The 57,671-nt window shown below is 49.4% G+C and carries 39 protein-coding genes and 3 pseudogenes (2 of these 42 cut by a window edge); 27 read left to right on the forward strand and 15 right to left on the reverse strand.

All coding sequences use genetic code 11. From position 1 onward, the window contains the following. The 4 genes from J5A66_RS02200 to J5A66_RS02215 form a co-directional block, all read left to right on the forward strand. A protein-coding gene (locus tag J5A66_RS02200; protein ID WP_211790842.1) for a DUF4876 domain-containing protein crosses the window boundary here: on the forward strand, nt 1-596 show its 3' portion. Its footprint begins 526 nt before the window's first position; 596 of the gene's 1,122 nt are visible here — the last part of the coding sequence; its start codon lies beyond the left edge, outside the window; its stop codon occupies nt 594-596. Nucleotides 597-872: 276 nt separating this feature from the next. Further along, entirely contained in the window at nt 873-2,495 is a 1,623-nt protein-coding gene (locus J5A66_RS02205; RefSeq protein WP_249110005.1) for a DUF6850 family outer membrane beta-barrel protein, read from the forward strand. A 168-nt stretch (nt 2,496-2,663) separates the two neighbouring features. After that, entirely contained in the window at nt 2,664-5,561 is a 2,898-nt protein-coding gene (gene leuS / locus J5A66_RS02210; RefSeq protein ID WP_211790843.1) for a leucine--tRNA ligase, read from the forward strand. 14 nt (nt 5,562-5,575) lie between these two features. Further along, complete coding sequence (locus J5A66_RS02215) at nt 5,576-6,541, forward strand: YitT family protein (RefSeq protein WP_211790844.1); 966 nt, start codon at nt 5,576-5,578, stop codon at nt 6,539-6,541. Between the two features lie 139 nt (nt 6,542-6,680). Here J5A66_RS02215 and msrB read toward each other — a convergent pair whose 3' ends face one another. Further along, nucleotides 6,681-7,658, reverse strand: a complete 978-nt coding sequence (gene msrB / locus J5A66_RS02220) for a peptide-methionine (R)-S-oxide reductase MsrB (protein ID WP_371742864.1) — start codon at nt 7,656-7,658, stop codon at nt 6,681-6,683. A 512-nt stretch (nt 7,659-8,170) separates the two neighbouring features. On the opposite strand from msrB, the gene gpmA reads away from it, so the two are divergent. The 5 genes from gpmA to J5A66_RS02245 all read left to right on the forward strand — a co-directional run bounded on the left by gpmA (nt 8,171) and on the right by J5A66_RS02245 (nt 17,002). Further along, nucleotides 8,171-8,860, forward strand: coding sequence for a 2,3-diphosphoglycerate-dependent phosphoglycerate mutase (gene gpmA, locus J5A66_RS02225; RefSeq protein WP_211790845.1), 690 nt, complete (start codon nt 8,171-8,173; stop codon nt 8,858-8,860). A gap of 22 nt (nt 8,861-8,882) precedes the next feature. Continuing rightward, nucleotides 8,883-9,722, forward strand: a complete 840-nt coding sequence (locus J5A66_RS02230) for a class I SAM-dependent methyltransferase (RefSeq protein WP_211790846.1) — start codon at nt 8,883-8,885, stop codon at nt 9,720-9,722. 165 nt (nt 9,723-9,887) lie between these two features. Beyond that, nucleotides 9,888-11,657: an ABC transporter ATP-binding protein gene (locus tag J5A66_RS02235; protein WP_211790847.1), complete on the forward strand. Its 1,770-nt coding sequence runs from the start codon at nt 9,888-9,890 to the stop codon at nt 11,655-11,657. A gap of 2 nt (nt 11,658-11,659) precedes the next feature. Further along, nucleotides 11,660-13,381: an ABC transporter ATP-binding protein gene (locus J5A66_RS02240; protein WP_371742873.1), complete on the forward strand. Its 1,722-nt coding sequence runs from the start codon at nt 11,660-11,662 to the stop codon at nt 13,379-13,381. Between the two features lie 375 nt (nt 13,382-13,756). Beyond that, entirely contained in the window at nt 13,757-17,002 is a 3,246-nt protein-coding gene (locus J5A66_RS02245; protein WP_371742865.1) for a glycoside hydrolase family 2 TIM barrel-domain containing protein, read from the forward strand. Nucleotides 17,003-17,312: 310 nt separating this feature from the next. Here J5A66_RS02245 and der read toward each other — a convergent pair whose 3' ends face one another. The 11 genes from der to J5A66_RS02300 form a co-directional block, all read right to left on the reverse strand. Then, complete coding sequence (der, locus tag J5A66_RS02250) at nt 17,313-18,626, reverse strand: ribosome biogenesis GTPase Der (protein ID WP_211790849.1); 1,314 nt, start codon at nt 18,624-18,626, stop codon at nt 17,313-17,315. A 6-nt stretch (nt 18,627-18,632) separates the two neighbouring features. Beyond that, nucleotides 18,633-19,514, reverse strand: coding sequence for a GTPase Era (gene era / locus J5A66_RS02255; RefSeq protein WP_211790850.1), 882 nt, complete (start codon nt 19,512-19,514; stop codon nt 18,633-18,635). A 90-nt stretch (nt 19,515-19,604) separates the two neighbouring features. After that, nucleotides 19,605-20,627 (reverse strand): beta-ketoacyl-ACP synthase III, encoded by a 1,023-nt coding sequence (locus tag J5A66_RS02260; RefSeq protein WP_211790851.1) that lies wholly within the window; start codon nt 20,625-20,627, stop codon nt 19,605-19,607. Beyond that, nucleotides 20,627-20,815, reverse strand: coding sequence for a 50S ribosomal protein L32 (gene rpmF / locus J5A66_RS02265; RefSeq protein WP_211790852.1), 189 nt, complete (start codon nt 20,813-20,815; stop codon nt 20,627-20,629). Before rpmF ends, J5A66_RS02260 begins: the two co-directional genes overlap by 1 nt. Before the next feature lie 6 nt (nt 20,816-20,821). After that, entirely contained in the window at nt 20,822-21,295 is a 474-nt protein-coding gene (locus J5A66_RS02270; RefSeq protein ID WP_371742866.1) for a DUF177 domain-containing protein, read from the reverse strand. Nucleotides 21,296-21,764: 469 nt separating this feature from the next. Beyond that, nucleotides 21,765-23,393 (reverse strand): RagB/SusD family nutrient uptake outer membrane protein, encoded by a 1,629-nt coding sequence (locus J5A66_RS02275; RefSeq protein WP_211790854.1) that lies wholly within the window; start codon nt 23,391-23,393, stop codon nt 21,765-21,767. Nucleotides 23,394-23,418: 25 nt separating this feature from the next. Next, the gene (locus tag J5A66_RS02280) at nt 23,419-26,139 is read right to left on the reverse strand and encodes a SusC/RagA family TonB-linked outer membrane protein (RefSeq protein WP_211790855.1); all 2,721 of its coding nucleotides are present in this window, start codon (nt 26,137-26,139) and stop codon (nt 23,419-23,421) included. Between the two features lie 88 nt (nt 26,140-26,227). After that, nucleotides 26,228-26,629: an FMN-binding protein gene (locus tag J5A66_RS02285; protein ID WP_211790856.1), complete on the reverse strand. Its 402-nt coding sequence runs from the start codon at nt 26,627-26,629 to the stop codon at nt 26,228-26,230. Between the two features lie 98 nt (nt 26,630-26,727). Next, the gene (locus J5A66_RS02290) at nt 26,728-27,828 is read right to left on the reverse strand and encodes an Mrp/NBP35 family ATP-binding protein (RefSeq protein WP_211791401.1); all 1,101 of its coding nucleotides are present in this window, start codon (nt 27,826-27,828) and stop codon (nt 26,728-26,730) included. Between the two features lie 563 nt (nt 27,829-28,391). Continuing rightward, on the reverse strand, nt 28,392-28,721 hold the full coding sequence (locus J5A66_RS02295; protein WP_211790857.1) for a heavy-metal-associated domain-containing protein: 330 nt from the start codon (nt 28,719-28,721) through the stop codon (nt 28,392-28,394). Between the two features lie 101 nt (nt 28,722-28,822). After that, nucleotides 28,823-30,883 (reverse strand): TonB-dependent siderophore receptor, encoded by a 2,061-nt coding sequence (locus tag J5A66_RS02300; protein ID WP_211790858.1) that lies wholly within the window; start codon nt 30,881-30,883, stop codon nt 28,823-28,825. A gap of 218 nt (nt 30,884-31,101) precedes the next feature. Here J5A66_RS02300 and J5A66_RS02305 point away from each other — a divergent pair, with 218 nt between their 5' ends. From J5A66_RS02305 to J5A66_RS02335, 7 genes are all read left to right on the forward strand, one after another. Then, on the forward strand, nt 31,102-31,425 hold the full coding sequence (locus tag J5A66_RS02305; RefSeq protein ID WP_211790859.1) for a hypothetical protein: 324 nt from the start codon (nt 31,102-31,104) through the stop codon (nt 31,423-31,425). Between the two features lie 495 nt (nt 31,426-31,920). Beyond that, nucleotides 31,921-33,003, forward strand: a complete 1,083-nt coding sequence (locus J5A66_RS02310; RefSeq protein WP_211790860.1) for a 4Fe-4S binding protein — start codon at nt 31,921-31,923, stop codon at nt 33,001-33,003. 254 nt (nt 33,004-33,257) lie between these two features. Further along, nucleotides 33,258-36,572 carry a SusC/RagA family TonB-linked outer membrane protein gene (locus J5A66_RS02315; RefSeq protein WP_211790861.1) on the forward strand — a complete coding sequence of 1,105 codons (3,315 nt, stop codon included), beginning with the start codon at nt 33,258-33,260 and terminating at the stop codon, nt 36,570-36,572. 107 nt (nt 36,573-36,679) lie between these two features. Further along, nucleotides 36,680-38,269 (forward strand): RagB/SusD family nutrient uptake outer membrane protein, encoded by a 1,590-nt coding sequence (locus J5A66_RS02320; RefSeq protein WP_211790862.1) that lies wholly within the window; start codon nt 36,680-36,682, stop codon nt 38,267-38,269. A 33-nt stretch (nt 38,270-38,302) separates the two neighbouring features. Then, nucleotides 38,303-39,208, forward strand: coding sequence for a putative zinc-binding metallopeptidase (locus J5A66_RS02325; protein ID WP_211790863.1), 906 nt, complete (start codon nt 38,303-38,305; stop codon nt 39,206-39,208). A gap of 19 nt (nt 39,209-39,227) precedes the next feature. Continuing rightward, nucleotides 39,228-40,577 (forward strand): DUF4302 domain-containing protein, encoded by a 1,350-nt coding sequence (locus tag J5A66_RS02330; RefSeq protein ID WP_211790864.1) that lies wholly within the window; start codon nt 39,228-39,230, stop codon nt 40,575-40,577. Beyond that, nucleotides 40,578-41,684 carry a BACON domain-containing protein gene (locus tag J5A66_RS02335; protein WP_211790865.1) on the forward strand — a complete coding sequence of 369 codons (1,107 nt, stop codon included), beginning with the start codon at nt 40,578-40,580 and terminating at the stop codon, nt 41,682-41,684. A gap of 474 nt (nt 41,685-42,158) precedes the next feature. On the opposite strand, the pseudogene J5A66_RS02340 reads toward J5A66_RS02335, so the two are convergent. Together J5A66_RS02340 and J5A66_RS02345 are read right to left on the reverse strand one after the other, a co-directional pair. Beyond that, a pseudogene (locus J5A66_RS02340) lies at nt 42,159-43,214 on the reverse strand (IS5 family transposase). A 63-nt stretch (nt 43,215-43,277) separates the two neighbouring features. Next, the gene (locus tag J5A66_RS02345) at nt 43,278-44,516 is read right to left on the reverse strand and encodes a glycoside hydrolase family 5 protein (RefSeq protein WP_211790866.1); all 1,239 of its coding nucleotides are present in this window, start codon (nt 44,514-44,516) and stop codon (nt 43,278-43,280) included. 653 nt (nt 44,517-45,169) lie between these two features. Between J5A66_RS02345 and J5A66_RS02350 the strand changes: the two are divergent. From J5A66_RS02350 to J5A66_RS02365, 4 genes and pseudogenes are all read left to right on the forward strand, one after another. Then, nucleotides 45,170-45,898 (forward strand): annotated as a pseudogene (locus tag J5A66_RS02350) (IS982 family transposase); the annotation flags it as partial. A 323-nt stretch (nt 45,899-46,221) separates the two neighbouring features. Further along, nucleotides 46,222-46,437 carry a hypothetical protein gene (locus tag J5A66_RS02355; RefSeq protein ID WP_211790867.1) on the forward strand — a complete coding sequence of 72 codons (216 nt, stop codon included), beginning with the start codon at nt 46,222-46,224 and terminating at the stop codon, nt 46,435-46,437. Nucleotides 46,438-46,448: 11 nt separating this feature from the next. After that, nucleotides 46,449-46,937: a J domain-containing protein gene (locus J5A66_RS02360; protein WP_211790868.1), complete on the forward strand. Its 489-nt coding sequence runs from the start codon at nt 46,449-46,451 to the stop codon at nt 46,935-46,937. A gap of 136 nt (nt 46,938-47,073) precedes the next feature. Continuing rightward, on the forward strand, nt 47,074-48,189 hold the full coding sequence (locus J5A66_RS02365; RefSeq protein WP_371742874.1) for an IS256 family transposase: 1,116 nt from the start codon (nt 47,074-47,076) through the stop codon (nt 48,187-48,189). A gap of 187 nt (nt 48,190-48,376) precedes the next feature. Here the strand turns inward: J5A66_RS02365 and J5A66_RS02370 are convergent, their stop codons facing one another. After that, nucleotides 48,377-49,726, reverse strand: coding sequence for a DUF389 domain-containing protein (locus J5A66_RS02370; RefSeq protein WP_211790869.1), 1,350 nt, complete (start codon nt 49,724-49,726; stop codon nt 48,377-48,379). Between the two features lie 165 nt (nt 49,727-49,891). On the opposite strand from J5A66_RS02370, the pseudogene J5A66_RS02375 reads away from it, so the two are divergent. From J5A66_RS02375 to J5A66_RS02405, 7 genes and pseudogenes are all read left to right on the forward strand, one after another. Further along, a pseudogene (locus tag J5A66_RS02375) lies at nt 49,892-50,158 on the forward strand (transposase); the annotation flags it as partial. Nucleotides 50,159-50,400: 242 nt separating this feature from the next. Then, nucleotides 50,401-51,291 carry an ATP-binding protein gene (locus J5A66_RS02380; RefSeq protein WP_211790870.1) on the forward strand — a complete coding sequence of 297 codons (891 nt, stop codon included), beginning with the start codon at nt 50,401-50,403 and terminating at the stop codon, nt 51,289-51,291. A gap of 95 nt (nt 51,292-51,386) precedes the next feature. Beyond that, entirely contained in the window at nt 51,387-51,719 is a 333-nt protein-coding gene (locus J5A66_RS02385; RefSeq protein ID WP_211790871.1) for a hypothetical protein, read from the forward strand. Between the two features lie 236 nt (nt 51,720-51,955). Continuing rightward, nucleotides 51,956-52,840 (forward strand): DMT family transporter, encoded by an 885-nt coding sequence (locus J5A66_RS02390; protein WP_211790872.1) that lies wholly within the window; start codon nt 51,956-51,958, stop codon nt 52,838-52,840. A 112-nt stretch (nt 52,841-52,952) separates the two neighbouring features. After that, on the forward strand, nt 52,953-56,666 hold the full coding sequence (gene purL, locus J5A66_RS02395; protein WP_211790873.1) for a phosphoribosylformylglycinamidine synthase: 3,714 nt from the start codon (nt 52,953-52,955) through the stop codon (nt 56,664-56,666). 244 nt (nt 56,667-56,910) lie between these two features. Further along, nucleotides 56,911-57,462 carry a chromate transporter gene (locus J5A66_RS02400; protein WP_211790874.1) on the forward strand — a complete coding sequence of 184 codons (552 nt, stop codon included), beginning with the start codon at nt 56,911-56,913 and terminating at the stop codon, nt 57,460-57,462. Nucleotides 57,463-57,474: 12 nt separating this feature from the next. Then, a protein-coding gene (locus J5A66_RS02405) for an ABC transporter ATP-binding protein (protein WP_211790875.1) crosses the window boundary here: on the forward strand, nt 57,475-57,671 show its beginning. 1,495 nt of this gene lie beyond the right edge of the window; 197 of the gene's 1,692 nt are visible here — the first part of the coding sequence; its start codon is at nt 57,475-57,477; its stop codon lies beyond the right edge, outside the window.

Consider the following 57,671-nt stretch of genomic DNA (forward strand, 5'->3'; position numbering starts at 1 on the left):
CCATGTACGACCCCGAAAGCGGCTATGATGGCGAAAGCTGGTATCCCTCCCCTTCCGAATTGATCTCCACTTCGCATTACCTCAAAGCCAAAAGGATAGGACTGGGTATCGCATGGCCCTTGAGCGTAGGAGCACCCGGTCTGATTCTGTTCCATACAAAGGATGTGAAGCCGGCCGAGTTTGCCAATAACGTGGCCAATGTGATCTATCCTCCGGGTGCAAAACAGACGGAAGTGAACGCTTGCTTCAAAATTCCCACCTCTTGGATTATCGATGGTGTGGAAGTGTATTCTACCCCTTCTAAGAGCCAAAACAAAAAACGTCTCACCTCGGAGATTGATGGTGGGGCAGTGTATCTCACCCCACAGAAAGGCCATACCCTTTATCGCAACGTCGACAAGACGGCTACAGAGGCTCTGCCAGAGAACGCAGGAAAACTGGTTTACACCTATACGATGGGCGTGACCACGGGAGATCCTAACAACATCGATGCCGAAGCCTCCATCAAAAAAGGAGCACACATCGTGTATATGGACACCAATAATTCTACCGACGACTTCCACGAGCGCAAAGAATTCTCTATTCGCGGCAAGTGAAAAGGCAGACCCCGGGAGAATCTCTCCCGAGGATGGCTTAACGGAAGACAAACGACTGATCATCAGACGTTTACAAAACCAATGGTAAAAGCTTAGCTTTTACGACCTAAAAGCTAAGAAAACGGACTGCAAAAGCTTAGAAAATGCAATGCAAAAGCTTAGCTTTTACCATCCTACCTTTCAACGGGCAGTAGGCGGACGAGGAGAGATCTTACGCTCTCTCGTCCCGCCCATCTGTCCTATTCCTGCACATTCCACTCCCCTCACACCTCAAAAATGACATTCCCAGCGAGCAAATACCTTCTGCAAGCGGCACTCTTGATGATGCCGGGCTTACTTTTGGCAAAGGGACGAGACGGCGCACAGGCGGCGTATCGCGATTTCAGGTTGATTCAACAATCCGATGCATGGCTTACATCGGTCAATGCCGCCGGGCTCACCGCCTATCAATGGCGAAACATCTCCACGGCACAGGTGGATTGGAAGCTCAGCCAGGGCGACCTGGTCGACTATTTTCAGTCGGCCCACACGGTGCAGGCGGGAGCGCAGGTCGAGTCGTTCTATCGGCTGAACGCCCGTAGCGTGCTCTACGGAAAGATGAGCTACGACAACTTCTCGGGACGAAACATGGTGGGTTCGGCTTTTATCGACCCCACACGAAAGCCGTTCGACCTCTCTGAAGACTCGCTCACCAACAGCGGAAAGAAACATCGCGACACCTATCGCTTGGTGGGTGCTTTCGGCATCGACCTCTGGCGCGGACTCGCTTTTGGAGCAAAGGTCGACTATACAGCGGCCAACTATGCCAAATACAAAGACCTGCGGCATCGCAACACGCTGATGGACATGAAGTTCTCTGTGGGCATCACCGCCCCCGTGGGTCGGTTGTTGCGCCTCGGGGCCAACTATTTTTATCGGCGAAGCACCGAGAGTCTGCGGTTCACCACGTATGGAAAAAGCGAAAAACCCTATCAGTCGCTCATCGATTATGCCGCCTTTATGGGCGAGGTGGAACAGCTGGGCAATTACGGTTTCACCGATCAAACCACCACACAACCCCTTGTAGACGAGTATAACGGCGGGGCTTTGCAGGTGGCTTTGCAAGCGGACCGGATGTCGTTTTTCAACAGTCTACAGGTCGTTCGCCGTCACGGCCATTACGGAAGAAACTCTCCCTATTCCATTCTTTACACCCATCACCGGGCCAACCTCTATGAATACCGCGGCGTTCTCTCACTGCACCGGGGGCACAACCTGCACCAACTGGCCCTGAATATCGACATCGAGAATCTCGAAAACCACAAAAACACCTACCGTAGTATGCTGAACGAGGCAGGGTCTACCTACTATGCCTACTACGATGCTGTGAAAATGGCCAACAAGGTTTGGACAGAAGGCAGTTTGATTTACACCGCTTTCCTGGGCATTTGCGCGGAAAGATCCGTCTGGACGCTACAGGCCGGCATACGGTTCATGCAGCGAAAGCAAACCGCCTACCGATACCCTTACTTCCGGCGGCAGGACATCCGCCACACAGAACCCTTCGTTTCGGTGGAACGAAACATTCCGGTCGGCACGTCGTTGCTCACGACTACCGTGGGGCTTGCCGCACTTTGGGGCAGCGGAGAGCCCTTTGTAGATGGCACTTTTGCCACGCCCTCCAATAAACAAAGTCCTCCACCAACGATGGATGCTTATCTTTATCGCAACTATCACTGCCTCACCGCCCGGCAACAGGCTCTGTATGCCGCTCTGAAATATAGCTTCGTGGTGCCGGGTACGCTGTTTCCCGTCTATGCAAAGGCAGACTTCCATTGGCGACACACCCCACAATCCTCCCCTCTCCTGAACAATCAGCATCGCTCTCGCTTGCTCTTGGCCGTGGGATGCATCTTCTAAGGTAGAGCTGTTCTATAAAATAGACCTATCGATAGGCATTCTCAAAAACTTTTTTCGTAACTTTGTGCCTTGTTAGAAAACGCACTTTAAGGAACGAAAAAAGAACCTGTCGCCAAGGCTCTAACGGCTTTTTGGCGCACCAATCCGTAAATAAAACGAATCGCAATAATGGAATACAACTTCAGGGAGATTGAGAAGAAGTGGCAAAAACGATGGGCGGAGATGGCTACCTATCGGGTGACGGAAGATGAGAGCAAAGAGAAGTTCTATGTTCTCAACATGTTCCCTTACCCTTCAGGGGCCGGTCTGCACGTGGGACACCCGTTGGGCTACATCGCTTCAGACATCTACGCGCGCTATAAACGGCTGAGAGGTTTCAATGTGCTCAACCCTATGGGTTATGATGCTTACGGATTGCCGGCCGAACAATATGCTATCCAAACGGGACAACACCCTGCTGTGACTACAGAAACGAATATCAAGAGATATAGAGAGCAGTTGGATAAAATCGGTTTCTCCTTCGACTGGAGCCGAGAAGTACGCACCTGCGATCCGTCTTATTATAAATGGACGCAGTGGACGTTCCAAAAGATGTTCGATTCTTACTATGACAATGCCCAACAACGGGCTTTGCCTATCGAAAATCTCATCGCTCATCTCTCTAAACAAGGTACTGTAGGGCTGAATGCGGCTTGTTCGGAAGAACTTTCGCTCTCGGCCGAAGCGTGGAAAGCCCTGAATGAGAAAGAACAACAAGAGGTGTTGATGAACTATCGCATAGCTTATCTGGGCGAAACGATGGTGAATTGGTGCGCCGAATTGGGCACTGTGCTGGCCAACGATGAGGTGATAGACGGTGTGAGCGAACGTGGCGGCTATCCGGTGGTGCAGAAAAAGATGCGCCAATGGTGTCTCCGGGTGAGTGCTTACGCACAAAGACTGCTCGAAGGTCTGGAAGAAGTGGACTGGACTGAGTCGCTGAAAGAGACACAACGCAACTGGATTGGACGATCGGAAGGGGCCGAAGTAGAGTTTGCTGTTCAAGATAGCGACCTGAAAATCACGATTTTCACCACCCGAGCCGATACGCTATTCGGCGTAACCTTTATGGTGCTGGCTCCCGAAAGCGAATGGGTGCCCCTGCTGACAAAGCCCGAACGACAGAAAGAAGTGGACGAATATCTCGCTGCAACCAAAAAACGTACGGAACGTGAGCGTATCTCCGACCGTCGGGTCAGCGGTGTTTTCACCGGCTCTTACGGCGTGAATCCGCTCACAGGCGAGGCTGTTCCCATCTGGATCAGCGACTATGTGTTGTGCGGTTACGGTACGGGAGCCATCATGGCCGTGCCTGCTCATGATAGCAGAGACTATGCTTTCGCTCGTCATTTCTCGCTGCCCATCGTTCCGTTGATTGAGGGAGCCGATGTGAGCGAGCAGAGTTTCGATGCCAAAGAGGGTATTGTGATGAACTCTCCTGCTGCATCTTCGGTCTCAAAAGAAGGTTCGAGGGGTGGACATCAGACGAAAAACGCTGAATTGGTGCTCAACGGACTCACCGTGAAAGAGGCCATTGCCAAGACCAAGGTCTATCTGTCGGAACACGGACTGGGACGTATCAAGGTGAATTATCGCCTGCGTGATGCGATCTTTTCTCGTCAACGCTATTGGGGAGAACCGTTTCCTGTGTATTATAAGGAAGGAATGCCTTGCATGATTCCCGACAAATGCCTACCTTTGGAACTGCCCGCAGTGGACGAATACAAACCTACCGCAACCGGAGAGCCGCCTTTGGGCAACGCTAAGCTGTGGGCCTGGGACGAGAAAGCACAGCAGGTGGTAGCAACGGAGAAGATCAACAACGTAGATGTCTTCCCGCTTGAATTGAATACGATGCCCGGATTTGCCGGCTCTTCAGCCTATTACCTGCGTTATATGTCGCCCCACGATAACCAAGCCTTAGTCAATCGTAAGGCCGATGCTTATTGGCAGAACGTGGATCTCTATGTGGGCGGAACGGAACATGCCACGGGACATCTTATCTACAGTAGGTTTTGGAATCAGTTTCTCTACGACCTGGGCGTGTCTTGTCGGGAAGAACCGTTCCGGAAATTGGTGAATCAGGGGATGATTCAAGGTCGCAGCAATTTTGTTTACCGTGTGGCGACATCGCAGACAGAGGCTACTGCCGTGCCCACCTTTGTGTCTTTCGGACTGAAAGAGAGCTATGACGTGACTCCGATTCATGTCGATGTGAACATTGTTCACGGCGATGTGCTCGACCTGGAAGCCTTTAAGGCCTGGCGTCCGGAGTATCAAGACGCACAGTTGATCCTGGAAGACGGTCGTTATCTCTGCGGTTGGGCGGTAGAAAAGATGTCGAAAAGCATGTACAACGTAGTGAATCCCGATCGTATTGTAGAACAGTATGGGGCTGATACGCTGCGTCTTTACGAGATGTTCTTAGGCCCTGTGGAGCAGAGTAAGCCCTGGGATACCAACGGAATCGACGGTTGTCACCGTTTCTTAAAGAAGTTCTGGGGACTGTTTTATCATCATCGAACGGGCGAATTCCTTCCCAACGACACGCCAGCTACGGCCGAAGAACTGAAATCGGCTCATCGTTTGCTGAAGAAACTGACGGCTGACATCGAGCAATTCTCCTACAATACGGCTGTCTCCGCTTTCATGATCTGTGTCAACGAGCTGTCTCAAGCCCACTGTACGAACCGCGAACTGCTGACCAAACTTGTGGTAGCACTTGCTCCTTTTGCACCGCACATCACCGAAGAACTATGGGCAGCACTGGGAAACAGCGGTAGTGTGTGCGACGCACAATGGTCTTTGCACGACGAACGCTACCTGGTTGAGAGCGAAATACAGCTCACTGTCTCCTTTAACGGTAAGGCTCGCTATCAGAAAACCTTCCCCGCCGATGCCGCAAATGCCGACATCGAGCAGGCCGTTCTTGAAGATGAACGTTCACAAAAATACCTCGACGGCAAGCAAATCCTCAAAGTGATTATCGTGCCGAAGAAGATAGTCAATGTTGTAGTGAAAGGATAAAGGAGGAAAAAGCGATGACCATCGACCACAAAATCATTTTCAACGAGGTGAAAGATTATGTCTTTATCACCCTCGGACTGTGTCTTTATGCTTTCGGGCTTGTTGTTTTCCTCATGCCCTATGAGATTGTTACTGGTGGCGTAACTGGTATGTCGCTTGTCATTTACTATGCCACCGGTTTCAAATTGGAAAACACCTATCTCATCATCAACATCTCTCTGTTGGCATTAGCCCTGAAAGTGCTGGGCTGGCGGTTCTTGATGAAAACCATTTACGCCATTGTGGCCCTCTATTTTATCGTGAAATTCGCCCAATGGTTGATGCCTAAGGATGTCAACGGCCAACTAATTAAGATTCTTGGCGAAGGACAGAACTTCATGTCGTTGCTGATTGGTTGCACCCTGACGGGATCTTCGCTCGCTATTGTCTTTCTCAACAACGGCAGTACGGGTGGAACCGACATCATTGCAGCCGTGGTGAACAAGTATTTTAATCTTTCCTTGGGGCAAGTTCTGTTCTTAGTAGATATCGTTATCATTGGCAGCTGTTTCTTCTTTCCGCAGTTCGGCAGTTACTTCGACCGTTCTCGCATGATGGTCTTTGGGCTTTGCACGATGATTATCGAAAACTTTATGCTCGATTACGTGATGAATGCCCGCCGCGAGTCGGTTCAGTTTCTCATCTTCTCCAAGATGCACCAAGAGATTGCCAGTGCCATTGCCCTCCATACCGACCATAGTTTGACGATACTCGACGGTCATGGCTGGTACACCGGGCAAGACATGAAAGTGCTGTGTGTACTGGCTAAGAAGAACGAAAGCCAGATGATATTCCGTCTCATCAAGATGATCGACCCCAAAGCCTTTGTGAGTCAGAGTGCAGTCATCGGCGTTTATGGCGAAGGATTCGACACCATCAAGGTAAAAACACCCAAAGAGCTACCAACGAAAGGAAGACCGAAAGAGAACAAGAACGCTTAATTGGGTAGCGAAAAGACCTCCCCAAGAGAGGTCGTCATGCCTCTTCAAGAGACCAAAAGGCCCGGTGCGACATCGCACCGGGCCTTTTGTGTGGGAAGCATCTGCCCATCAACGTCTTTCCCATTCGGAAAGAAAAGTATCACAGTAGCTTGAGATAAGCCCCATAGCCCTCCTTTTCCATGTCGGCTTTGGGGATAAAACGCAGCGAAGCACTGTTGATGCAATAACGCAGACCGCCACTTTCTTTAGGTCCATCGTTGAAGACATGTCCTAAATGAGCATGGCCTTTAGTGCTGCGCACCTCAGTTCGAGTCATTCCATGCGAGTGGTCTTCTGTTTTCTGGAGCAAATGATTGTCGATGGGTTTGGAGAAAGCGGGCCATCCGCAACCCGAGTCGAACTTGTCGGTAGAGAGGAAAAGCGGTTCGCCCGTGGTCACATCGACGTAAATACCTTCGCGAAACTCATGGTCGTATTCGTTATTGAACGGTTGTTCGGTGGCCGCTCGCTGCGTCACCTCATACTGTATCGGCGTGAGACGAGACCTTAGCTCCGCATCCGTTGGTCGAACGTAAGCCCTGGGCTTCTCTTCCGGCTTGTTCGCTTTGCGCGCCAACTCGAAAAGAGCTTTGGGAAGATGACAATAGCCTCCAGGATTTTTCTCTAAATAATCCTGATGATATTCCTCCGCCGCATAAAAATTCTTTAGCGGCAACACCTCGACCATGAGGCGTCGATGGAGCTTTTTGCTCAGCTTAGAGAGCTCGGCTTGAATGAGCGGCCCGTCGGCAGGGTCGGAATAATAGACACCTGTGCGATATTGCGTTCCGATGTCGTTGCCCTGTTGGTTGAGTGTGGTCGGGTCGATCGAGAGGAAGTAGAGTTGCAAGAGCATCGAGAGCGGCAGCACATCCGGCTGATACACCACCTGCACAGCCTCTGCAAAGCCCGTGCGATGAGAGCACACCTGCTCGTAAGACGGGTTTTTGCCATTACCATTGGCATAGCCCGTTTGGGTGTTGAGCACTCCGTTGATTTGTTTGAGGAAATGTTCCGTGCCCCAAAAGCATCCTCCGGCGAGATAGATCTCCGCCTGTTGATGAGTTGTTTGATTCATTGTTTCGTTTGTTTTCATCCGATTCTTTCCGCTGCCTGCGCAGCAAATGAAACATGTGCAGGCAAACCATGTTGCCATGTTTAAAGAAAATCGTCTCATTCTCTTTTTGTTGTTAGTTGATAGCAAAACTACAAAAAAAAGACAAGTTGGCCAATATTGCAGGCAAAAAAGAGTATGGCAGCATACAGACAAATCTCGTTTTCCCGCCAAAAGAACATCCCATAAAATCGGAATGCTCCATGGCATGCGCGCCATCTCTTAGCTTTTGGCGTGCAAAAGCTAAGGAAACGCATGGCGAAAGCTAAGAAAACGACGCGCAAAAGCTTAGCTTTCGCGCGTCGTTATTATAAACGCTTGTCGATCATCGACTTGCAGACAGAGAAAGAAGGAAAAGAGAAGAACACTTTTTCTTGATCCCTATATGTAGGTATTGCCCAGTTGAGGAAATATATGTAAATTTGCAACAAAACGCCAAAGCAGGCGTTTGGTTATCCATATTTTTAGCAAAACGTATGAAAAAATTAGTCATTATTCGCCACGGAGAAAGCGAATGGAATCAGAAGAACCTGTTTACAGGTTGGGTAGACGTAGAACTTTCCGACAAAGGACGGGAAGAAGCTAAGCGAGCAGGACAGTTGATGAAAGAAGCCGGACTGGACTTCGACCTCTGCTACACCTCTTATCTCAAGCGTGCCATCAACACCCAGCAGATTGCCCTCAAAGAGATGCAACGCGAATGGCTGCCCGTTGTGAAGTCGTGGCGGCTCAACGAGCGTCATTACGGAGCTCTCTCGGGTCTCAACAAGAAAGAAACTGCTGAGAAATATGGCGACGAGCAGGTGCACATCTGGCGTCGTAGCTTCGACGTTCGTCCGCCGATGATGGAAGAGAACAACGAATATTCGGCCCGCAAAAATCCGGCCTATCGCCATCTTTCGGTAGAAGACATTCCCATGTGCGAGAGCTTGAAAGACACCATCGCACGCACCGTGCCCTACTTCGAGGTGGAAATCAAACCGCAAATCATGGAAGGCAAGCGCGTCTTTATTGCTGCACACGGCAACTCTTTGCGCTCGCTCATCAAATATTTCGAGGGTATCTCCGATGAAGAAATCATCAATGTGGAGATTCCTACGGGTACTCCGCTCGTGTATGAGTTCGACGACGACTTCAAAGTAACGAACAAATACTATCTGAAATAAAACATAAAACGAAGACATTGCCATGGAAGAGAAATTCAAATTGAGAGACGTGGTGCAGGAGACGCTGCTCATACCTCTTTATTATAGAGCCTTAGAAACGCGTCGACCCAAAGGCAATATCTTGAAAGACGACCTGGCCGAGAGGCTGATCGACCGAATAGATTACGACTTTTCGAAGCTCGATGCCGCCCCACTGAGCAAGTTGGGCTGCGTAGTAAGAGGCAGATATTACGACGATGCCACCCGTCGCTTTCTCTCTTCTCATGGCAATGCCGTCGTTGTGAACGTGGGCTGTGGTCTGGACACACGCTATCAACGCATCCCGGAGCATGACAAGGCTGTGTTCTACGAGGTGGATCTGCCCGAGGTGATTGAACTTCGGCGTGCGCTGATCCCTGAACCGGCGGGCGATCGCTATCTATCGGCCTCACTGTTAGACGTGGAATGGATGGACAACCTTCGGGCTGCGCATCCACAAAGCAGTTTTATCTTTATCGTAGAAGGCGTGTTGATGTATTTCTACGAAGAACAGGTGCGGCAGTTTATCGATCGGATTGCCGAGCGTTTTGCCGGCGGAATGCTCTGCTTCGACGTCTGTGGACCGATGATGAGCAAGCATCGGGTCAAGCCGGATGCCTTGAAAAACTCGGCGGCAGAAATACGTTCGGGCATTGAAGACGGACATCTCGTGGAGCAATGGAACCCGAAGCTCCGCCTCGTTGAACAGGCTATTTACATGAATCGCTATCGATCGCGTTGGGGATGGATGGGCTATACGATAGGACTGTCTAAACGACTGTCGTGCAAATTCTCTTCGATGCTGCAATACGAGATCGTAGGATCAACCGAAGATAAAGGCTAAAAACAAAGCATCGACGGACGGACAAGAGACCTACTCTGTCCGTCCGTCGATGCTTTGTTCACCTCCCAGCGGCCATCCCGCCTGTCTTTTGGGGACGTTCCCTCTCCGTCTGCCTGGTCAACCTTCCCTCCTTGAACACCCAATCACCCACCAATCCATCTACCGATGTCTCCTTTAAAACAACTTTTTGCCTATGCCGGCCGGTTCAAATACCTTACGATGGCCTCCTGGTTCTTGTCGGCAGCCAGTGCATGGGCGGCTCTTGTGCCCTTCGTTTATATCTGGATGATTCTGCGCGACGTGCTCACCGTGGCTCCACACTTCGAGCGTGCCACGCAAACAGCCCACTACGGATGGATGGCCGTGGCCTTTTCGTTGCTCTCTATCGGGCTTTATCTTCTGGGGTTGCTCTGTTCACATCTGGCGGCCTTTCGCATAGCCGCCAACATTCGCTCACGCTTGATGCACCATATCATCACGCTGCCGCAGGGTTTTGTGGGTAATGAGGGGAGTGGAAGCCTGCGTAAGATTGTCAACGAATCGAGTGAGGCCACCGAAACCTATTTGGCTCATCAGCTTCCCGATAAAGCCGGCAGCATGGCAACACCCATTGGACTGCTTGTTTTGCTGCTCGTTTTCGACTGGAGGCTGGGACTTCTCTCGCTCTTACCCATGCTGCTGGGCTTCGCCATTATGTATTCTTTCATGACTGGCAAAGAGCTTCAAACCAAAATGGCCGAATATCAGACCGCACTCGACAGCATGTCGAATCAAGCCGTTGAGTATGTGCGAGGCATTCCCGTGGTCAAAACCTTCGGACAGACGGTGTTTTCGTTCAAGAAATTCAAGCAAGCGATAGACGATTACCAACGTTGGGTGATCGATTACACCCGGCAGATGCGCCTGCCTATGGTGTGTTACACTACTGTTATCAATTCCGTCTTCGCCGTTTTGGTGGCGGCTGCCCTTTATATGGCACAAGAAGGGGTAACACAGACGTTTCTTCTTCATCTGATTTACTATGTCATCATTACGCCCATCATCACCGTGATGCTCACCAGAATTATGTATCAGAGTCAGAACAACTTGATTGTTGCCGAGGCTTTGAAGCGCATCAACGGCGTGCTGACTCTGCAACCACTGAGCGAACCCCGAGAAAGCCGTCTGCCAGAGGATAACTCCATCGTGTTGGAAGAGGTGGTTTTCAGATACAAAGGGGCCGTCAAGAATGCCCTCGACGGTATCTCTCTGCATGTGAAAGCCGGCGAACAGGTGGCTCTCGTGGGGCCTTCGGGCGGTGGAAAAACTACCTTGGGTCATCTCATCACTCGTTTTTGGGATGTAGATAGCGGTGTGGTGCGAATCGGAAACGTAGACGTTTGCCACCTCCGCAAAGAAGATTTGATGCGTCAGGTGTCGTTTGTCTTCCAGGATAGTCGTTTGTTAAAGGGGTCGATTCTCGACAATGTGCGGCTCGGCAGACCCGAGGCCACTGAGCAAGAGGTGAGAGAGGCATTGCACAAAGCCCAGTGCGACGACATCATCGACAAGCTTCCCGACGGACTGCACTCCGTCATCGGCACCCAAGGAACTTATCTCTCAGGCGGCGAGCAGCAACGCATTGCCATTGCACGGGTGATGCTTCAAGATACGCCTATCGTGATTTTGGACGAGGCAACGGCCTTTGCCGACCCCGACAACGAGGCCCGTGTGCAGGCGGCCTTTGCCGAAATGGCGCGCGGAAAGACCGTCATCACCATTGCACACCGCCTCTCTGCGGTGACGAAAGCCCACCGAATCTATGTGCTCAAGGGAGGAAAGATTGTCGAGGAAGGCACCCATCACAGTTTGATCGCCCGCAAAGAAGGGCTTTATGCACGTCTTTGGGCCGAGTATAACCAATCTGTTCACTGGAACGTAGGAGGGGAAAAATGAAACTGAAACGCATCTTACAACATCGTTACGCCCTCTCTTCACAGGGTGCAACCGACCTGATGAAGGCCTGTTTGGCCAGTTGTGCAACCTACATCGTGCTGATGATGCCCGTCGGACTGCTCTATTATCTGGTCGCCGATCTGATTCAAGGCGGCACCATCGCTACGCCACGTGCCGTCCTTTACGGGCTGGGTGCCGTGCTTTGTCTGCTGTTCATCGCCCTGACCACCCGCTTTCAGTACAACGCAACCTTCTTTGCCACCTATGTGGAAAGTGGAATCCGGCGCGTAACGCTGGCAGAACGATTGCGGAAATTGCCGCTTTCGTTCTTCGGAAAGAAAGACCTGGCCGACCTCACCAGCAGAATGATGGCCGATTGTGCCACCCTCGAGACAGCATCTTCCCACTATATTCCTCAGTTTTTCGGCAGTTTGCTCTCGCTCATCCCTATCTCTGTGGGCCTTTTCCTCTTCGATTGGCAACTGGCTTTGGCCGCATTGTGGCCCTTACCGGTGTGTTGTGTCATCATGGTCTTTGCGCCGAAGTTGCAAAACCGGTTAGGTCGGCGGCAGATGGCGGCCAAGATGGCCTGCGCCGACGGCATACAAGAGTGCTTGGAAGCCCTTCGCGACCTACGGGCAAATAACGCTGAGGAAACGTATATGCAAGGATTGGACACGAAAATCAAAGCTGTGGAACGCCGAGCTTTCATAAGCGAACTCGGCCTGTCGGCTTTTGTGGTTTCGGCACAGATGATTCTGCGATTCGGAATTGTCTCTGTGGCTCTTGTCGGCAGCATTTTGCTCACCGAGGGACGCTTGGACGTGCTCACGTTTTTTGCGTTTCTGCTCACCGTCTCTCGTCTTTACGACCCACTTTCCGAGTCGCTCATTCACCTTGCGGCCCTCATAACCCTCAACGTGCAGACCGAACGGATGAACGAAATTCTCGAACATCCCCTGCAAGAAGGCTCCGATAGGCTCTCTAATCAGGGGTTCGACATCGTCTTCTCTCACGTGAGCTTTGCTTATGATGCTGCAACGCCCGTACTGTCGGACGTCTCGTTCACCGCCCGACAGGGGGAAGTGACAGCTATCATCGGACCTTCGGGTGGCGGAAAAACCACCATCTCGCGCTTAGCTGCCCGCTTTTGGGACATCCCCCAACCGGGAAAAATCACCGTAGGAGGGATGGATATTGCCACCATCGACCCCGAAAGACTACTCTCACTCTATTCTATCGTGTTTCAGGACGTGACGCTTTTCAACAACAGCATTCTTGAAAATATCCGTATCGGACGGAAAAATGCCACCGACGAAGAGGTCATGGCCGCAGCCCGACTGGCTCATTGCGACGAGTTTGTCGAGCTATTGCCGCAGGGATGGCACACGCAGATTGGCGAAAACGGGGCCGAGCTGTCTGGCGGCGAACGTCAACGCCTCTCTCTGGCACGGGCTTTCTTGAAGGATGCGCCCATCATTCTGCTCGATGAAGCCACGGCTTCGCTCGATGTGGAGAATGAGACGATGATACAAGAGGCCCTCTCTCGGCTCATTCGGAATAAAACGGTGCTTATCATTGCCCATCGGTTGCGTACGGTTGCGGGAGCTGACAACATCGTTGTGCTCAGTGAGGGATGCGTCGTTCAGCAGGGAACCGCACAACAACTCTATCAAGAGACGGACGGCCTCTACCGCGAAATGGTGGAGAAACAAAGGACTTGATAGGTAGAAAGAAACGTGTTGATTTTCAGGTGTTTAGAAGATGCTTTGCAAAAGCTTAGCTTTTACACGTCAAAAGCTAAGAAAATGGCATGCAAAAGCTAAGAGATGGGCGTGCGAAAGCTTAGCTTTTAAGAAGTAAGGAGGAAAGTAGTAAGTAGTAAGGAGGGAGGTAGTAAGGAGTAAGGAAGAAAGTAGTAAGAAGTAAGGAGGGGAATAGTAAGAAGTGAGGAGGGAAGTAGGAAGGAGTAAGAAGGGAAGAAATGGAGTGGGGAAGGAGCAAGGAGGGGTGTTAAAGTTCCCGATTTGCATAGACGTTACAAGAAAAACGAGTAAATTTGTAACGAAATATTCAGTAATCAAACACCATTCCTTTTTATGAAGACATTCTTTTTTGAGGTTGCCTTTGCTGTGATGGCTGCACCGGTTGGTGCGCAAAATGCCGTGCAACCCACCTTTACCGAGTGGCACGATTTACAGGTGAATCAGGTGAATCGCTTGCCGATGCACACCGGAATTTTTCCCTTCGAGAGCACCGAACTGGCCTTAACGGGCGATAGAAAGGCTTCAGACCGTTTTCTTTCGTTGCACGGACAGTGGAAGTTTCGTTGGGTGGCAAATGCCGACGAACGCCCAACGGGATTCTTTTCCGAAGACTTCGATGATCGTCATTGGGCTAACTTGCCCCTGCCTGGCATCTGGGAACTGAACGGATATGGCGATCCCATTTACGTCAACGTAGGTTTTGCCTGGCGAGGACATTTTAAAAACCATCCACCCGAGGTGCCCGTGAAAGATAATCACGTGGGTAGTTACCGCCGAACGGTCACGATCCCCGATGATTGGGACGGTCGACAGGTGGTGGCTCACTTCGGATCGGTGACATCCAATCTCTATCTTTGGGTGAATGGAAGATACGTAGGCTACTCAGAAGACAGCAAGGTGGCCCCCGAATTCGACATCACGCCCTATCTGAGAAAGGGGGAAAATCTCATCGCTTTTCAAACGTTTCGTTGGTGCGACGGCTCTTATTGCGAGGATCAAGACTTCTGGCGGCTCTCCGGAGTGGCACGAGACACGTATCTCTATGCCCGTAACAAAGAGACGCATGTAGACGATCTGCGCATTACTCCCGACTTGGTGAACAATTATATGGATGGCGTGCTCGACCTCAAATTCAATCTCACCGGTGCGGCTTGCATCGACATCGATCTTCTGGATGCCGAGGGCAAACGGGTGGCGGCTTTGCAACTGGACACGGCCGCTGTGAGAAAAAATGACAATCAGCTGTTTTTAGCCAGTCCGAAACGGTGGACTGCCGAGACGCCTTACCTCTATACGCTCGTGGCAAAGGTGAAAACGCCGCCCGTAACCCGACGAATGGGGCGGCGTCGGGTGGTGTCTTCTGATGGAAAACTGGTGGAAGTGCTGACGCAAAAAGTGGGATTCCGCAAGGTGGAGATCAAAGATGCACAGCTGTTGGTGAACGGTCAGCCGGTGCTCATCAAGGGTGTCAACCGCCATGAAATAGATCCTGACGGGGGATATGTGGTGAGTCGCGAACGGATGATTCAGGATATCCGTCTCATGAAGCAGCTCAACATCAACGCTGTTCGCACCTGTCATTATCCCGACGACCCCGTTTGGTACGACCTTTGCGACCAATATGGCCTTTACATCGTGGCCGAAGCCAATCAGGAATCGCACGGTTTTCAGTATGGTGACGATGCTCCCTCGAAGCAACCCGCCTTTGCACGGCAGATATTGGAACGTAATCAGAACAACGTGCAGACCCACTTCAATCATCCCTGCATCATTGTTTGGAGTCTGGGAAATGAGACTGCAGACGGCCCTAACTTCACGGCGGCTTATCAATGGGTGAAATCGCAGGATGCAAGTCGGCCCGTTCAGTATGAGCGTGGAGGAGAGAATGGCCCCAATACGGACATTGCCTGCCCGATGTATCGCACCCATCAGGAATGCGAGGCCTATGCCAAGGACGAGACAAAGACGCGTCCGCTCATTCAATGTGAGTATAATCACACGATGGGAAACTCGTCTGGAGGTTTTAAAGAGTATTGGGATCTGGTGCGAAAATACCCCAAATATCAGGGTGGATTTATCTGGGACTTCGTTGATCAGGGTCTTCGCGGGAAGGATCAAGAGGGCCGTGAGATCTATAAATACGGTGGAGACTATAACGACTACGATGCGTCGGACAATAACTTCAACTGCAATGGCATCGTCAATCCCGATCGTCGACCTAATCCTCACGCCTCGGAGATTGCTTATTGGCAGCAGAATATCTGGGTGAAACCGGTGGATTTGAAGGCCGGACGGGTGAGTATCTATAATGAGAACTTCTTCCGCGATCTCTCTAATTACAAGCTGGTGTGGCGTGTTCTCAAAAATGGCAGATCGGTACAGACGGGCGAAGTGAATCAGTTGGAGGTGGTTCCGCAACGCACGGAGACCCTTGTGTTGCCCTATCAGTTGGACAAAGTGTGTCCGCATGCCGAGGTGCTGCTCGATATCGACTTTGTTTTGAAGAACGACGAACCGCTTCTTCCGGCTGGCACTCGCGTGGCTTATGCGCAGTTTTGCTTGCAGGAGGGCAGTTGTTTCCGAAAGGTGGAGCCATGCGAACCCATGACGAAGGAGACGAAACTCAAACTCGTCGATGCGAAAAAGGCAGCAACGGTGAGCGTGGAGAATGCTGTTTTCAAGATGGAATTCGACAAAGAGACGGGCTTGCTCCAAACTTATGTCGTGCGGGGGCAGAGCCTGTTGGGCGACGGTGGCAGGCTTCGACCCAACTTCTGGAGGGCTGTTACCGATAATGACATGGGTGCCGGACTGCAAAAGACGTATCGTCCCTGGTGCCATCCCTCCTTGTTGCTTAAAAGTCTGACCGCCCGATACGAAAAGAAAGCCAACACAGCGCAGGTCGTGGCACGTTATGATATGCCCGAGGTGCAGGCCCAACTCACGCTCACCTATGATATTCTGGCCAACGGAACTCTGCAAGTGACGCAGGCCATGACGACCACTCCGGGTGCAAAAGTGCCCGATCTCTTCCGCTTCGGCATGCTCATGCAATTGCCTTATGGGATGGATTGCAGTACATTCTACGGTCGTGGACCCATCGAAAACTATGCCGACCGCAAGCTGTCACAGAACGTTGGCATCTATCAACAAACCGCCGACGAGCAGTTTTATGCCTATATCCGCCCGCAAGAAACGGGCACGAAGAGCGACATTCGTTGGTGGCGACAGGAGGATGCGAAGGGATTCGGTTTCCGGATCCTTAGTCCCGAACTTTTCTCCGCTTCTGCCTTGCACTACGCCATTGCCGATTTGGACGACGGTTTAGAGAAAGAACAACGCCATTCGCCGCAGGTTCCCCGTTCGCGTTACACCGAACTGACGCTCGACTTGCTGCAAACCGGTCTTGGTGGGGTCGACTCCTGGAGCGAACGAGGCATTGCTCTGCCGCCCTATCGTGTGCCTTATGCCGATCGCACCTTCCGTTTTACCCTGGTTCCGGTTCAACAAAAAGGTTGTCAGTCGATAACACCCGTAGAGGCTCATGAAGGAAAATCCAAGGCCGACCACGACTCATAACAGAGCCATTTCTATGTGAGTTCGAGCTATGTTGGGGATGTTCTTATGCCAACTATCCCATAGGAACGCTTTTCTCGTTCTTCTTAGCTCCTTCCTACTCTTCTCCTTTCTTCTCTATCTCTTAGCTTTTGCACCCCATTTTCTTAGCTTTTGAGTTGTAAAAGCTAAGAAAATGGGGTGCAAAAGCTAAGAGATGGGAATACGTTTTCTAAGCGCCTGATTTCCAGCTATATATAAAGAGGGTTCCTTTCTGCCGGATAGAAACGCTTCATCTCGTCGAACTTGTTGATGAGACTCCTGCAAAGCAGGTTTATTTCTGTCGGATAAACACGTTGATAGGGCAACCGTGCATATCCCAATTTTCGCGTATCTTATTTTCGAGAAAGCGGCGATAGTTCTCTTTGACATATTGCGGCAGATTGGCATAGAACACAAACGAGGGGATCTGCGTGTTGGGTAACTGCGTGCAATACTTGATTTTGATGTACTTCCCTTTGGTGGAAGGTGGTGGATAAGCTTCGATCAGCGGGAGCATCACCTCGTTGAGTTTCGAGGTTCCCACACGTGCTTTACGGTTGAGATACACCTGCTTGGCCGTCTCGAGCACACGGAAGATACGCTGCTTGGTGAGGGCCGAGGCAAAGATGATGGGGAAATCGACAAAGGGAGCCATGCGTTCGCGGATGGCATTTTCGAAGGTCTTGATGACGTTTTGGTCTTTGTCCTGCACCAAATCCCACTTGTTGACTACGACGACAAGCGACTTCTGGTTCTTCTGTATCAACTGAAAGATGTTCATGTCCTGTGCTTCGATGCCGCGGGTGGCATCGATCATCAGGATGCAAACATCGCTATGCTCGATGGAACGGATGGAACGCATGACGCTGTAGAATTCCAAATCCTCGGTGACTTTGTTCTTTCGACGTATCCCGGCGGTATCAACGAGATAGAAATCGAACCCGAATTTATCGAAGCGCGTATAGATACTGTCGCGTGTCGTGCCGGCTATCTCGGTAACGATATTGCGGTCTTCGCCGATGAAAGCGTTGATGATGCTGCTCTTTCCGGCATTGGGGCGGCCCACAACGGCAAAGCGCGGGATGCCGTCTTCTACCTCTTCGGTCTCTACGGGCTGGAGTTTGTCGAGCACAACGTCGAGCAAGTCGCCCGTTCCGCTTCCCGTTGCTGCACTAATGGGATAGGGGTCGCCCAGTCCGAGCGAATAGAACACCGGAGCTTCGTATATCTGTTCGTTGCTGTCGGCTTTGTTTACCACCAGCACTACGGGCACCTTTGTTCGGCGTAAAATGGCGGCCACGTCTTCGTCCAGGTCGGTTATGCCGGTGTTGACATCGACGAGGAAGAGCACAAGATCGGCCTCTTCGGTGGCAATGAGCACCTGACGACGGATGGCATCCTCGAAGATGTCTTCCGAATTGACTACCCATCCGCCCGTGTCTACTACGGAAAACTCGCGTCCTGCCCAGTCGCACTTACCGTATTGACGGTCTCGTGTGGTGCCGGCAGTATCGCTAACGATAGCACTACGGGTCTTTGTGAGTCGATTAAATAAGGTGGATTTGCCCACATTGGGCCGTCCAACGATTGCTACTAAATTTGCCATGTCTTTTTATTCTGGGTTATAACCGAAACCGTCTAATTCTCTTTTTGAGCTGCGCCAGTCTTTATCTACCTTCACAAAGGTCTCGAGATAGATGCTCTTATCGAAGAAACGTTCCAATGTTTTGCGAGCCTCCGTGCTCACTTTCTTCAACGCCACGCCTTGATGACCAATGATAATGCCTTTCTGACTGTCGCGTTCCACATAGATGACGGCGTTGATATGGATGATTTTCTCTGTCTCTTTGAAACTTTCTACCTTCACTTCCACCGAGTAAGGCACCTCTTTATCGTAGTAGAGCAGTATCTTTTCGCGGATGATCTCGCTCACGAAGAATCGCGCCGGCTTATCGGTGAGCTGATCTTTGTCGAAGTAAGGCGGAGAATCGGGCAAGAGTTCTTTGATTCGTTTGAGCAATAGGTCGGTGCCAAACTTGTTCTTAGCCGATATGGGAAGTATCTCTGCGTTGGGCAATAGCTTGTGCCAACGCTCCACAATATGTGCCAACGCCTTTGGATTGCTCTCATCTATCTTGTTGATGAGCAGCAGAACGGGAATCGTCATCCCTCGTACTTTCTCCAAGAAGTCGAGGTTTTTCTCGGGATTTTCAACCACATCGGTGACATAAAGCAACACATCGGCATCTTTTAGAGCTGATTCGGAAAAGGCCAACATCGACTCTTGCAGTTTGTAATTAGGTTTGAGCACTCCCGGTGTGTCCGAGAATACAATCTGCATGTCGTCTGTATTGACGATGCCCATGATGCGATGGCGTGTGGTTTGTGCCTTAAAGGTGGCTATCGAGATACGTTCGCCCACCAATTGGTTCATCAACGTGCTCTTCCCCACATTGGGATTGCCCACGATGTTTACAAATCCTGCTTTATGCATAGTGGTTTCTTTTAGGCCAAAAAGACGCATCTTTCATACAAAAGGATGCGTCTTCTCTGATAATTACCTATTGAAGTTGAAGTTCCTATTTCATTTATTCTGCTCTGCCGCCTCAGCTCCGTCGTATGCCCACTTATAATAAGACGCGCCATGAACGAAACCTGCGCCAAAGGCAGTGAAGAGAATGTTGTCTCCTTTCTTCAGTTGCTTTTCAAAATCCCACAGCACCAACGGCATGCAAGCTGCGCTGGTGTTGCCGTAACGTTGAATGTTGACCAGCACTTTCTCCATCGGAGCACCCACTCTTTTTGCCACAGCTTCGATGATACGCAGGTTGGCTTGATGCGGAACGATATAGTCTACGTCGTCCTTTGTCAGCTTGTTGCGTTCCATTAGCTTGGTGCAATCGTCGCCCATAGCCGATACAGCGTAGCGATAAACGGTGCGACCCTCTTGGTAGGTGTAGTGTAAATGATGGTCGACGGTGAACTGCGACGACGGACAAACCGATCCTCCGGCTTTCACATGCAGGAAAGGAAGCCCTATGCCGTCTGCCAAGTGGAGTGAATCCATCAGTCCGACGTTCTCTTCCATTGTGCCTTCTACCATCACGGCACCGGCTCCATCGCCAAAGAGCGGACACGTAGCGCGGTCGGAATAGTCGGTGATGGCCGACATTTTATCGGCTCCGATCACGATGATACGCTTGTGTCGGCCGCTCTGAATCATGTTGCACGCCACATCAAAGGCATACATGAATCCGCAACAGGCTGCCGAAAAGTCGAACGCAAAGGCCTTTTTTAAGCCTAATTTGCCTAAAACAATCGATGCAGTGGAAGGATGGATATAGTCGGGTGTGGTCGTAGCGACGATAACAGCATCGATACTGTCGGGGTCTGCCCCAGTCTTTTTCATCAGAAGTCTCGCCGCTTTTCGCGCCAAATAAGACGTTCCAAGTCCCTCTTCCGTCAGGATGCGGCGTTCTTTGATGCCCGTACGCGTAGTAATCCATTCGTCATTAGTGTCTACCATCCTCGAGAGCTCTTCGTTATTGAGCACATAATCGGGGATATAGCCTGCGACGCCTGTGATTATCGCATTAATTTTATCCATTATTCTGCAATCTCTTCCTTGACGATAGCCACCTTTCCGCGGTATTGTCCGCAGGTGGGACAAACGGTATGATATACATGATAAGCGCCACAGTTAGGGCAAAGTGCCAGTGTAGGAGCAACAGCCTTATCGTGAGTTCTTCTCTTCAGCGTGCGAGTTTTCGACTGTCTTCTTTTAGGATGTGCCATTTTGTTTTAATCTTTAATATTGTTTTTTATTTGTTTCAGTTTCATCCACCGTGGGTCTACGGCCTGTTCTGTCGGTCCGTTTCCATCGGTATGAGCCACATGTGCCTTGAGGCTGTCTATCATTTCGGGGTTACATAGGCCAGATTCGTGCACATGTCGAATAGGAATAGCCAGTGCAATCGTCTCGTAAACGAACCACGACAGGTCGAGAACACCGCTTTCTTCTTCCACGATCACCATCTCTTCGCTTTCCGAATTTGCTTCTCCGAATCTCACAATCAGTCGATGATCCGTGTCGACAGACTGCTGCATTTCGTCGAGACAGAGGTCGCAAGGAATGCTGACCGAACCTTTTACATGAAAGTTCAGCTCGAAAAGATCGACTCTTCTGTCGACTTCCAGCTCTACTTTGAGCTCTCCTCTTTGCACTTCGGGCGCGTCAATAGCCCGAAAAAAGTCGTCGTTTACGTCGAATTCCATTCGGGTTACGCCTTGGCCAAGTGTCTTGAGGTTGATTTGAAAGGTTTCCAAGTCACACATTTGGTGTGCAAAGTTACAAAGATTTTCTGATATGTGGAGACGAGACCGCAAAAAAATTATCTCTGTGTGATGTCAAAACCGCAAACAGCACGGCAGACATAAGTCTTTTGAAAGAGCCAAACGAACGGGCGCAACTTATTGACGCGGGACGCGTAACGCCGCAGATGTTTAAGTATATGATAAGTCGTTGCGTATCAATATTTTAGAAATTGATTTTCAAACACTTAGCTTTTACCTTGCATTTTCTTAGCTTTTACACTCCCAACTCTTAGCTTTTGCACGTCGTTTTCTTAGCTTTTGTAAAGCCAGGGCACAAAAGACGATGGCGAAAGGGAGAGCAACGGTATCTCATTGAAACGAAATGGGGCGAATGAAACACCGACGATGCGAGGCCTTTTTGCCAGAGCGATCAGAACGCGCTGTTGGGTTGGAGGCGTTTGTTGGCCCCGATAGCGCGGTTGGGAATAGGGAAAAGGGTGGTATGGCCGTTGCTTTCGCCAGTCAAGGGCGTGCGTAGGTCGTAGGCTTGGGTGAACTTCGAGAAGCGAATCAGGTCTTGTCGGCGCCAACCTTCCCACATCAGCTCGAGTAGACGCTCGGCGAGGATGTTGTCGAGGGTGGCTGTTCGCGGCCCCATTCCTGCCCGGGCACGCACGAGATGCAGCTCAGCGTCGCCGTTTTGCCCGTTGCGCACCTTGGCTTCTGCCAGCATCAGCAGTACGTCGGCATAGCGATAGAGCACGATGTCGTTGTCTTGCAGTTTGCCGTCGAAGAAGGCTTTGCGGTCGATTTCATATTTGCTCATCCGCGCGCCGGCTGTTTTGATGTAGCGAGAGGCCGACAAGTTGCACTGTACTTCAAGAGGTTGGTAGACGAGCGGTGTGCCGTCGTCGAGCCGAACGGTGTCGCCGTCTACAAGAATCGTGTCCGAATAGAAGTTCAGCGCATAGCGATGGTCCACCTGCGGGGTGCCGTAGCCAAAGGCGCGGACGGTGGAAAGCGTGGCGCAGGCTCCGTTTTCGGAACCCAGTCCGAGGGCCTTGCCATGGTGATAATTGCGCGAGCGAAAGAGGTATTGATATTGGTTGGCATAGAGATGCTTGTCCATGGGGATGGTAAAGATGTTCTCAGCCGAGTTCTCATTGTGGATCTTGAAATTGTCGGCATAGTTGTTTTCGAGTCGATAGCCCAGGTCGGCGATTCGGTTGCAGTAGTGAATTACGGTTTGCCAGGCATTCATCTGCACGCCGTTCACGGTGAAATAGATGTCGCGCCCGGCCTTTCGGGCTGTGGTCGTGGGGTTATCGCAACTGAAGACCTCGGCGTTGAGGGCCAGTTTGGCCAGCAGGAAATAGGCCACAGGACGTGTCAGCCGGCCATAATAGTTGCCCATGTGGTGGGAAGGGGTAGGGGCGAGCTGCGGAGCAACGGTCTGTAATTCGTCGAAAGCAAAACTGAATACCTCGCTGCGACGGGTGTTCGTCACCCGGTTCACCTTACTTTCGGGTGCGGTGAGCAGTGGTACGTTGCCGAAAAGATCGATCAGATAATAGTAGAACATCGCCCTGATGGCACGCACTTCGGCCCGATAGCTCTCGTATTGGCCGGTGGTGAGGAGCGAACGGTGCTTGTCGAGTCTGCCGAGGGCATCGTTGCAGAGCACAACCACTTTGTAGAGATAACACCAAAGGGTGTAAAGCTCCTGGTCGTCGGCACTCCATTCGTGGCGGTAAAGGCGTTGCCAGAAGCCGCCATCGTACCAGTCGGCCCCGCGAATAGGGATGATGGCCTCATCGGTGGTAAAGGTGTTGTAGTCGTAAACACCGCGATAGGTGCCTTGAAGTCCGTTGCCATCGGCCTCGCCACCGATGTAATTGTAGAGCTCTCCGACGGTGTTGAGATACAAACTGGCGGGCGAATCGAAGACCTGCGCTTCCGAAAGACGGTCGCGAGGCTGGTCGTCGAGACATGAGAAGAGCCCCGGTCCAATGGTCAACAGAATAGCTGTGAGCGTGAAAAGAGACTTGACGGAACGCATGATGAGGGGATTTGCAGGTGTGATGTCAGAACTGTATGCTCATGCCAAGCGAGAAAGAGCGGTAGGGAGGGTAAGAACGCTTGTCGTCGATGCCTAACGTGTTGTTCACCACATGACTGTTGATGATGGGCGTTAGTCCGCTGTAGGCAGTGAGTGTAGCCAGATTGTTGACGCTGAAAGAAAGTCGCAGCGCACTGATATAACGCGAAACGACGGGCAGATTGTAGCCCACGGTGAGGTAATCGAAGTTGAGATAGTCGCCCGGTTCAAGCCAATAGTCAGTGGCAGTTTGGTCTTTGATATTGCGTGTCGGGGCCTCTGCCAGTACGTTATAGTCGGGAAAACTGCCCATATTCATGTAGGTGAGCGACGTTCCGTTGTAAATCTTATGCCCGAAAGCCCCGTTCAGCTGGATGGCTACATCCCAATGGCGGTATCGAAAGCTGATGTTCGATCCCAATGAAGCCTTTGGAACGGCTTGTCCGGCCACATATCGGTCGCCGCCATCTTCGAGATTGATACGTCCGTTGTGGTCTAAATCGGCGCAAACATACCGATAAGACCCATCGGGGGCTTGCTCTAAACCGGTGCAATGAGGAAGATAGAACACGCCAAGCGGCTGACCTACGATTTGATAAACAATGTTGTTGTGCCCTCCATGCATGCCGGCACCATTGAGAGAACCCACCGGTGTGATATCGGGCGATGAGAGATACTCGTCGCCATACTTGCCGCTGAGCGAGAGCAATCGGTTCTTTTGCATCGAGAGATTGAGGTTTACGCTGAGTTCCAGGTCGTGTTTGCGAATCAGATCTACCCCTAATCCCAGTTCGAAACCACTGTTACTCATGCTTCCGATGTTGGCAAACAGCTTGTTGAAAGCAAACGGAGGCACACTTACATCATAGTTATAGAGCATGTCTGTGGTCTTTGATGCATAGTATTCGGCATAGAGATGCAGTCGGTTATCGAAGAGTCCGGCTTCAAGACCGATGTTAAACGAACTCCGAGTCTCCCATTTCAGATTGGGATTGACGTTCTTCAGCAGGCCTTGCGTTACCGTTGGCACGCCATAATAAGGCACAACGCCGTTGGGCATCAAAGCATAGAGAGCATTGTAGGCCGTGATTCCGCCGAGATTTCCCGATCGTCCGTAGCTTGTTCTCAGTTTGAGGAGGTTGCAATGTCGCAGGTTTCGTAGCCAAGGCTCTTGCTGAACGTTCCACTCAAGGCCAACCGACGGAAAATAACCCCAGGTGTTGTTGTCGCCCACTAATGAAGAACCATCGGCCCGAAGACTCAAGGATGCCACATAACGGTCCAGCAACGTATAGTTCAAATGCCCCATCAGCGAGGCGAGCGACGGCGATTCGTATCCGCTTCCCGTACCTCCGTAAGGATGAATGTTGCCTGCCATGAGGTTGTTATAGCCGTAATCGTTATTGACAAAGCCGCGAACGGTGGTGTAAAAGTTCTGCCGTCGACTCTTCTGATACTCCGAATGGGCGGTAAACGCTAAGGCATGAACGCCCCATGTGCGGTGATAGACGAGCTGAAAGCTGCCCAAGAGGTCTTCCATCTTTGACTCTCGGCGATAAGCTCTGCCGTGTGCTTCGGTCCAGGTGGGTTGAAATTGCGCGTTCTCCATCGAGTTATAAGAATAAGAACCGAAGATTTTGGCGGTCAGATGCTTGGCCAAGGCAAAGTCAAACGTGACGTGTGTGTTGAGGTTCAGCCCCCGTTCGTCGTCCTTTTGTAGCAAAAGAGCCATCGGATGGGCAATTTGTGAGGCCAGCGTGTTGACATCCCAGCCGCCCGAAGCGTTGCGATGAGCAGAGAAAGTGGGGTTTTGCGAGGCGGCAGAGTAGAACAACCTCTGCGTGTCGAATATCTTTTTGTTGGCCAAGGACGAGCCGAACACGCCGAAGTTGATGGTGAGCCAATGGTCGAAAGCCTGCTGCATGAGATCGAATTTTGCTGTAAAATTGCGATATTCGTTGGCTTTCACCGGCATTTGATGTTCCATAATGCTCACCGAGGCACGGTAGTTGGCTTGTTCATTGCCACCTGTAAAGGCCAGATGATGGTTCTGAATGAAACCTGTTCGGGTGATGGCGGCGGGGAAATCGTTGTCTTCACCACCGTCGTTATAGCTCAATCCCCGCGTTCGAGCTGTCGAAATATATCCCTCTCGGTCCAACATCTCGAGGTTTTTATACACCGATTCGAAGCCGATATTTCCGTCGTAAGAGATGCGAAACTGCCCTTTCAGTCCTTGAACGGTCGTAACGAGGATGACGCCCGATGCCCCTCGCGAACCGTATTGAGCCGTTTCCGAAGCATTTTTCAACACTTTGAACGACAGAATGTCGGCCGGATAGATGGTAGACAGCGTGGCAATATCGCTCGAAACGCCATCGATCACCACCAAAGGGTCGTTTCCGCCGGTGAGAGAAGTCGTTCCGCGCACCCGCACACTGTTGAGCATGGCCTGCCGTTGGTCGCCTCCGCGCGACACGTTCACACCCGGAAGTCGACCGTTTAAGGCGTCGAGAGGATTCAGAATGAGCCCTTTGTTGCTCCAACCGTCAAGGGTTTTTCGGATGATCGCCTGAGATTGACCTGTCAACAGACTGTCTTTCGCCACGGGAGCGAGCCTTTTCGGAACCTCCAAACCCGTCTGTGCCGCTCCATCGAGAGGACAAACGACTGCCAAGAAACTGAGAAAAAGGGAGAACAACTTCATCGGATAGGGATTTAAATGAGGTTGACGGGCTACCCGCAACACAGCATCGATAGGCCGCAAGGAGGCCCGTCGGAGTGGGAAAGCAGCGTTATTTCTTTTTCTTATAATACGCTAAACCGGCCTGTACGTTCTTAATCAGCGCGTTAGACGAGAACGTGGCACCGCTCACGGCATCTGGTTCGGTCTTGGCAGCCTTAGCCATGGGCTTTCCTTCCCAAGCTGCGAGGATGGCTTTGGCCCGTTCGAAGAACTTGGGTGTTTCGCGATTGGGCAACGCTTCCACCCGAATCACCTTGTTGTTCTTGATGTAAATCTTCACAGGCGTTGTGCCTTTAAATCCTTTAACGTCTCGTGTCAGCTCGGTGGTGTTGATAATGGTCACACCATTTTCGGTTGTCAGCACTTCGTCGTGCTGCACGGCACTGGTTAAAAACGTAAGAATGGGCACCGCCGATAAAGCAAAGAGCAGTCCAAGCAGTATTCTTTTCATATCTCTTCTGTATAATGTTATTTTCTGTTGACTATATATAAGGTATCGCGCGCGCACGAAGTCCCGAATATTCCGGTAAAGAACGAGAAGCAAAACCGCTATCGATTCACCTGCACAATCTGCGTTGGAGCCTGCTCTTTGTTACGTCTGTTGGTGACAGTGACCACTGCTTGCGCCAGATTGATGAACGCCTGTCCTGTCATCGTTTCCACATCGAGTGCGGCAGGCGTACCTTGATCACCGTTCTCACAGATGCTTTGCACGATAGGAATCTGCGCCAAGAGGGGCACATGCATCTCTTCGGCCAAACGTTTGCAGCCCTCTCGCCCGAAGAGATAGTAGCGATTCTCGGGCAATTCGGCAGGAGTGAACCAAGCCATATTCTCGATGAGGCCGAGAATGGGCACGTTCACCTTCTCGTTGCGGTACATATCGATACCTTTTCGTGCATCGGCCAGAGCCACATCTTGCGGCGTACTCACAATCACCGCTCCCGTAATGGCGAGCGTCTGCAAGAGTGTGAGGTGTATATCGCTGGTTCCCGGCGGTGTGTCGAGGATAAAGAAGTCGAGTTCGCCCCAGTTGGCGTCGGCGATGAGCTGTTTGAGCGCATTCGAAGCCATGCTGCCGCGCCATAGCGTAGCCGTCTCTTTGCCGACGAAAAAGCCGATGCTGAGTAGCTTGACGCCATATTTCTCGACAGGCTCGATCAAGTCGCGGCCGTCTATCTGCGTGGCATAGGGGCGCGCTCCTTCCACATCGAACATCTTTGGCATAGAAGGTCCGAAGACATCGGCATCCAACAGTCCCACCCGATAGCCCAGTTTGGCCAGTGCAATGGCCAAATTGGCCGAGACGGTGCTCTTTCCTACGCCCCCCTTTCCCGAACTCACGGCGATGATATTCTTCACCTGCGGCAGGAGTTTGCCCACCTCGGGCCGGGGTTTCGAGGCGAATTCGGTTTTGATTTCCACCTCGATGTCTTTGCTGATGTGATAGTGCAGGGCTGCCTCAGTGGCTTTGAGGGTAGACTTGAGAAAAGGATCGGTCTCTTTGGGAAAGAGCAATGTGAAGCTCACCTTCATCCCGTCGATGCGCACATCGTCTGCCAACATGCCGCTCTCGATCAGGTTTTTCTTCGTACCCGGATACATCACCGTGGCCAAGACATCTGTAATCAGTTTCGGATATAATGTTATCATCTTTTTTCAATTAAAGTTATGCAAAAATAACGATATTCTAAGGACAGAGCAAATAAATAGCCGAAATAAAAGCGGAGCGGCCCGTTGGGCACCTCCTTGCAGGATTTCGGCAGTGGTGTTGCTCGTTGTTGGCACTGGCTTCATTGGACTTTAACGGCGCCAGCGAAAATCCCTCGAAAGCGGCAACGCCCCCACTCATCCTCCCAACCATCAGCAAGGGCATGCCAAAAGGCAGCCTTTTAGCCGCCATTTTCTTAGCTTTTAGGATGCAAAAGACAAGAAAATGGGTTGCAAAAAGTGGTCTTTTGCAACCCTACTCCTAATCGCTTGAGGTTCAGAAAGATAGCTCCCTACCTCCAAACGCTGGCACATCCCTACCCCATTGCCCCATCCCCTTATATATAATAAGGTGTAACAGGCCCAGGTTGCAGCCCACAGGGCAGGCCCTTTTTTAGAAACGACGCACCCTTCTGAACCTCATTGCGGTGCAAAGCCACCCCATGCAAAGCCTCAACAAAGGGGCACTGCGTGGGGTGGCAACTTCTTTTAGCCTCTGGAAATCACATGTTCTTGCAAGCTTCTCCCTCGTGTGTGGGAATCTTTGCTTTCTGATCGGTTTTCGTAGCCTTATAACCAAACTTCTCGAAAGCCTTCTGAAGTTTCTCTTCGGTTGTTTTCTTAGGGTCGTAAGAAACGTAAACCTTTTGCGCTTCGACATCGGTTCGGATGGCTTTGACCCCCTTTTCGAAGCGGAGATTACCCTTTATCTTTGCCTCGCAGTTGGCACAATGCATCTGCGGAGTGGTGGTAAAGACAACGGTTTGAACATCTTTTGCGGTTGCGATGATGGCGAACAAAGAGAGCACCATCGAGAAAATATTTTTTTTCATTTCTTTATTTGTTGTGGAAAGAGGCACCGGTTGTGTTGCCATGCCTCTGTCCGGGTTGATTGTTTTTTGTTTTTAACGAGCTGCAACGGTTGCAGGAGGGCCTACAATCGTTTTCCAAGATTCATGCGAATGCCCACATATCCCATTGCACCTTGCACCGGTGCGTAGATCATTGTGGGTTCGAAAGCTCTGCCCCAAGGGTTGTTATAGCCCACGATGGGGTTCTTCTGTTTGTAGTTGGTGAGGTTTTCGCCCCCGATATACACCGAGAAATGGCGAAAATAGCGTGTGATCTGCGCGTTCAGCTGCCCGTATGCACTGAAATGGCGCTCCCATGAGGGGTTGCCCAGCGGTGTTGTGTAAGGTTCTGGCAGTCTTCCGCCACCGTTCAACACTGCTGTTGCATCGAACTGCCATAGTCCTAAGGGCGTTTTATAGCTGAGTGTGAGCAGCCCTTTGTAACGACTTTGCAGCGGTTTCCACCGCAGCTGTCCGCCATAAGTGGCCTTCACGAGGTTGTAACGATAGGCAGCCGTAAGCTCAAGAGCATTGAACAGCAGGTAGGAAGCATCTACCTGAACCGTGTGCGAATAGCTTTTCCCATCCAGATGGGTGATGTGTAGCTCGTCGGGACGGGTGTCGTAGTCGACGATTGTCTGCTCGAGGAAGTGCGTGTAGTAATAGTCGGCATTCAACTTCAGCGTCTGTCGACCCACGGGGATGAGAAAACTCAAGCTCGTTCCGTAGTTCCAGGCTGCCTCTTGCCTGAGATCGTCGATGATGAGACGACGTCCCGATGCCATTAGGTAGTTGTTTTCTGCCAGTGCATGTGGACTTCGATAGCCCTTTCCTGCCGAAAGGCGGATCGTGAGCAGGTCTGAGGGCATCCACTTCAGGTGGAAACGCGGGGTGAAAAAGGTGCCATACACGTTGCTATGATCTACCCGCAGACCAGCCATAGCCACAAAATGGTGGTTCATACTGTAGGTATATTGCACGTATGCACCTGGTGTTGTTTCGCTCTCAAGGGCCCTTTCTATCGGATAAAGATTGCCATAGACGGATGGAACAACGCCTTGGGGCAGCGAGAGGCTCTGCCGAAGCGCATCGTGATTGAGGCTTAAGCCCGCAGAAAGGTTGTGACTGGGGGTGAAATCGGTTTCAAAAATCAACGAGGCATAGGCGTTTTTCTCGTTCACATCATATTCTTTGATGCCATAACGAGCATCCTGCTGATGCAAAGAAACATTCCCCATGAAAGCCAAATTCGTTCCGTGTGCTGCATTTAGGATAAGAGCATGCTTCATATAACCCTCGTAACGGTTGGTGTTGATCTCGATTCGGTAGGGCGAAAGACCCCCAAACAGTGCTTGGCCCTTGTGGGTTTGTCCGCTTGTACGGTCTTCTTTCAAGAGCGACAGACCTGTGTGCAAGATGTAATTGCCCCGTTTCCAAAACCAACGGTTCTGCAAATTATACTGTTTTATCTGCGGATCGTCTTGAAATCCATCGCTATTGCCATCGTGATGGCTCCAATTGTTTTCTACGTGCGCCAGTATTTCGGTGCTCAAATTCTTATCGCCGTTGATGTGTAAGTTCCCATCTGCGTTTGCTTCGAACTTGCCCATGGTGCTTCCATAGAGGTTGATCGAGAGTCCTTTGTCGTCTTCTGGCTTCACATATTCTACGTTGATTTGTCCGGTAATGGCTTCGTATCCGTTCTTGACCGAGGAGTTTCCCTTACTCACCTGCATGCTTTTCATCCAGCTTCCGGGAACATATCCCAGTCCATAGGGTAGGGCTGCCCCTCGAAAGTTGGGTAGATTCTCGGTCAACATCTGCACATACGTGCCACTTAAGCCCAGCAATTTCACTTGCTTTGCCCCCGTTGTGGCGTCGGAATAGTTCACATCGACAGAGGGATTGGTGACGAAACTCTCGCCAAGATTGCAGCAAGCCGCCTTGAAAAGCTCGTCGCGGAGAATCTCTTTGCCATTGATTGCCCCTTTGAGTGAGCGTGTTGTGGCCTTACGAGAGGTGATGGTTACGTTTGCTAACGTCTGCTCTTTCATTGTTGTAGCAGAGTCGGGGGCAGCCGTTTGGGCTGCTATGGGCATCGCCAACAAAAGCGTTAGCCCAGATAGAGATATGATTTTCTTCATTTGATTTGATTCTTTGTTGTTGCTCATGTTGATGAAATTGCCAACCAAAGGCGCCCCAACGGCAGGCACGCGAGCCTTTTTGGCGAACGAACAGCGGGGCCGTCGACCGTTCTAAACCTTAGAACAACATGGGATGGTTGGCAATTGGTCACGCCTACGCCCTTTAGGGACTCTGCCAAAAAGGTGCGACGAAGCCTCCATTGCTGGTGTGAACAGGAATGGGGAACGAAAGAATCAAATTAAAAGTGTTGTCAGCATTCGAAGATATTGCCGCGCCGAGCCATGCCAAAGCAGGGGCGACATTCTTCCGGGAACCTTTGCCAAAATGGGCAAAGGCAAGAGTTGAGGAAGCGTTAGCAGTTGCGGAAGAAGAGAAAGCTGAACGGGCAGAACCTGATGGATGCCCGTTGGCGCCATATCTGTTGGCGATAGGGTTTTCATTTGCAGCTTCATGCAATGCCCATCGTCCGCAGTGTTGCAATGTTTTTTTGATGGAACGCTGGCAAGAGAGACATTCCCCGTATGCTCACACACTACTGTGAGGATGCCCGAACCAATCCATACAATCATTGTAGAGAGGAGGAACGAGAGGAGAAGAGTTGCTGATTTTCTCATCATTTGGGCAACAAAGATAGAGATTTCGCCCGGATTCGAGCAACAATTTAGGCTTTTTAGCGTTTCGTTGACTATCAAGCGGGGGTCGCCTTGGGGCAAAAGGAAGGGGGAAAGAAAAGAGCCGGCCGAACAAGAGAAGGGCGTGTGCGGTGGAATTGCAATTCTGCCCCTCTGGCTTGCACGTATCAATAAAATGCCATACCTTTGAAGCCCCCATTTGATTCGTTGGGAAACAACAGATACAAAACAGAGCATCCCGTTCGCTTTCGTCTGCACACAGATCGACTTCGCTGGTAGATAGCCTGCCCATCAGAGAAGACACAAAAGAACAAAGACCGTAACAGAACGCGGAAAGCGCACGAAAGGCGATGCAGATGGCCCCGTTGGAGGAGCCCTTTACAAAGCAAAACAAGAGAAAAAGAATGAGAAAAGGATTGGCAAAGCATGGGTTCAGTTTCCTGGTCTGCCTGTTGGTGATGGTGGCAGCGGCTGTTCATAAGGAACGAAAGTTGATGGGCTACGAACTCACGAGCCAACAACCCAACGGGAAAACAACCCAAACACCCGACACGATGCGAACACTGGCTGACGGGCGAGTGGTGATCTACACCGCACCGCTGGCAAAAGATGTGCAGGGATATGCCGGACCGGTGCCGTTGGAGATCTATCTCAAAGAGGGAAAGGTGCAAAAGGTGGTGGCGTTGGAGAATAGTGAGACGCCCGATTTTTTCGAAATGGCTGCAGAACTCTTGCCTCTTTGGCAAGGAAAAACCACGGAAGAGGCTCTGAACCTGCAGGTAGACGCGGTGAGCGGAGCCACTTTCTCGTCTAAAGCCTTGATTGCTGCTGTGCAAAGAGGACTGCAATATGCACAGAAAAAAGCCCATCGGCCCAGTCTTTGGCAACAGATCGATCGCTCGCCGGCGGCTCTTGCTGCCCTCGTTGTGGTGTTGCTGGGAGCCATCGTTCCCCTTTTTAGTCGAAACAAACGCTATCGCACGGTGCAGAAGGTACTCAACGTGGTGGTGTTGGGCTTCTGGACGGGCACCTTTATCTCCTATTCGCTCATCGTGAGTTATGTGTCCAACGGTGTCAATCTCTGGACTGCTCTCGTGCCGGTGGTGATGTTGATCACGGCTTTTATCTATCCGTTTTTCGGAAAGAAAAATTATTATTGCACACATCTCTGTCCCTGCGGCTCATTGCAGGATTTAACAGGGAAGATACACCACCGGAAGTGGAAGATCGGCCTGCGAACGGAACGCCGACTGGAACGTTTCCGCAAATGGCTTTGGGGCGTGCTGATGTTGCTTCTCATCACGAACGTGTGGGCCTCGTGGATGAATTACGAGATGTTTGTGGCCTTTATCCTCCAGTCGGCCTCGTGGATTGTCATCGTATGGGCCCTGCTTTTTATCGTGCTCTCGGTGTGGGTGCCCCGTCCCTACTGTCGTTTCGTGTGCCCGACGGGCACGCTTTTTAAGTTGGCGCAGAAGATCAAGTAGAGAAAAATCCCTTCTTTTCTTTATCCGTACGTCTGGAAGAACTCTCGAAAAGAGTCGTTTTGTCTTACAAAAACATCTTGAATCGCCATTTTAGCCTTAAAAATGACAAGGGAAAGGCAGGAAAACGAATAAAATGAAAATAAGAAAGATATTTTCATTATTTTTCTTGTAATAAAACGAAATAATTCATACATTTGCCAAATAAGTATAACACGAAAGACAAATGAAGGCAAATTTCAACACGAGAGCTTGATATGAAAAGACGAATGAGTATGATTTTGGGAGCCTTATTCCTCTGTATAGGAATGGCATTTGCCCAAGAAAAAATCTCCGGAACAGTCGTTTCCGGAGAAGACGGAGAACCGATCATCGGGGCTTCTGTTGTTGCGCAGGGCGACAAAGCAAAGGCCGTGACCGACTTGAACGGTAAGTTTACCATCCATGTTGCCGAAGGAAAACTCATTTCCATTAGTTATGTGGGAATGGCTACGCAGACCGTGAAAGCTAAAAACGGCATGACCGTCACGCTGAATCCCAATCAGACGTTGCAAGAGGTGGTGGTTACGGGTATGACCACAACCGATAAGCGGCTCTTTACGGGAGCTACCACCAAGATTAAGGCCGACGATGCCAAGATCAGCGGTATGCCCGACATCAGCCGTTCGCTGGAAGGGCGGGCCGCAGGTGTGAGCGTGCAGAACGTATCGGGCACCTTCGGAACGGCTCCCAAGATTAGAGTGCGTGGTGCTACGTCTATCTATGGCAGTTCGAAACCGCTGTGGGTGGTCGACGGTGTCATCATGGAAGATGTGGTGAACGTGGATGCCGACGCGCTGTCTTCGGGCGATGCGTCGACCCTGATCTCGTCGGCTATCGCCGGTTTGAATGCCGACGATATCGAGAGCTTTCAGATTCTTAAAGACGGTTCGGCCACCTCTATCTACGGAGCACGAGCAATGGCGGGCGTGATTGTCGTTACTACTAAGAAAGGACGTGCCGGACAGGTACACATTAGCTATACGGGCGAATACACGATGCGCCTTATTCCCAACTATTCTCAACTCAACTTGATGAACTCGCAAGAGCAAATGGACGTTTATCAGGACATGGAGCAGAAGGGATGGCTAAAATATGCCGAGGTGGCCAATGCTTCTAACTCGGGCGTTTACGGAAAGATGTATCAGATGTTGAGTGCCTATAACCCCATGACCGGGCAGTTTCTCCTACCCAATACGCCCGAGGCAAAAGCGGCTTATCTGCACGATGCCGAGTATCGAAACACCAATTGGTTCAGCGAACTCTTCTCCAACAACATCATGCACAACCATTCGGTGAGCGTTACGGCCGGTACGGAGAAAGCACAACTCTATGCTTCGCTGAGCGCAATGTTAGATCCGGGATGGAGCTTGCGTAGCAATGTGCAACGCTATACTCTCAATCTCAATGCTTCTTTCAACCTGTCGAAGAAGCTGCAACTGGGCCTTATCGGTAATGGATCTTACCGTAAGCAGACGGCTCCTGGCACTTTGAGTTCTGGAACCGATCCCGTGTCGGGCGAAGTGAGTCGCGATTTCGATATCAACCCTTACTCGTATGCGGTGAATACCTCGAGAACGCTGGATGCTCACACGTTCTACACACGCAGTTATGCCCCGTTCAACATTCTGCACGAACTGGAAAACAACTATATGGACCTGAATGTAGCCGACTTCCGAGCACAGGCGAAGTTGAGTTACAAACCTATCACCAAGGTAGACCTTAGTGTTTTAGGCGCAGTAAAATATACCGGGACCTCGCGCGAACATTATATCACGGAGAGTTCAAACCAAGCACAGGCCTACCGAGCTATGTATACGTCGGTGATTCGTAACAATAACCCCTATCTTTACAAAGATCCGGAGCATCTGTTCGACCTCCCTATGTCGGTGTTGCCTTACGGAGGAATGTATCATCGCACGGATAACCGAATGTTCGGATGGGACTTCCGCGCATCGGCCAGCTACAACGACGTTATCGCTAAAGACCATATCATCAATACGTACTTAGGTATGGAGACCAATTCTTATACGCGTCACAGCTCGTGGTTCCAAGGTTATGGCATGCAATACGAGATGGGTGAAGAGGCGAATTGGGCTTATCAGATGTTCAAGAAGAAGCAAGAGGATGGCGGTAGTTATTATGGGCTCGGCAATACCAATACGCGTAGTGCGGCTTTCTTTGCCAATGCTACCTATTCGTGGAAAGGACGCTACACCGTGAACGGCACTTTGCGCTATGAAGGCACCAATGGCTTGGGTCTTTCGCGACAGTCACGATGGCTCCCCACTTGGAATGTGTCGGCAGCATGGAACGCACATGAAGAGCCTTGGTTTGAGAAGAAAGTGGGCAAGGTGATGTCTCATTTCACTTTCAAGGCTTCCTACTCGCTCACAGCTGACCGTCCGCCGGTGACAAACGCTCTGGCGATCATCAAAAGCATCACGCCCTGGCGATATTTCACGGGTAATAGTGAGACAGGATTGTATAGATCGAACCCTGCCAACCCCGACTTGACCTATGAAAAGAAGCATGAACTGAACTTAGGCGTGGACATTGGTTTCCTGAAAAACCGCATTAACCTCTCGGTAGACTGGTATAAACGTAACAACTACGACCTTGTGGGAGCTACGGCTACCGACGGAACCGACGGATTCTCTACCAAATATGGCAATGTAGCCTCGATGGAGAGCAACGGTTTGGAGCTGAGTCTGACCACCAACAACATCAAAACGAAGAACTTTACGTGGACCACCAACTTTATCTACTCGTATATCCATAATGAAATCACAGATTTGAAGGCCCGTACAAGGATGTACGGTTTGGTAAGCGGTTCGGGATTCGCTCGCAAAGGATATCCGGCACGCTCGCTGTTCTCTATTCCTTTCATGGGACTTACGGGCGATGGACTGCCCACTTTCCGCGACCAGGATGGAAATATCTCGGTGAAGGGAATTCAATTCCAAACCTCCGACCCCGAGAAACTGAACTTCCTGAAGTATGAAGGACCTACAGACCCGACGAATACGGGTAGCTTCGGCAATATCTTCACTTACAAGGGATTTACGCTCAACGTGTTTCTCACCTACTCGTTCGGTAATGTGGTGCGGTTGAATCCGTGCTTTAGGAATTCTTATAGCGATCTTACCGCAACTCCAAGAGAGTTTCGCAACCGCTGGAGAATACCCGGTGACGAGAAAACTACGAATATTCCAGGTATCGCAACGGCACGCCAGAACTACGAAATTGCGAATCTCAACATTGCTTACAGTGCCTACAACTACTCGACGGAACGTATTGCCAAGGGCGACTTTATCCGTTTGAAAGAGGTTTCCTTAGGGTACGACCTGCCCAAAAAGCTCATTTCGAACCTCGGTCTTAGCACCATCTCGATGAAGTTGCAGGGCACTAACTTGCTGTTGCTTTATGCCGACAAGAAGCTGAACGGGCAAGACCCCGAGTTCTTTAATACCGGCGGTGTGGCTATTCCGATGGCTAAGCAGTTCACCTTCACACTAAGAGTAGGGCTTTAATGACAAGAAAGGTTTTTCTTCGATAGATGGACAGACAGGGGAGAACCCGTCTCTGCCTTTCCTTCATAGGAGAAGAACGATCTAAGAATGCTAAAAAGAAGAAGACAATGAAGAAGAATAAGATAGTAAGCACAGGTCTCGTGGCCTTGGGACTGTTGCTGAGCGGCTGCAACGACTTTCTCAATGTGAATCCCGACAACCGTACAACGGTGAACAACGTAGAGAAAATCAAAGGAATATTGGTTTCTGCTTACTCGGTTAACTCTAACCTAATGGTGACAGAATACATGTCGGACAATGCAGACGAATACAAGAATACCCGCACCGATAGGTTCTTTGATCAGACCTACCGATGGGAAACGATTACCGATGTGGCACCTAACGATGCGCCCGAACGTTGGTGGGGTAGCTATTACTCGGCTATTGCCAATGCCAATACGGCCCTCAAGGCTATAGAAGAACAGGGTGGAGCAACCACCGTAGAACTGAAAGAGTGCAAGGGAGAGGCCTTGATATGTCGCGCCTACGCCCACTTCATGTTGGTGAACCTGTTCTGTCAGAACTATAACACTCAAACCGGCAACAAGGATCTGGGTATTCCTTATATGTATGACACCGATACGAAGATTGGTGTGGTGCGTAATCGCGAGACGGTAGCTGCTGTTTACGAGAAAATAGGTAAAGACCTTGAAGAGGGTCTGCCCCTGGTGGGCGACTCGCACCTTAAGGTTCTGAAGTTCCATTTCAATCAAAAAGCGGCATATGCCTTTGCAACACGCTATTATCTATTCCACGAAGAGTGGCAGAAAGCTGTGCAATATGCCGGCGCTTGCCTTGGAAACTCGCCTCAGACAGTGCTTAGAGACTGGAAAAGCTATGAGGATATGCAGCGCGACCGCAAAGCTTACACACTGAAATATGTGGAGAGCTCGAACAAGTGCAACCTGCTGTTGCAAAGTGTGGCCTCCGAGGCACCACGTGCGTTTAATAACTTTTACGCTCTCAAGAAATATGCACACGGCCCTTATTTGGATAACAATGAGACATTCAAAGCTCCTAATATATGGGGCAGTGCCACGTTCTACGATCAAGGTCCGTTCCTCTATGTTGTCGGCGTAGACGAGGCTTACGACATCCCTTGGCGTATTCCATTCCTGTTCCAAGAGACAGACCCTGTGAAGCATACGGGGTATCTGAAGACCATCTTCCCGGCATTTACCACCGACGAATGCCTCTTGAACAGAGCCGAGGCTTACATCATGCTGAAGAAATACGACCTCGCGGCAGCCGATCTCACTCTTTGGATGCAGAACATCCTGAAAACCACGATGGTGCTTACGCCCTCTTCTATCGAGGCTTTCTACAAGCCCATCGGTTATAGCTATGAGGATGCGGACAAGATGCTGTCTACCATCAAGAAGCATCTTCATCCTAAGTTTGCCATCGAGGCAGAAGGCAGCAGGCAAGAATGTATGTTGCAGTGCGTGTTAGGCTTCAAGCGCATCGAAGCCTTGCATACGGGTGCTCGTTGGTTCGACATTAAACGGTATGGCATCGAGATTGTTCGACGTGTCATTGACAGCAGCGGCGTACCCGAGAAAGTGACCGATCGCCTGTTGCAAGACGACCCGCGCCGCGCCATCCAGCTTCCGCCAAGCACGTTGGATGCTGGTCAGACGCCCAATCCGAGAAACTAACAAGCGACGTTTAACGATAAATTCAGCACAAAGATGAAAAAGAACCTATTCATATCCACCTGTCTGTTGGGGCTGTGTACGCTTTTCGCAGGCAGTTGCTCAGAAGATAAGCTCTCGTCGGAGAGCGTCATCACCTTGGGCAAAGAAGGGTCGACACCTCTCGACCAATGGCTCAAGCGGAACTACATCGACACGTATAACATCGAGTTCAAATACCGATACAAAGATGTCGAGTCCGACTTCTCTTATTATACCGTTCCCGCCCGATACGACAGAGCCGTGAAGATGGCCAATTTGGTGAAGTATTCCTGCCTCGAGGCGTTCGACGAAGCAGCGGGGATTGACTTCACCCGCAACAACTTTCCCAAACTGATTTACCTCATGGGGAACTGGGAATTCAAGAACAACGGTACCTATATTCTCGGTACGGCAGAAGGAGGAAAGAAGATTTTACTATCGGGTATCAACTACATCGATCAGGTGTTGACGGATGCGAAGAGCATCAACCAGTATTATCTCAAAACTGTTTACCACGAGTTTACTCATATCCTGAACCAGACTAAACCCTATTCTGCCGACTTCCAGCTTGTTACCGGCAAAGGCTATGTGGCCGACAGCTGGAGCAAAGAACCTTATGTGACAGACAACTATTGCTTGGAACATGGTTTTATCTCGGCCTATTCGCAACACTCGGACATAGAAGATTTTGCCGAGATGTTCTCTATCTACGTGACCAATACCCCCGAGCAGTGGGAAAAGTGGATGAAGATAGCAGAGGCTAAAGGTCAGAAAGGCTTTATCGTTTCCAAACTCGACATCGTGCGCAACTATATGCGCGACTCGTGGGGTATCAATCTCGACCAGCTGCGTGACATCTTCCTGCGCCGCCAGGCCGATATTGTTGCAGGTAGAATAGACCTGACCGATATTTCGTTATAACCCTTAATCCCTTAGAACAATGAGAAGATATAAAATATGGTCAGTGCTCGCACTCTTGCTCGCGATGCTTTCGCTGCAATCGTGCTTGAAAGAACAGTCTGACACTTTCGACAAGGCATCGTCTATCCGGCTGCAAGAGTATATGGACAAGGCGCAAACCACCTTGGTGAATGCACCGCATGGATGGCTCTTCGAGATATTTCCCGACAATACGCAGAAATACGGCGGATTCGCCTTCACGGTCAAATTCGACCAACAACAGGCAGAGGTACGTAGCATTCTCTCGCCCGGTGTTGTGGCCACCTCTTATTATAAGATGACTGCCGAGCAAGGACCCGCTATCACGTTCGATACCTACAACGAATTGATGCACCGCTTCTCTGACCCCTCGTCAGAGAAATACCAAGCGGATCGGGGTGACTTCGAATTCGTCGTAGACAGCATCTCGGACGATTTGATTCCTGTTCACGGCTACCGAACGAAGAATACCATGTTCCTGCGCAAGCTCACCAAGCCCGCCGAAGAGTATCTCACAGACGTGAAGACGTTTACGGCCGATTTCATCAATGCAACCATGTGGGCTTTTAAAGGTCAGGTGAACGGCGTAGAGATACAGGGAGAAATCAGCCCTTCGAGTAGGAAAATCGTTATTTCCGTAGGAGGACGACAAGTGCAGGAAGCCGTGGTCTTCACCGATAAGGGTGTTCGACTCTACGTTCCCATTAGCGTCAACGGTATGCCGCTCTATGAGTTTGAATTCGATAAGACCACCCTCAACTATGTGGCAAAGGATTTCTACGGACATTCTGTAGCCTTGCAAGGCGAACGTCCGGCATGGTACAGAACATTCAAGGCCCATGAAGGAACCTACGACTTGACGATGACGGCCTATGTAGGAGATGCTTCCGGCAATTACACCACATCCGATGTCACCACCGAGGTGCAGTTAGTGGCTGGAAGCGATAACAACTCTTATCTCATCAAAGGATTGAACGATGGCTATGATGTCAAACTGGCTTACGACCGAGCAAAAGATCGACTCAGCCTCAACTACCAAGTCCTCACAACGTTGCCCAACGGCCATACTATCCGAATGCTGCCTTGGGACACGCAGAAAGGATATATTACTTGGACGGAAGGAGTAGGGCTCAGCTTGCTGTGGAACAAAAACACACAGACTTACAGTTTCGCCGACAACGGCGTTTGGAAACTGAATGGCGACAATGTGGTGCACGGTTTCATCCTGTACGACTATGACAATAGCGGAACACGCTTAGGAGCAGCCGAACAACCCTCTTTCTATCCCTATATCTTCAAGGGCAATATCCCTTACATCACAAAAATGAAAACCCTTAAAAAGAAAAGCTAAATGAAAAAGTTCATCTGCTTTCTGCTTGCTGCCACGGCCCTGTTTGCCGTCGGTGCCTGCAGCAACGACGAGACCGGCGGGGGCAGAGCCGCCAAGGCCATTGTCGTTGATAGTGCCAATGTGCTCTTCTCCGATGCTCCCGGCACAGGGAAGGTGGTCGTAACGGCAGCCAACGGCATCACTAAGGTCGAGAGCTCTAACGACTGGTGCCAAGCCACCATCAATGGCAACACGGTTGTCGTCACCGTTACGCAAAACCTCTCGCGTATGGGACGTGCAGCGCAGCTCACCATTTGGTCGGGCAATGATTCACAACAAATCACCATCCAGCAACTCGGTTTGTCGGGAATTTTCTTCAGTGGCCAGGAAGATAACCTCGTGGCCTATAAAGATACGGTGCTCACTTTTCCGCTCGTGTCGCCGGCAGGATATCCCATCTCGGTCACAAGCACAGCATCGTGGATGAGCACTACCATCGAAAAGGGTATTCTCAAGATTGCCGTGACAGCCAACACCAGCAGCAACTATCGAACGGGTAAACTCATCTTTACCTCCGGACCACGTAACGACAAGATGGAAGTAACTGTTTCGCAAGGCTGGAACATGGCCTCGAAAGTGGACGGAGCGTGGAAGCTCTACTACTATTCTACCGCCGACACGACAGGACGGCAACCCAGAGTGTGGAACGTCACCCTCAAGAACGACTCGATGCACGTTGCCTTTGGTTCACGCGGCAACATCATCATCCCCATCAAGGCAGATCTGCTTTATGCTAAGTTTTCTATTCAGGCAACGGTGCGTTGTGGTGGAACCTATCAAGGGTACACGCCCTTCTTATTCTTCGGGACGCCCGACAACAAATCGTGGTCTGGCTACAACCGCACCACCTCGCTGGCAGAGGGCCGAGTGATGGCCGACGGTCAAGGCAATCTGCGTGTGCATTTTGCTGGGAATGTTTATGACGAACGTTACGAGTTTGCCTCGTTCCTCTTCTATTTCCACGACGGAGTTCCATCGGGCTTACCCACTAGCAACAAAACCCTTAAGAGCAGCTTTAATCCGATGTTCTACCCTTACTTGGTAAAAGAAGGTGCCGTAACGCCGTAAAAGGCAACGCAAAGGTTCCGCCTTCGGAGGACAAGTGATCCGAAGGTGACAAAAATACCGGCTGCAGTCCTCGCGCTGCCTCATCAGTCAATGGGCATTGAAGTCATCTTCAATGCCCATTTTCTATTCTATACCAGTCAACTTGCAAGAAACTATCAACACAACAGAGAAGAGAGGTCACCTCCCGATGTGCGAGAGGTGACCTCTTGCTATGCGGGAGATGACCTCCCGCACCTTGAGAGGTGCCTTCCTTTTTCTCGGGAGGTCATCTCTCGCCTATTGCGCAATGGCCTGCGTCATTTTTGCAAAGCATTGAGATTTCATTTTCTGGAGATGAAATGAGACCTCTGCAAAACCTGCACCCTCTCAATTTTCACCTATATACTCTTAGAAGAATGAATATTTTTGACCAAAAGATGCCGTTGGAGGTTACTTTTTGAGTAGATAATAATCTTTTATCGGTGTATTTTCATGTTATCTGATAGAATTTGACACAATAATCCCTGGTGTTCGGTATAAGTTGTAGGCAATGGATTCCATAATATGCTGCGCATGTGTTTTTGAAAGTCCAACGTATCTTGCTATTCCAGCACCAAACCATCTATGCATAGAACCAAAGGTACGTTCTACTTTGTAGCGTGTCTTACTCATAGTAATGTTGATACGTTGCTGCCTTTCAGTAATTTCATGTCCTCTTGTTCCCTTATGCATGATGCGACTTTTAAGTTTCATACGTTTGAGGGTTTCTTTGTTCTCCATCGAGTCATATCCTTTATCGGCATAAACAAGTGCTTTCCGTGGCAATTTAGCTTTCTTTAGGGGTGTTTCTAAGTGTTTCATATCACTTTCATTGGCAGCTGTCGTTTCCTCGGCAAGCACCATTCCGTTTTCATCCGTTACCGTGTGACGCTTGTAACCGAAGTGGAGCTTTCCCATCTTCTTTACCCAACGGGCTTCTGTATCTACGTTAGGCTTGACAACTTCTTTGAGTATAGCTTTCTCAGAAGCCTCTATGTTCTCATCCTCTTTTCTATCCTCAACGACCTCATAGCTCTTACCTCCACGGGGGCGGTGGGGAGTATTCGTAATGCTGGCATCAACAATGGCACCACGCTTAACAATGATTCCTTTAGCTTCCAATTGCCTGTTAAACTCCTCAAGAAGCGTATCATACAAATCCGCTTCAACAAGAATGTTGCGAAAACGGCACACTGTAGTACTATCAGGAACGATATCTTCCATGCCAAGACCTGCAAAGCGACTAAAAGACAGGCGGTCGTTAACCTGATCTTCAACTTCTCCGTCACTCAGACCATACCAGGTGCGGAGTAATTCAATCTTGAATAAAACAAGGCTGTCATAGCTGGGCCGACCGGTAGACTTATAACCTTTTGTATAAGCCACTTCTATTATAGCCCGAATAGGTGCTCAATCAATAACTGTGTTTATTTGTGAAAAGAATGTCTACTTGACCTTTCTTTGCGCAAGGAACATATCAGCAAAACTGGGAGAGGATAACTTCTGTTTCATACGATAAAGGTACAAAAATATTTAAGAAAATTATGGGAAGAGTTTTGCAGAGGTCTCATATTGTTATTTTCCTGATGCGGGAGTCTTTTTATTCAACCTCTTGAACACATCCTTAAAATATTTGGCCCGTTGAGTTTCTTTTGCTTGTGGAGCTGGAGCCTTTTCTCTACTAAACCAGAATGCATTAAGACCTTCCGGACTTTCCAGACTCCATCCTTGCCACTCGCGGAAAGCATGGAAGCACCAAGAGAAATTATTCTTCTCGAAGATATCTATAACATCTTTAAACCAATTGATAGCCGAATTTACAGGTGCCCATGTGATGACACTGAATTCACCGATCAAGACAGGAACTTTATATTCAGAGGCAAAATTTGTCAGGGGCTTGAGTTCAGCTTCTAAGGTTGCTTTGTTACAATAAGTTTCTTCCTTTTCCCACCAATGGTTTTTGGCCTTTCCCGGGTATTCTCTTTTGAAAGAAGCAATGGCTTCTTCATGAGTCATTGTTTTGGAATTGTATTCTCCTTTATATAATATTCCCTGACAAGCAAAGGTTTCAGGGCAATAGAAATGAAGACTGTATACCACCCGCTTGTCTTTCTGAATAATCTTTTTCTTTTCTTTTTGGAAGGTTTCTGCCACCAGACCGGGTTGGAAAACAATCCATACGTTTTTGTTAACAGTGCGAATTACTGTTATGATATCGGGTACCATAGCCAACCATTCCTGCACCGCAGCTCTGCCTTTCTCGCTGGGCTCGTTGAAAAGATCATATCCCCATATCTCATTTTCGTATTCTTTTTTTGTAAAATGCTGTGCAATGTTCTTCCACATCCGGATAAGAGCATCTTTCATTTCCGGATGATTTGCCCAAAAACCACGCTGGTTGTGGTCGTCTAATGTTGGTACTTTTCCGTTTACATAGATAGGAGGCTCATGCAAGTCTAGAATAACTTTTACATTTACACTTTGTGCAGCACGTACTTTTTCTTCTACCGAATTCAGATATTCCGGCAAGGTTGCCCATAAATCTTTTCCCTTTTTCAAAGCATAAGTTGCTGGGTTAAGTTGCAATCTTATGACGTTGGCGCCCCAAGTACTCAAATCTTTGATTGTTTGTGGGTGTAGTCCGTTAGCAGTCTGAACCATGAAGCCTCGCACTCTTGGGGGGGACGTTACTACTACCGGTGGGTTAGGGGGATTAGGGTTGGGATTAGGTGCAGGAGATGTGTCTGGGGTATTCTTATCACCGCAAGCAAATAGGATTGGCAACATAAACAACAATGCAATAATTTTTTTCATAATTACAGTTTTAAGTTAATAATTAAAGTATGAACAATGCTGTGTTCTTCCTCATAATTTTAGTTCTAAGTATTGTTAATTAAAATGAGACTATAACCGTATTCTGTTCAACAGATATATTAATTTTGATTAGCCTTTTACTAGTATATTAACGTGAGTTCGACGAATTCTCGTTATGTTAATAGCATCTTGAACATGAACGATAGCCTTCACTTCGTGCAGAACTTAAAGATGTGCGAGAGTAGTTTCCACGCCACAATGCAGGACAAGATGTTCGTGAATGGTAACAAGAACCTGTAGGAGTGATGTATACAACCCGACCTACTTTAACAGAGCGGGTAGATCTTTTCTTATGGACACTTGGCTTACGGGCTTTCGAACGCTTACAAGCTTTCCTCCCCTTATACTTCATTTGCGTCTGCAAACTAATGTTTTCTGCGCGGGTTGTAGATGTTGTTTCATACGTAAAACTACTTGTGCCTATTAGTGTTGCCACGAAGAGAAGAACAGAAAATAGATGTCTCATAATTTTGTTTATATTTGTTATTAATAACGTGAGTTTGATGAATTATAAGTGTCTATAAATTTGGTGATTAGCGAAATTTGTTGTAATTGTAAGGTGTTGATATATAGAATTACAAACAAAAATCGCTATGATCACCGAAGACAAAATTACTGAAATATTTTGTATGGCAGACGACTTCTGCAAGTTTTTTGACGCTATGATAGCAAAATATACGCTAAAACCTACCGGGAAAAGAAAATATCATCGCAGTTCTACGATGTCAAAGGCCGAAGTCATGCTGATAATGATTCTTTTCCACGACTCCGGTTATCGCTGCTTTAAACATTTCTATCTTGAAAAAGTATGCAAGCATCTTCATCATCTGTTTTCCAATGTTGTTTCTTATAACCGTTTAGTAGAATTGGAAAGGGAGGTAGCCGTACCCTTAACCTTGTTTATCAAGAAGGTCCTCTTGGGCAAATGCACGGGTATAAGCTTTGTTGACAGTACACCATTGCGTGTCTGCAAAAACCAGAGAATACATATTCACAAAGTTTTCAAAGGCATAGCCCAAAGAGGAAAATGCGCTATGGGTTGGTTCTTCGGTTTCAAATTGCATTTGATTTGCAATGAGAAAGGAGAGCTTCTCAACTTTATGATAACGCCGGGAGATGTTGATGACCGTAAGCCTTTGGAGCACAAAGCATTCATAGATTTTATATATGGTAAGCTGGTCGGTGACAAGGGGTACATCAGCAAGAACCTCTTTCAAAGGCTTTTCGTTGACGAAATACAACTTATTACCAAATTGAAAAGTAACATGAAAGGAGCTTTAATGAGTGTTTCAGACAGACTTTTTCACTATAAAAGACTTTTGCAAAGGTCTCAAGATATTTATTAGCAGCAAAAGTCTTTTTCCGCCAAAAACATGTATTTTTGCAGTACAAACTATGGCTAAAAGCCATCTTTTGTACTACATATTGAAATAACGAAGCGTTATGCTCGACTTGCAATCGGAAATATGAGAAACTACTGTTGTACGCAAGAAAAGTATGATGACTCGCGTTATAGCGTGAGCCGATTACAATTCCTCGTATTAAGGCAATTCTCACAGCCTCCGATTGAAGAAATAGTATATCAGTGCCACGCTTCATAACGAATAAAAGGCTCTATAGGCTACTGAAGGGCATAAATAAGAAAATGAGTCAATTATCAAAAATTTTAATTACGGTAGGTGTCGTGTTCCTTTTTATGGTTGTTTTTGGTGCTATTGCAGGTGCAGCAAGTGATGCCGGTCGAACACCTGGAATATTAGGTTTAATAGTCTTTGGAGCCTTGATTGGTGCATTAAGGGCTATTTGGAAAAAAAACAAGAATGATGATAAAAACGACAACAATTCGATCCTTCAGAAATAGTTTTCGGCATTATGTTCAAAGACTATTATCAGTTATTAGGTATCTTTCCTTCTGCAAGTAAGCAGGAGATAAAACAAGCTTATAGGAGAATGTCATTGAAGTGGCATCCTGATAAGAATGCTGGTATTGATGTTACTGAAATAATGCAGGACATAAATGAAGCTTATGAGATATTGAGTAATGATATCAGCCGGACAAAGTATAACAAGGAATATGATTCTTTTGTTAAACAGTATGAAAGTCGTAAACCAAAGCAAAACGATTTAAATGAACAGTCGTGGAATTACGATTATGAAGTAAATGACGAAGATTTAAGGAATGACATCAACGAAGCAAGAAAACACGCAAAAGATTTAGTTGACGAGTTCTTCAAAAGCTTAAAAGAAACATCTAAAGTTGCAGCAAAGGGAGCTTGGGATGGTGCTTATGGATATATCTTGGGGGGTATACTCGCTACTATTATATTTGCATTAATTAGAACATGTGAGAGTGTAAAGTAAACAGTGTCATGCTACAATAAGATTAGTTTTACACAGTTTATTTATTATGGACAACAAAGAAATTGATTACAAGCGAGCTGCAGAGTAGCTTCGTAATGGAGAACCGTTATTTGGTAAGGAAGGTGCTTTGGCACCAATGTTGGAGCGTATTTTAAATGCTGCTCTTAAAGGTGAGATGGATGCTCATCTCACTTCTGAAGAGCGTTCACAAGGCAATCGCCGTAAGGGTAAAATGCCTAAGCAAGTACAAACTTGTTATGGTGCGGTCACTGTTAAGACACCTCGTGACCGTGATGGTTCCTTTGAGCCTCAGACCGTCAAAAAACGTGAAACGATCCTTGCTGAAGGTATGGCGGATCAGATTATAAACATGTATGCTTTTGGTACAAGTACTCGCGATATCAGCAAGTATTTTGAGCGTGAGTTTGATACCAAACTATCTGCAGAAACCATCAGTTCTATCACAGACAGAGTACTGCCTGAAATCAAGTCATGGCGTTCACGAATGCTTGATCCTGTATATGCAATATGCTGGCTGGATGCCATCCATTATAAGGTGAAGGACGAAACCAGACGTGCGGTCTCACGTGCCATTTACAACGTCTTAGGCATCAACAAGGAAGGCCACAAGGAACTTCTTGGTATGTATGTCTCCAAGAGTGAAGGCGCTAACTTCTGGTTAGAGGTTCTAAGCGACCTCCAAAACAGAGGTGTCCGGGATATACTGGTATGCTGCATTGATGGTCTGAAAGGCTTCCCTGATGCTATACAGAGCGTATTCCCCAATACAAGTGTCCAACTCTGTATTGTCCATCAAATACGCAACTCTATCAAACACGTTGGCAGTAAGCATCAAAAGGAGTTCCTTGGTGACCTTAAGACAGTATATGGTGCCGTCAGCAAAGAGACTGCGGAAACGCAGTTAGACGCACTCGCAGGTAAGTGGGGAGAAATGTATCCCATCGTCATAAAATCATGGCGTGACAACTGGGAGCGCCTCACGGAATACTTCCTGTATACGCCTGCGATACGTAAGCTGATATACACCACCAACACGGTTGAAGGCTACCACAGGCAAGTACGTAAGGTAACAAAGAACAAAGGAGTTTTCCCGTCCGATACTTCTCTCGAAAAACTTGTGTATCTGGCATACCGGAACATACGTGAGAAGTGGACTATGCCACTTGCCAACTGGGCCCAGATATCACAACAATTAGCAATAAAATTTGGAGAACGTTTTGAGATTATGTAACTTTGCCCGCAAAGAAAGGCTCCTCATCTGACTGGCACGATTAAAAATCGTGTCATCCAAATGAGGTAAAATATAAAGGATTAGAGCCTTGACACAGTTGAAATTACACGACCTTCTTCTAAGAGTATATAGGTGAAAATTGAGAGGGTCGTAGGTTTTGCAGAGGTCTCGTTAATGTAAGATATGATTATGGAGTTATTATCAATCTGAGACTATCTGCTTTACAACGTTCCTTAAGCCAGAGTTGTAGTCTTTGTCTGTTTGAACTATTCAATCTTAACTTACTGTTTATAATTACAACTATATATCTTTTGTGATTGGCTGAATCTGTCTCAAATTCCTTGATATTTGAGATGCTGATTTGACTAACAGAAGGAAAAAGTTGTTTCATCTCACCGGAAACTTCAGAACTTAAAGACTCGTAACGTGTATAGGTTTCCAATTGTTTTTCCAACTCATGAATTTGTTGTGATTGTTCTATTATTTTTTTGTCATTAGCTTCCCTTGACATTGTGACTGTCGAAAGTTCTTTATTCATGAGTAATAGGCTGTCGGATTGGTCTCCCTGAATAATATTGAGCTTGTAGTCGGCCAACTGATACTTGGATAGCTTCTTGCTTGCTTTCTTGATGGTATCATGCGAAATTATTTTCCCCAAAGCAACTATATTGAGCATTTTGTCATGCTCATTGATATTCTGTGATAAAATATGTGTACCTTTAAACGTCAGTTCTTCCCTTACAAAGCTCCTTAGATTATTTTTAGTAATGCTCTGTTTAATGATAAGCATGGTCATATATGCAGCAGGGAGCATGGTCAATACCACGACAGCCATAATAAATCTTTTAACCTTGACTATCTTTTCGGCATCAATGATGGTGGTCTGCCTGAATTTGATCATTCTGGTTCCAACGAAAGTTGCCAGACAAATAAAAACGGTATTGATAAAGAATAGATAGAAAGCCCCTAAGAAATAGGATAAATTTCCAACTGCAATTCCATATCCAGCTGTACACAGTGGTGGCATGAGTGCTGTGGCAATTGCTACGCCCGGAATAACATTACCTTTGCCTTTTGTAGCCAATGCTATGAATCCGGCAGCTCCACCTAAAAGAGCAATCAGCACATCATAGAGCGATGGAGAAGTTCGTGCCAATAATTCTGATTGTGCTTCGTTCAAAGGTGTAATTAAAAAATAAATGGTGGCTGTGAGCACACTGATAACCGTAGCTATCAGATAATTGATTGCCGAACGTTTCAACAATCCAATATCATAAATACCAACAGCCAATCCAATACCGATGATAGGTCCCATTAAGGGGGAAATCAGCATGGCACCAATGATAACTGCCGTAGAATTGACATTTAATCCCAAAGAAGCAATGAAGATAGCAAAAATCAATATCCATAGCTGTGCTCCATGGAAACTAATGGAACTTTCTACATTCTCAATCGTAGTCTGTTCATCTTCCTTGTCAGCATTGATATTGAAGTATTTTTTTAGTAATTTGAAGAATGATAATTCTTGGTGTTTCATAAGAATAACTTTTTTAGAGTCGCTTGCAAAGATATAAAAAAGTTATAAAAGAGAGAAATACTTGCTTGTATGTTGTCAAACAAAAGTGCACAACTGCAAATGTAGTTATTTACTCTGAAATTTCATTTTTTTATTGGTTGACTCTTTAATTGAGAATAAAAAAACCTCAAACGTATGAAACTTAAAAGTCGCATCATGCATAAGGGAACAAGAGGACATGAAATTACTGAAAGGCAGCAACGTATCAACATTACTATGAGTAAGACACGCTACAAAGTAGAACGCACCTTTGGTTCTATGCATAGATGGTTTGGTGCTGGAATAGCAAGATACGTTGGACTTTCAAAAACACATGCGCAGCATATTATGGAATCCATTGCCTACAACTTATACCGAACACCAGGGATTATTGTGTCAAATTCTATCAGATAATATGAAAATACACCGATAAAAGATTATTATTTACTCAAAAAGTAACCTCCAGCGGCATCTTTTGATCAAAAATATTCATTCTTCTAAGAGTATATGGGTGAAATTTGAGGGGTAGTAGGTTTTGCAGAGGTCTCGAAAGGGAAATGTTTTTAAGAAGATCCGTTGATCGTGGAGTTGTTTGTTATCTCAATTGACTGTATTTATGGAGAAATTGTTTATCTTTGCCGAAAGATGATTTGAGAATGACCCATATCTCTATTCCAAATGTAACGCGGGACGATAGAATAGGAAGTGCTTTTAACGAACTGTTCCACATCATTCATCAGACTGAATCCGGTTCTGACACTATCGAATGGAGTTTTGAATGCGCGATGTTTCTACATCCCTTCTTTCTTGCACCGCTTGCTATTTATAAAGATAATTGTGGAAAGAACATCTCTTGTAAGGAGCTTCGTGATAACATCGACAAATATTTCAACGCCATCTGTTTTAGAGAGGTTTATGATGCTACGGAATTGCAGAACTCGGAAACGCTCAGTTCTTATCTCACCAAAAGCTACATTCCCATATCGCGCTTCTCAATCAGAGGTAGGCAGGTAGATAAAGTACAAGAGATTCTACAACGGGTCATAGAGGCTCAGTCGCAGGTTTCAAAGAAGATGAAAACGCCGATTTCTTATCTACTCAGTGAGTTGGTAGGCAATATTGGCGAACATTCGAGTAGCGAATGTGGATATATTTTCTGCCAGAGGGTGAGAAAAGAACTCTACTTTATCATAGCCGACAGTGGTAAAACCATTTATGGTAGCTATGTCGACACACAGAAATATCTCGATATGATTGGAATAGACGAAGCCGTGGCAATGAAAATTGCTAATGAGGGATTCTCGACAAAAGACCGTCCCGAAGCTGAAAATCGAGGCTATGGAATATCCAAATCGAGAGAAATGGTTGTGAACGGATTGGGCGGAGCCTTTTTTATGCTTTCTGGAACGGCTTTCTATCGACATGATGCCGGTGGAGTGAACATTGTGAACATCCCGGAGGATTTCAGATGGAACGGAACCATCATTTTGATCAGGCTGCCTCTTGATGCTCCAGAGGAATTTAATTTTTATAGTTATGTAGAGTAGGGAAAAGAGTGCTTCTGCTGATTCGAATAAATAAAAACAGGCTGGTTTAGAACCTTGTCATGCGCGGTGCACACTTTTCGAGAAGTAAGGAAATTATGGAAAGAATAAAGGTAAAAGACGTAATAGGTAAGGAGGTGCGTTCTCGCATTCCTATTGTTGTTCTTAAGGCAATGCTAAAACCGAACGTTAGGTGTGTCATCGACATGGCGGGCGTTACATTCATCTCCCGTTCGTTTGCCGACGAACTATACAACTTGCAACAAGATTACAGGCTCATTACCTTTGAAAATCAGGCAGGCGGGGTAATGAAGATGATGCAGGTTGTGTGGAGTGGGCGAAGTAAAAAGCGAGTAAGATCGACAGAAATAGCCACAACGGAAAGTTTTGCATCAATAGAGGATTTCTCCAAGTTCCTTCTAACCATATAGCGGTAGAGCATGATGTTACAGTTAGTAAAAGGGGCTGTTACTTATCGTTGGTTGATAGAAGACAGGTGATTGTGATGGGAATGCCTGGCTATTTGCAGCTTATTGCTTAGTTTTATCGCCGTCTTGTAGGCAACAGAACTGGAGAATATATATCATGTGTAGCGTGCATATATACATACCAGTTTGTCAACTCGCCAGTTTGTTAACTCGTCCACTAAATATTGTACCTTTGCACCATGACAACCACTTGGAAAGGATTTATCAATGCCAGCGTGTCGGCCATTTCGTTTGGACTGATACCGTTATTCACCGTGCCCGTGCTGGCCTCGGGCATGCCCGCTACGTCGGTGCTGGTCTATCGTTATGCCGCGGGATGTGCGGTGATGTTAGTATTGTTGATGGCGGGGCGCACGCGAATGTCGTTGCGTTTCGGCGATTCGTTGCGCATCCTGCTCCTGTCGCTGCTTTACGCCGTGTCGTCGGTGGTCCTCATCGAGTCGTACAACCATCTGGCCAGCGGCATCGCCACGACGTTGCTCTTTTCTTATCCGGTGTGGACGCTGCTGCTTTCAGTGGTGTTTCTGCACGAACGCCTCTCGGCGATGACGACTCTGGCCATTGTTGTGGCTGTGGCGGGTGTGAGCTGCCTGTCGGGCGCGTTCGATGGAGGCAGACTCCAATCGCTCACGGGTGCGCTCTTAGCCACGGCCTCGGGTCTGTGTTACGCCGTGTATATGGTGGCCTTCCCCAGGATGCGCATCCGGCGGATGCCTTCGCTGAAGGTGACGTTCTACATCTTTTTCTTCACGATGATGTTGATGATGCTCTATGCGCTGTTCGTAGAGGGACGGATTCGGCCGGTGGGATCGATGCCAAATCTGGTGAATCTGGTTCTGCTCGGGCTCCTGCCCACGGCTCTGAGCAACGTGACGCTCATCTTCTCGTTGAAACAAATCAGCAGTACGACTGCCGCCATCCTCGGCGCGTTTGAACCGATGACCGCCATGGGCGTAGGTATCCTCGTTTTTGGCGAGCCCTTTACGCTGCCCGTGGTCCTGGGTTTTGCGCTGATATTAGTCTCGGTACTCATCCTGGTGCTCTGCAAGAAAGGCGTGAAATGATGTTCCACCAGGCTTGCTACAAAGGGGCGAGGGGAGAAATTCCCCAAGGAATCGCCGCAGAGTGTGGGCAGAATTGAGTAACTTTGCAACATCACATAAAAATAGCACGACGATGATTCTTTTTTTTAAGACGCAGAAGGAAACCGTAATTGCAACGGAAGTTGACCACCAACCGCAACCAAACGAATTGGAGCGGCTGTGCTGGCTCTATGGCGACGCCACGCTGATGACGACGCAGGAGTTGGAGGGATTTTATGTGGGGCCACGCCGTGAAATGGTGACGCCCTGGAGCACGAATGCCGTTGAGATGACGCAAAATATGAATCTCGACGGCATTCTGCGTATCGAGGAGTTCTTCCCCGTGGCCAGTGCCAAAGCCGAGCACGACCCCATGCTGCAACGAATGTACGAGGGTATCGGGCAGGACGTGTTCCGTGTGGAGCGAGAACCACAACCCGTCAAGCATGTGGAGAATCTGGAGGAATATAACGAGGCGGAAGGCTTGGCTTTGTCTGCCGATGAAATCACCTATCTGCATGAGATGGAACGACAACTGGGACGACGGCTCACCGACTCGGAAGTGTTCGGCTTCGCACAGATCAACTCGGAACACTGTCGGCACAAAATCTTCGGCGGCAGGTTCGTTATCGACGGCGAAGAACGCGAGTCGTCACTCTTCGAACTCATCAAGAAAACCACGGCCGAACATCCCGGACAAATTCTCTCGGCCTACAAAGACAACGTGGCCTTTGCCGCAGGGCCGGTGGTGGAACAGTTTGCTCCGGCAGACCCGACAACGGCCGACTTCTTCCGCGTGAAAGACATTGAAAGTGTCATCTCGCTCAAGGCCGAAACCCATAACTTTCCCACCACGGTGGAACCCTTCAACGGGGCGGCCACCGGAACGGGCGGAGAGATTCGCGACCGCATGGGCGGCGGCGTAGGCTCGTGGCCCATCGCCGGAACGGCCGTTTATATGACGTCTTACCCGCGGTTTGATGGCGGGCGCGAGTGGGAACGACTGCTGCCCGTTCGGCAGTGGCTGTATCAGTCGCCCGAGGAGATTCTCATTAAAGCCTCGAACGGAGCCAGCGACTTTGGCAACAAATTCGGTCAGCCGATGATCGCCGGGTCAGTGCTCACGTTCGAACATCAGGAGGAGGGTCAGCCACTCTATGCCTACGACAAAGTGATTATGCTGGCCGGTGGCGTGGGCTACGGAACGCGGCGCGACTGTCTCAAGGTCGAACCCAAGAAAGGTAATAAGGTGGTGGTGGTTGGCGGCGACAACTACCGCATCGGACTCGGCGGCGGATCGGTCTCGTCGGTCGATACCGGGCGTTATGGCAACGGAATCGAACTCAACGCCATTCAGCGCGCTAACCCCGAAATGCAGAAACGGGCCTATAACTTGGTGCGAGCTCTGGTCGAGGGCAATGACAATCCTGTTGTTTCTATCCACGACCACGGCTCGGCCGGACATCTCAACTGTCTGAGCGAACTGGTGGAGACCTGCGGCGGAGAAATCGATATGGCGCAACTCCCCGTTGGCGACAAGACACTCTCGGCTAAAGAAATCATCGCCAATGAGAGTCAGGAACGTATGGGGCTGCTCATCGACGAGCAGCACATCGACCGCGTTCGGAAGATCGCTCAACGCGAGCGTGCCCCGCTCTATGTCGTGGGCGAGACCACGGGCGATGCACACTTCTCTTTCAAACAAGCCGATGGCACGAAGCCTTTCGATCTGGAAGTGGCGCAGATGTTCGGTCACTCACCCCAAACGGTGATGAGAGATCAGAGTGTGGAACGTCACTATGCCCCCGTGGAATACAATGCTACGCCCGACGGTGAAGAACTCAACGCTTATCTCGAACGCGTGTTGCAGCTCGAGGCCGTGGCCTGTAAAGACTGGCTCACGAATAAGGTAGACCGGTCGGTGACGGGTCGGGTGGCACGCCAACAGACGCAGGGCGAGATACAACTACCCCTGAGCGACTGCGGCGTCGTGGCCCTCGACTATCGTGGACGTGCCGGTGTGGCCACAGCTCTGGGACATGCCCCGCAGGCGGCACTGGCTTCGCCCGAAGCCGGGTCGGTGCTCTCGGTGGCCGAGTCGCTCACCAATTTGGTGTGGGCGCCGCTGGCCCACGGGCTTGGCGGTGTGAGCCTGTCGGCCAACTGGATGTGGCCTTGTCGCTCGCAGACCGGCGAAGATGCTCGACTCTACCAAGCCGTAGAAGCCTTGAGCGACTTCTGTTGTGCTATCGGCGTAAACGTCCCCACGGGAAAAGACTCCCTCTCGATGACCCAGCAATATCCCGACGGGCAGAAGGTGATTGCCCCGGGAACGGTGATTGTGAGTAGCGGCGGCGAAGTGTCGGATGTACGAGGCGTGGTGTCGCCCGTGCTGGTGAACGATAAGGACTCCACCTTATATTATATCGACTTCTCCTTCGACGAGCAACGCCTCGGTGGAAGTGCCTTCGCCCAAAGCCTGGGCCGTGTGGGCGACGATGTGCCCACGGTGAAGAGTGCCGAATACTTCGTCGATGCTTTCTGTGCTGTGCAGGAACTCGTTCATCGCGGTTGGCTCTTGGCTGGGCACGATGTCTCTGCCGGCGGACTCATCACCACGCTCCTCGAGATGACCTTCGCCAATCGTCATGGCGGTCTGCATATCGACCTGCATGAATTGGGAACAGCCGATGTCGTGTGCAATCTCTTTGCCGAAAATCCCGGCGTAGTGATTCAGGTGAGCGACGAGCGAAAGAAAGAGCTGCACGAATGGCTTGATAGTCAGGGTGTGGCCTATGCCGAAATCGGCCATCCTGTGCCCGATCGTCGCACGCTCACGGTAATGAAAGCCAATGCGGAATATGTCTTCGACATTGATGCTCTTCGCGAAACCTGGTTCCGCACCTCCTATCATCTCGATGCCCATCAGAGCCGGAACGGCATGGCCAAGAAACGCTGGCTGAACTACAAAAAACAGCCCATCGAACTGCGCTTCAATCCCGGCTTCACTGGTCGACTGGAGCAGTATGGTCTCGACCCCAACCGCCGCACGCCCAGCGGCATCCGTGCTGCTATTATTCGTGAGAAAGGCACCAATGGCGAGCGCGAGATGGCCTACGCTCTTTATCTGGCAGGGTTTGACGTGAAGGATGTGACGATGACCGACCTCATCGCCGGTCGCGAGACACTGGAAGACATTCGACTGATCGTCTTCTGCGGCGGATTTTCCAACTCCGATGTTCTCGGTTCGGCCAAGGGTTGGGCAGGAGCCTTCCTCTATAACCCCAAGGCCAAAGAAGCCCTCGATCGTTTCTACGCTCGCCCCGATACCCTCTCGCTGGGTATCTGCAACGGTTGTCAGCTCATGGTAGAGCTCAATCTCATCAACCCCGAGCACGAACACCGCACCCACCTCTGCCATAACACCTCGCAGAAGTTCGAAAGCTGCTTCCTGGGGCTCACCATCCCCGAGAATCACAGCGTGATGCTGAGTTCGCTCAGCGGGAGCAAACTTGGTTTGTGGGTGGCGCATGGCGAAGGTCGGTTCTATCTGCCCGAGGCCGAAGACCGCTATCACGTTATTGCCAAATACAACTACGCCGAATATCCAGGCAACCCGAATGGATCGGACTATAACGTGGCTGGCATTTGTTCTGCCGACGGTCGCCACCTGGCGATGATGCCCCACCTCGAGCGTGCCATCTTCCCCTGGCAGAACGCCTATTATCCCCGCGAACGCCGTGCCGACGAGCTCACACCCTGGATGGAAGCCTTTGTCAATGCCCGAGAGTGGGTGAAATCGCATTGAAAAAACCGTCGGGGGTATCCCGACATGCAGAAAAGAAGGAAAATGGGTCGTCGGCACCTGCCGACGACCCAAAAATGAGAAAAACAAGCTTTCGGCACCTGCCGAAACGCAGAAAATGAAAAAAATGGGGCTTCGGCACCCGCCGACGGGCTATTTTTCTTCAAAACGAGCTTTCGGCAGGTGCCGAAGCCTCAAAAATGGAAAAAACAAGCCGTCGGCACCTGCCGACAAACATTCAACCGCTATGACATCGCAATACGGACTTGCCTTTCGCACATTTTTTAAAATCGGGCTCTTCACCCTCGGCGGCGGATATGCCATGATTCCCATCATCGAGGCCGAGGTGGTGGAGAAAAACGGGTGGATCAAGAAGGAAGAGTTTCTCGACCTCATCGCCGTTGCGCAGAGCTGTCCCGGTGTGTTTGCCATCAATCTGAGCATCTTCATCGGCTATCGAATGAGGAAGTTGCGCGGAGCCCTCTGCACCAGTTTGGGCACGGCCCTGCCCTCGTTGCTCATCATCCTGGCGGTGGCTATGTTTTTCCATCAGTTCCAAGACAACCCGGTGGTGGCAGCTCTGTTCCGCGGCATCCGACCGGCGGTGGTGGCCCTCATCGCCGCCCCCACGTTCGGATTGGCCAAGGATGCGCGAATCACACTCGCCACGTGCTGGATTCCGTTGGTCTGCGCCCTGCTCATCTGGGCTTTGGGCGTGAATCCTGTTTATATCATCATTGCGGCGGGCCTGGGTGGCTATCTCTATGGCCGATTGATTCAACCCACCGAGGAGAATTGACAGTTGAGGCTTATGAATTGGAAATCGCTATTGAAAATACCTAAGAATCGCTATTCGGCAACCTCCCTTCTGCGCTGGCTATGGCTGGTGTGGAAAGGCAATCGCCTGCAGGCCGTATTGAATGCCTCGATCGGTGTGTTGCAGGTGGCGGCCAGTTTGGGGCAGGTGTGGGCCGTGAAGCATGCCATTGACGTGGCATCGGGGGCGAT

The organism is Prevotella sp. oral taxon 475 (assembly GCF_018127805.1).
Classification (GTDB): Bacteria; Bacteroidota; Bacteroidia; order Bacteroidales; family Bacteroidaceae; genus Prevotella.

Excerpts from the sequence above, each read along its gene's own strand:
- J5A66_RS02205 (WP_249110005.1), top strand. The coding sequence starts at position 873 with ATGACATTCCCAGCGAGCAAATACCTTCTGCAAGCGGCACTCTTGATG.
- leuS (WP_211790843.1), top strand. The coding sequence starts at position 2,664 with ATGGAATACAACTTCAGGGAGATTGAGAAGAAGTGGCAAAAACGATGG.
- J5A66_RS02215 (WP_211790844.1), top strand. The coding sequence starts at position 5,576 with ATGACCATCGACCACAAAATCATTTTCAACGAGGTGAAAGATTATGTC.
- msrB (WP_371742864.1), bottom strand. The coding sequence starts at position 7,658 with ATGAATCAAACAACTCATCAACAGGCGGAGATCTATCTCGCCGGAGGA.
- gpmA (WP_211790845.1), top strand. The coding sequence starts at position 8,171 with ATGAAAAAATTAGTCATTATTCGCCACGGAGAAAGCGAATGGAATCAG.
- J5A66_RS02230 (WP_211790846.1), top strand. The coding sequence starts at position 8,883 with ATGGAAGAGAAATTCAAATTGAGAGACGTGGTGCAGGAGACGCTGCTC.
- J5A66_RS02235 (WP_211790847.1), top strand. The coding sequence starts at position 9,888 with ATGTCTCCTTTAAAACAACTTTTTGCCTATGCCGGCCGGTTCAAATAC.
- J5A66_RS02245 (WP_371742865.1), top strand. The coding sequence starts at position 13,757 with ATGAAGACATTCTTTTTTGAGGTTGCCTTTGCTGTGATGGCTGCACCG.
- der (WP_211790849.1), bottom strand. The coding sequence starts at position 18,626 with ATGGCAAATTTAGTAGCAATCGTTGGACGGCCCAATGTGGGCAAATCC.
- era (WP_211790850.1), bottom strand. The coding sequence starts at position 19,514 with ATGCATAAAGCAGGATTTGTAAACATCGTGGGCAATCCCAATGTGGGG.
- J5A66_RS02260 (WP_211790851.1), bottom strand. The coding sequence starts at position 20,627 with ATGGATAAAATTAATGCGATAATCACAGGCGTCGCAGGCTATATCCCC.
- rpmF (WP_211790852.1), bottom strand. The coding sequence starts at position 20,815 with ATGGCACATCCTAAAAGAAGACAGTCGAAAACTCGCACGCTGAAGAGA.
- J5A66_RS02270 (WP_371742866.1), bottom strand. The coding sequence starts at position 21,295 with ATGGAATTCGACGTAAACGACGACTTTTTTCGGGCTATTGACGCGCCC.
- J5A66_RS02275 (WP_211790854.1), bottom strand. The coding sequence starts at position 23,393 with ATGCGTTCCGTCAAGTCTCTTTTCACGCTCACAGCTATTCTGTTGACC.
- J5A66_RS02280 (WP_211790855.1), bottom strand. The coding sequence starts at position 26,139 with ATGAAGTTGTTCTCCCTTTTTCTCAGTTTCTTGGCAGTCGTTTGTCCT.
- J5A66_RS02285 (WP_211790856.1), bottom strand. The coding sequence starts at position 26,629 with ATGAAAAGAATACTGCTTGGACTGCTCTTTGCTTTATCGGCGGTGCCC.
- J5A66_RS02295 (WP_211790857.1), bottom strand. The coding sequence starts at position 28,721 with ATGAAAAAAAATATTTTCTCGATGGTGCTCTCTTTGTTCGCCATCATC.
- J5A66_RS02300 (WP_211790858.1), bottom strand. The coding sequence starts at position 30,883 with ATGAAGAAAATCATATCTCTATCTGGGCTAACGCTTTTGTTGGCGATG.
- J5A66_RS02305 (WP_211790859.1), top strand. The coding sequence starts at position 31,102 with ATGGGGAACGAAAGAATCAAATTAAAAGTGTTGTCAGCATTCGAAGAT.
- J5A66_RS02310 (WP_211790860.1), top strand. The coding sequence starts at position 31,921 with ATGAGAAAAGGATTGGCAAAGCATGGGTTCAGTTTCCTGGTCTGCCTG.
- J5A66_RS02315 (WP_211790861.1), top strand. The coding sequence starts at position 33,258 with ATGAAAAGACGAATGAGTATGATTTTGGGAGCCTTATTCCTCTGTATA.
- J5A66_RS02320 (WP_211790862.1), top strand. The coding sequence starts at position 36,680 with ATGAAGAAGAATAAGATAGTAAGCACAGGTCTCGTGGCCTTGGGACTG.
- J5A66_RS02325 (WP_211790863.1), top strand. The coding sequence starts at position 38,303 with ATGAAAAAGAACCTATTCATATCCACCTGTCTGTTGGGGCTGTGTACG.
- J5A66_RS02330 (WP_211790864.1), top strand. The coding sequence starts at position 39,228 with ATGAGAAGATATAAAATATGGTCAGTGCTCGCACTCTTGCTCGCGATG.
- J5A66_RS02335 (WP_211790865.1), top strand. The coding sequence starts at position 40,578 with ATGAAAAAGTTCATCTGCTTTCTGCTTGCTGCCACGGCCCTGTTTGCC.
- J5A66_RS02345 (WP_211790866.1), bottom strand. The coding sequence starts at position 44,516 with ATGAAAAAAATTATTGCATTGTTGTTTATGTTGCCAATCCTATTTGCT.
- J5A66_RS02355 (WP_211790867.1), top strand. The coding sequence starts at position 46,222 with ATGAGTCAATTATCAAAAATTTTAATTACGGTAGGTGTCGTGTTCCTT.
- J5A66_RS02360 (WP_211790868.1), top strand. The coding sequence starts at position 46,449 with ATGTTCAAAGACTATTATCAGTTATTAGGTATCTTTCCTTCTGCAAGT.
- J5A66_RS02365 (WP_371742874.1), top strand. The coding sequence starts at position 47,074 with ATGTTGGAGCGTATTTTAAATGCTGCTCTTAAAGGTGAGATGGATGCT.
- J5A66_RS02370 (WP_211790869.1), bottom strand. The coding sequence starts at position 49,726 with ATGAAACACCAAGAATTATCATTCTTCAAATTACTAAAAAAATACTTC.
- J5A66_RS02380 (WP_211790870.1), top strand. The coding sequence starts at position 50,401 with ATGACCCATATCTCTATTCCAAATGTAACGCGGGACGATAGAATAGGA.
- J5A66_RS02385 (WP_211790871.1), top strand. The coding sequence starts at position 51,387 with ATGGAAAGAATAAAGGTAAAAGACGTAATAGGTAAGGAGGTGCGTTCT.
- J5A66_RS02390 (WP_211790872.1), top strand. The coding sequence starts at position 51,956 with ATGACAACCACTTGGAAAGGATTTATCAATGCCAGCGTGTCGGCCATT.
- purL (WP_211790873.1), top strand. The coding sequence starts at position 52,953 with ATGATTCTTTTTTTTAAGACGCAGAAGGAAACCGTAATTGCAACGGAA.
- J5A66_RS02400 (WP_211790874.1), top strand. The coding sequence starts at position 56,911 with ATGACATCGCAATACGGACTTGCCTTTCGCACATTTTTTAAAATCGGG.